The organism is Rathayibacter sp. AY1F9, from assembly GCF_002932155.1.
GTDB lineage: Bacteria > Actinomycetota > Actinomycetes > Actinomycetales > Microbacteriaceae > Rathayibacter.
This window is the reverse complement of the sequence record NZ_PSVA01000006.1, coordinates 56,020-111,046: the sequence shown is the minus strand read 5'-3', so window position 1 is coordinate 111,046 and position 55,027 is coordinate 56,020. Positions and strand designations below refer to the sequence as shown.

The following is a 55,027-nucleotide window of genomic DNA, read 5'->3' as shown; positions in this document are numbered from 1 at the left end:
CGGCCTGAGCCTCCTCCGCGACCTCGGTCTCGTCCGAGGCGACGGCCTCGTCGGAGGCCTCGACGGCCTCGTCGTCACCGGGGACCGCGGTGAACGCGGTCAGGTCGACGGCGTTGCCCTCGGTGTCGGTGACCTTCGCCTTGCCGAGGACGATCGCGAGCGCCTTGTTGCGGGCGACCTCGCCGACCATCTGGCCGATCTGGTTGTTCTCGGACAGGATCTTGATGAACTCGTTCGGCTCCATGCCGTACTGCGCCGCACCCTGGATGAGGTACTGCGTGAGCTCGTCCTGGCTGACCTGGACCTTCTCCTGCTCGACGACGTGGTCGAGGAGGATCTGCGTCTTGAAGGTCTTCTCGCTGGCCTCCTTGACCTCGGCGCGGTGCTCGTCGTCCTCGAGGCGGTTCTCGCCCTCGAGGTGGCGGTGCACCTCGTCCTCGACGAGACCGGCGGGCACGGGGACCTCGACGAGGGCGAGCAGCGCCTCGACGAGCTTCTCGCGGGCCTCGCCGCCCTGGCCGAAGGTCTTCTGCTGAGCGGCCTGCTCCTTGAGCGACTCGCGCAGCTCGGCGATGGTGTCGAACTCGCTGGCGATCTGCGCGAAGTCGTCGTCGGCCTCGGGGAGCTCGCGCTCCTTGACGGCGGTGAGCGCGACGGCGATCTCAGCCTGCTCGCCGGCGTGGTCGCCGCCGAGCAGCGGAGCGGTGAACGTGGTGCTCTCGCCCGCGGTGAGCGAGTCGAGCGCCTCGTCGATGCCCTCGATCAGCTCGCCCGAGCCGAGCTCGTACGAGACGGCGTTGGCGGTGTCGACCTCGACGCCGTCGATGGAGGCGACCAGGTCGATCTGCGCGAAGTCGCCGGTCTTCGCCGGGCGGTCCACGGTGACCAGGGTGCCGAAGCGGCTGCGGAGCTTGTCCAGCTCGGCGTCGACGTCGGCGTCGGTGACCTCGGCCGCCTCGACGGTGAGCTCGATGCCTTCGTAGTCCGGGACGGTGATCTCGGGGCGCACGTCGACCTCGATGGCGAGCTCGAGGTCGCCGGTGAAGTCCTTGTCGCTCGGCCAGGCGACGATGTCGGCCTGCGGGCGGCCCAGGGGGCGGACCTCGGTCTCGCGGACGGCCTCGCGGTAGAAGCCGTCGAGGCCCTCGTTGACCGCGTGCTCGAGCACCGCGGCCTTGCCGACGCGCTGGTCGACGATGGCGGGCGGGACCTTGCCCTTGCGGAAGCCGGGGACGTTGATCTGCTCGGCGATGTGGCCGTAGGCGTGCGTGATGCTGGGGCCGAGCTCGTCCGGGGTGACCGAAATCGCGAGCTTCACGCGGGTCGGGCTCAGCTGTTCTACCGTGGTCTTCACGTGAGGGGATCTCCTGTGCTGGTTGGTGTCGGCGCCGGATGACGGTCGTCACGGGTCGATGTCGTCACGATGAGTACTCGTGGTCGGGGCGACAGGATTCGAACCTGCGACCTCCCGCTCCCAAAGCGGGCGCTCTAGCCAAGCTGAGCTACGCCCCGGATGCGCGGGCCTGGGCACCGTGCGTGAGACTCTCGTCGAGCCGTCCCCGCACGTGCGCTTGCGCGACACGCCGAAATGGCCTTCGCAAGTGTACTGCACCGCGGCAGCGGCGACCGGAACCGCGCGGCGGAGGACGACCGGGGTGTCCACGGTGCTCGCGCGATGTACTACGCTGTCCTGGTGCCCGGTCGAGAGACCCGGTCGCACCGGTTCGCGGTCGTCAGACCAGCGATTCGGGGCTGTAGCTTAGTGGTAAAGCCTCTGTCTTCCAAACAGATGATGCGAGTTCGATTCTCGTCAGCCCCTCTCCTCTCGAAGAGCCCCGGATGTCCGGGGCTCTTCGTCGTTCCGGGCGTGCTCAGCCGACCGCGCCGCGGTGCTCCTCCGTCAGGGCGAGGTACGAGGCGGCGTTCCGGCGGATGCCCTCGCGCTCCTCCTCCGTCAGCTCCCGCCGGACCCTCCCGGGGACGCCCGCCACGAGCGAGCCCGGCGGGACGACCGTCCCCTCGAGGACGACGGCGCCCGCGGCGATCAGCGAGCCGGTGCCGATGACGGCCCCGTTCAGGACGGTCGCGCTCATGCCGACCAGCACGTCGTCCTCGAGGGTGCAGCCGTGCAGCACCGCGTTGTGCCCGACCGAGACTCCGGCGCCGATGACCGCGCCGTAGTCGGCGTCGACGTGGACGACGACGCCGTCCTGGAGGTTGCTGCCGGCGCCGAGCTCGATCCGCGCGTGCTCGGCGCGCAGGACGGCGCCGTACCAGACGCTCGCCCGCTCCCCCAGGCGCACGGAGCCGATCACGGTGGCGCCCGGAGCGACCCACGCGGTGTCGGCGATCTCCGGGGCGCGTCCCCCGGTCAGGGCGAGGACGCGGGCGCCCTCCGCAGGACTCGACGGCATCGGGTTCTCCTCTTCTCCGGTGGTCAGCGCCCGGCGCGCAGGAAGGCGAGGACCGCCAGCACCCGCCGGTGGTCGGAGCCCGAGTCCTCGAGCCCGAGCTTCTGGAAGATCGCGGTCACGTTCTTCTCCACGGCGCCCACGCCGACGAAGAGAGCGGAGGCGATGCCCGCGTTCGTGCGCCCCTGGGCCATCTGCTCCAGCACCTCCCGCTCCCGCGGGGTCAGCGAGGCGAGCGGGTCGCGGTTGCGCTGCAGGAGCGAGGCGACGACCTGCGGGTCGAGGACTGTTCCGCCCGCTGCGACGCGCTCGACGGCGTCGCGCAGCTCCTCCACGGAGGCGACCCGGTCCTTCAGGAGGTAGCCGAGTCCGCCGTCGCCGGAGCCGAGCAGCTCCTGCGCGTAGGTGACCTCGACGTACTGGCTGAGCAGCAGGACCGACACCTGCGGGTAGCGCCGGCGGATCTCCAGCGCCCCGCGGACGCCCTCGTCGCGGAAGGTCGGCGGCATCCGGACGTCGAGCACGGCGACGTCGACGCCGGCCGGGTCCCGCGCCAGATCGGCGAGCAGGGCGTCCGCGTCCCCGAAGGCGCCGACGGAGGCGAACCCCGCGTCCTCGAAGAGGCGGACCAGGCCCTCGCGCAGGAGGACCGAGTCCTCGGCGATGGCGACGCGGATCACGGGCACGCCCTCAGGATAGGGCGGCCGGGCGGTAGGGGACGTGCACCCCGACCGTGGTCGGCCCGCCGACCGGCGACTCCACGCTCAGGATCCCGCGCAGGCCCCGGACGCGCCCGCCCACCCCCTCGAGACCGTGACCGGCGACCGGCGACGCCCCGCCGACTCCGTCGTCGACCACCCAGGCGTCGAGCCAGCGCTCCCCCGGAGTGCCGGAGTCGCGGGTGTCGAGATGCACCCGCACCGATCGGGCACCGGAGTGCTTGGAGACGTTGGCGAGCAGCTCGGCGACGACGAAGTAGACGCTGCGCTCGACCTCGGGCGGGACGTCCGCCACGGGGTGCTCGGTGAGGACCTCGACCGGCACGGGGCTGAGCTCGGCGAGCGAGTGCACCGCCGCCTCGAAGCCCCGGTCCTGCAGGATCGGCGGCGCCACTCCGCGGGAGAGGGCGCGCAGCTCGTCGAGCGCGGCGCGCACGTGCTCGCGAGCCTCGTCGACCAGGCGGGCGGCGGACTCCGGGTCGGCGGCGAGTCGGTTGCGGGCCGAGGCCAGGTCCATCTGGACCCGGATCAGGCGCTGCTGCGGGCCGTCGTGGATGTCGCGCTCGAGCCGGCGCAGCGCGCGGTCCTCGGCGGCGACGGCTGCGCCGCGGGAGGCGCTCAGCTCGGCGACCTCGCGCTGGAGCGCCTCCGACTCCCACGGGCCGAGCAGGCGACGGTCGACCAGCCAGTGCAGGAGGGAGAGGCCGCGGGTGGCGAACGGCAGGGTCGAGACGAAGAGGACGGTCGTGGCGACCGTCGCCGCGGCGACCAGTCCCGCCGGAGGCTGCGGGGCGCCCAGCAGAGCTGCTCCGCTCTCGGCCAGCAGGCGGGCCGGACCGGGGGCCCCCGTGAGCGCGGCGGCCACCGTGCCCGGGCCCGCCCAGGTCCACAGCGCGAGGAGCAGTCCGGACAGCAGCGCGAGCACCGGAGCCACGACGAGCGTGTGCAGGAGAGCGAGCCAGTAGTGCCCGTCGATCACCGGACCGTAGAGGGCGAAGGTCGAGGGAGTGACGGCGGAGGGCGGTCGCCGCCACTGCGGCCGGGGGACGGCGGGCCGTCCGGCCAGCACGTCGAGGCCGACGGCGGCCCGCGAGAAGAAGCGCGCCGTGTAGAGGGCGGCGGGCAGGAACACCAGGCCGATCAGGACTCCGACGAGCCCGAGCGCGACGGCCAGCGCGACGCCGGCGCAGAAGGCGCCGAGGAGCGCGACCGGGATCGCGGCCACCAGCGCGACCACCTCCCGGGGCAGTCCGCGCCAGAGCCGGAGGTAGGCGCGCGAGGCCTCGCCGAGGGCCGTCGATGCTCCGCTCATCCGCGCCTCCTGTCCGCTCCCGCCGCCGCCGCGACCCGGTCGAGCGTACCGGCGGCACGGCTCCGGGCACCCGGGGGGAAGCCCCCGTGACGCCCCTCCGCGACAGAGGTGAGCCTGTCCTTCACCGGACTGAGCCGAGCCTGCGCTTCCTTGCGGCGCCGAGGGATCTGCGTACTGTTGACGATCAGTCACCCCCTCTCGAAAGGACCAGACGATGTCCACCACGTCCGTCACGTCGCTCACCTCGTCGAACCCGGATGTCGCATCCGGAGTCGCTCAGTTCCTCAGCCCCGTCGTCGTCGAGATGACCGCGCTCGCCGTCAACGGCAAGCAGGCGCACTGGCACGTCCGCGGCGCCAACTTCATCGGCGTCCACGAGCTGCTCGACGCGATCGTCGGCCGCGCCATCGAGTGGGCCGACCTCGCCGCGGAGCGCGTCGTCGCCCTCGGCCTCCCGGTCGACGCCCGCATCCAGACCGTCGCCTCGGCGACGCAGTCCGAACCCCTCACCCCCGGCTTCCAGCGCTCCGAGAACGCGATCGTCGAGATCATCCGCCAGATGGACGTCGCCATCGCGACCGTCAACACGGCGATCGCCGAGCTCGCCGAGATCGACGCGAGCAGCCAGGACGTCGCGATCGAGATCGGCCGCGGCCTCGAGAAGGACCGCTGGTTCCTCTTCGCCCACGTCAGCGAGAGCTGAGCACCACGCCTCGACCGGCCCGCGGATCTTCGGATTCCGCGGGCCGTCGTCGTTCCCGGGCCCGTTCGCGCGATCCGGAGCAGCCGGTGTCGCGACGGGCGCGGGTCAGCCGCCGTGCGTGAAGCGGCCCGCCAGGAGGGTCGCGGCGACCGGCATGGATCGGAGGGCTCCCGCGTCGGCGGCGAGCGGATCGCGGTCGACCACCACGAGATCGGCGGGATCGCCGGCCGCGGGCCTGAGCCGGCGCACCCGGGTCGAGGCGACGATCGCCTCCTCGACGCTCACCCGCTGCTCCGGATGCCAGGGCCCGTCGCCGGGCAGCGCCCGCGCGACCGCGGCCGAGATCGCGACCCACGGGTCGAGCGGAGCGACCGGAGCGTCCGAGCCGAGCACCACGCGGGCCCCGGAGTCGAGCAGCGAGCGCAGCGGGAACGCCCGGCCGGTGCGTCCCGGCCAGTACCGCTCCGCCACCTCGCGGTCGTCGAGCGCGTGCGCGGGCTGCACTCCGGCCTCCACGCCGAGCGCGGCGAACCGCGGAAGGTCGGTCTCCGCGAGCAGCTGAGCGTGCTCGATCCGGCCCCCGCCGACCCGGCCGAGCGCGTCCAGAGCCAGCGTCGCCGCGGCGTCTCCGATCGCGTGCACGGTGGAGCGGATGCCCCCGGCGGCCGCGCGGGCGAGCAGCTCGTCCAGCTCGGCGGGCTCCACGGTGAGGACGCCGTAGCCGTCGTGGTCGGCGTAGGGGTGGGCGCAGTAGGCGGTCCTCGTGTTGAGGGAGCCGTCGATCAGGACCTTCAGCGGGCCCATCCGCAGCAGGCCGTCACCGCCGTCGAGCTCGTCGCCCGTGCGCAGTCCCTCCGCGAGGGCGCGGTCGAGGTGGTCGCGGTAGACGCCGGTGTCGACGCGGAGGGAGCGGGTTCCGCCGTCGACGCGACGGGGCCAGTCCCCCGCGTTCCAGCGCATCTCGAGGTCGACGACGCCGACCACCCCGCGGGCCGCAGCCCGCCGGGCCGCCGCGTCGGCGAGCGCGTCGAGCTCGTCGTCGCCGAGGGCTCCGAGTGCGGTGACGAGCTCGAAGCAGGCGTCCTCGCGCAACAGCTCGGGCTCGGGAGCGACGGCGTAGCGCCGGTACGCGGCGGAGTTCAGCCAGGCGCAGTGCAGGTCGCCGCTGATCAGCACGACGGGCCGCTCCGGAGAGACCTCGTCCAGGAGCGCGGTCGTCGGCGGCTCCGACCAGAGACCGTCGCGGAAGCCGAAGCCGATCAGCGTGCCGGTGCCGGGCTCCTCCGCCAGGCGACGTCGGACCGCGTCCGCCGTTCCGCGGGCCGAGTCCGCCGACGAGACGTTCAGGCGCGGGGCCGTCATCGCCCACTGGGAGAAGTGGACGTGCTCGTCCCAGAGGCCGGGGAGCACCCAGCGCCCATCGAGGTCGCGCACCTCGTCGCCCGGGGCGGCGGCGGCGTCCGGTCCGACAGATTCCACGCGGCCGTCGCGCAGGAGCACGGCACCGGGTCGGGACGAGCCGAGGAGGCGGGCGCCCCGAAGAAGGACACCGCCGGTCATCGGGCGGCCTCGCGGAGCGCGGGGCGGACGGCTCGGCGGGTGCGCGACCGGGCCGACGCACCGGCGCTCACGACTGGCACACCGGGCACCAGTAGAGCTTGCGCGCGCCGATCTCCTCGAGCAGCACGTTCGTGCCGCAGACGCGGCAGGGCAGACCCTCGCGCTTGTAGACGTAGTTGCGCTCGGCGCGGCTGCGGACGGCTTTCGAGCGCTCGGTCTTCGTCAGGCCGCGGCGCGTGATCATCATCCCGGTCCGGATGCCGTCCTCGAGCAGGTCCGCCCAGTCCCGCCACAGCTCCTGTGCGAGCTCCAGCGGCACCTGCTTGCCGGGAGTGTGCGGGTCGAGGCCGGCGCGGTAGAGCATCTCCGCGCGGTAGATGTTGCCGATGCCGCTGACCACGGACTGGTCCATCAGCACGAGCCCGACCGGCGTCGCCGTCCTGCGGAGCCGGTTCACGAAGCGGTCGCGCGCCTCGTCGGAGTCGTCGTCGGCCGGATCCGGACCGAGGCGGGCGAGGAGGGCCTCCACCTGGGCGGGGTCCATCACCTCGCAGGCGGTGGGGCCGCGCAGGTCGGCGACCGTCTCCTCCGTCATGATGCGCACGCGCACCGCGCCCACGGGCGGCGGCGGGAACTCGTCGAGGTCGGAGTCGGTCTCGTGCTCCGTCTCGGAGAGGCGCACGGCGCGGCGGCGCCGGGGAGCGCCGATGCTGCTGCCGGCCTTGCCGTCCGGGAACAGCGGCGAGACGTGCCCGAGGAAGTCCCACGCACCGTAGAGGCCGAGGTGGACGTGCAGCGTCAGGTCGCCCTCGAAGCGCAGCAGCAGGTGCTTGCCGACGGCCGTGGACTCGAGGACCTCGCGCCCGTCGAGGAGCGCGGCTCCTTCGGTGAAGCGACCCTGGGGGCTGCTGGTCGCGACGCGGTGCCCGACGACGTCGCGCTCGAACTGCAGGGCGATCCGGTGGACGGAGTGCCCCTCGGGCACTCAGCGCTCCTTCGCGGCGGAGTCGACGACCCGGCCGGCGATGTCGCCGGTGGCCTCGTACTCGGCGAGCTGCGCGATGCGGCGCACGTGCCGCTCCTCGAAGGTGAAGGGCTCGGCGACGAACGCGTCGATGAAGCCGGTGGCCTCCTCGACGGAGTGCTGGCGGGCCCCGATCGAGATGACGTTCGCGTCGTTGTGCTGGCGGGCCAGCACGGCGGTGCTCAGGTTCCACACGAGCGCCGCGCGCACGCCCGCGACCTTGTTCGCCGCGATCTGCTCGCCGTTGCCCGAGCCGCCGAAGACGACGCCGAGAGCCTCGACCCCCGCCTCCTGATCGCGGACGACCGCGGCGGCGGCGTTGATGCAGAAGGACGGGTAGTCGTCCAGCGGGTCGTAGGACGTGGGGCCGTGGTCGATCACGTCGTGACCGGCGGCGCCGAGGTGCTCGATCAGGTGACGGCTGAAGTCCAGCCCTGCGTGGTCCGTGGCGATGTGGATGCGCACGAGAGAACTCCTCCGGAAGAGCCGTCTGGGACCCGCGGTGCCCGGGCCGGGAGCCAGAGTACCGCGGGTCGGCTCAGTCGAACTGCGGGTCGCGGGTCCGCGAGCGCTTGAGCTCGAAGAAGCCGTCGAAGGAGGCGGCGGCGACGATGCCGTCCCAGAGGGTCAGCGCCTGCTCGCCCCTCGGGATCGGCGAGATGACGGGGCCGAAGAAGGCGACGTCGCCGATCGCGATGACCGGGGTGCCGACGTCCTGGCCGACCCGCTCGATCCCGTCGAAGTGGGAGGCGCGCATCGGCTCGTCGTGCTCGTCCGAGTCGGCGTGGGCGGCGAGCTCCGCGGGCAGGCCGAGCTCGGCGAGCGACTCGGCGATCACCGCGTCGACGTCGGTGCGCCCGCCCGGGTGGATCCGGGTGCCGAGCGCGTCGTAGAGCGGCTTGACGTGCTCGCGGCCCTCGCGCTCGGCGACGGCGGCGACCAGGCGCGTGTAGCGCAGCGCGCGCGGGAGGAAGGCGCGGTACGAGTCGTCCACGTCCTTGTCCTCGTTGAGGACGGCGAGGCTCATGATGTGCCACTGCACGTCGAGGTCGCGCGCGGGGGTCACCTCGTCCACGAATCGCGAGGTCATCCAGGCCCACGGGCAGGAGGGGTCGAACCAGAAGTCCACAGAGGTCATGGGGACACGCTACGCCGCTCGCCGGGGCCGCGTCCGCGCTCCCCGGCGGCTCCGCAGGATCGGCGCCACGGGGCTCCACGGCGGGTCCCGGCAGCTCTAGGGTGGATCGGCGGCGCCCGCACCCCGGCGCCCGCGGCAGCGCCCGAGACGAACGGATGGAGCACCCCCGTGCCAGGAGACAACCTCACCCGGAGCGAGGCGCAGGAGCGCGCCTCGCTGATCCAGGTCCACGACTACGACATCGCCCTCGACCTGACCCGGGGAGCCGAGACCTTCCTCAGCACCACCACGGTGCGCTTCTGCGCCACCGAGGGCGCCTCGAGCTTCATCGACGCCGTCACGGGCACGGTCCACTCCGTCACCCTCAACGGCGCGGAGCTCGACCCCGCCGACGTCGCCGACGGCGTCCGGATCCGCCTCGACTCCCTGGCTGCGGACAACGAGCTCACCGTCGTCGCCGACATGCTCTACACCAACACGGGCGAGGGCCTGCACCGCTTCGTCGACCCCGTCGACGGCGAGGTGTACCTGTACTCGCAGTTCGAGGTGCCCGACTCCCGCCGCGTCTTCGCGGTGTTCGAGCAGCCGGACCTCAAGGCCGAGTTCCGCTTCACCGTCACCGCACCCGCGCAGTGGCAGGTCGTGTCGAACCAGCCCACTCCCGAGCCGGTCCCGGCGGGCGAGGGGATCGCGACCTGGAGCTTCGAGCCCACCCCGCGCATCTCCTCCTACATCACGGCCCTCGTCGCCGGACCCTACGTGGTCGAGACCGACTCGCTCGTCTCCTCCGACGGCCGCACCATCCCGCTGGGGGTCTTCGCCCGGGCCTCGCTCGCGCCCTTCCTCGACGCCGACTACGTGTTCGAGAAGACGAAGCAGGGCTTCGCCTTCTACGAGGAGAAGTTCGGCGTCCCGTACCCGTTCGCGAAGTACGACCAGCTGTTCGTCCCCGAGTTCAACGCCGGCGCGATGGAGAACGCGGGAGCGGTGACCTTCACCGAGGCCTACGTGTTCCGCTCCAAGGTGACGGACGCGATCAAGGAGCGCCGGGTCGTCACGATCCTCCACGAGCTCGCCCACATGTGGTTCGGCGACCTGGTCACGATGAAGTGGTGGAACGACCTCTGGCTCAACGAGTCGTTCGCCGAGTACGCCTCCACCCTCGCCACCGCGGAGGCGACGGAGTGGACCGAGGCGTGGACCACCTTCGCCGCGATGGAGAAGAGCTGGGCCTACCGCCAGGACCAGCTGCCCTCGACCCACCCGATCGTCGCGACCATCAACGACCTCGAGGACGTCCAGGTCAACTTCGACGGCATCACCTACGCCAAGGGCGCCTCGGTGCTCAAGCAGCTCGTCGCGTGGGTCGGCGAGAAGGAGTTCCTCGCCGGCGTCCACGAGTACTTCGTCAAGCACGCCTTCTCGAACACGGAGCTGCGCGACCTGCTGGTCGAGCTGGAGGCCACCAGCGGGCGCGACCTCACCGAGTGGTCGGCGCAGTGGCTCGAGACGGCCGGCGTGAACACGCTCCGCCCCGAGATCGCGGTCGACGAGAGCGGAGCGATCGCGTCCTTCGCGATCCTGCAGACCGCGGTCGAGGAGTACCCGACGATCCGCCCGCACCGCCTGGCGATCGGCCTGTACGACTTCGAGGGCGAGCGCCTCGTCCGCGTCGACCGCCTCGAGCTGGACGTCGACGGGGAGCGCACCGAGGTGCCCGAGCTGATCGGCCGCACCCGTCCGGCGCTCGTGCTGCTCAACGACGACGACCTCGCCTACGCGAAGGTCCGCCTCGACGACGCCTCGCTCGCCGTGGCCGTCGAGCACCTCGCGAGCATCGACAGCCCCCTGGCCCGCTCGCTGGTCTGGGGCTCGGTCTGGGACTCGACCCGCGACGCCGAGTCGGCGCCGCGCGACTTCGTCCGCCTCGTCCTGGGCAACGTCGCGACCGAGACCGAGTCCACGACCCTGCGGACGGTGCTCAACCAGCTCGTCGCCACCGCCACCCAGTACGTCGCTCCGGAGTACCGGGCCGAGGTCGTCGAGGAGGCGGGCGATCAGCTGTGGACGCTCGCGCAGAGCGCCGAGCCGGGCAGCGACGCGCAGTTCCAGTTCGTGAAGTTCTTCGCCGCGATCGCGTCCACCCCGGCGCACCTCGAGGCCGTGCAGGCGCTGCTCGACGGCTCCACCGCCCTCGACGGCCTCGACATCGACACCGACCTCGGCTGGGAGCTGCTGATCGCTCTCGTCGCCGGCGGGCGGGCCGGTGCGGACGACATCGACGCGGCGCTCGCCTCGGACAACACGGCGACCGGCCAGCAGTCGGCCGCGCACGCCCGTGCCGCGCAGCCGACCGCGGAGGCGAAGCGCGCGGCGTGGGACTCCGTCACGGCCGACGACTCGGCACCGAACACGATCGTCCGCTCGACGGGCCTGGGCTTCCAGCGCGCCGCCGACCCGCGCCTGCTCGACGCGATGGTCCCGGTCTACTTCGACGCCCTCAGCTCCCTCTGGGAGTCGAAGAGCTACAAGATCGCCGAGTACCTGGTCGTCGGCTTCTACCCGGCCGCCACGCCCTCGCAGGAGATCGTCGACGCCACCCGCGCCTGGCTCGACGCGAACCCGGAGGTCCCGGCGCTGCGCCGACTCGTGATCGAGAACCTGGCCGGCGTGGAGCGTGCGCTCCGCGCCCAGGAGCGCGACACCCGGGGCTGACAGCGAGCCGCCCGGTCCCCCGGCGCTCGGCGCTGCGGGACCGGGCGGCTCTCCCCGCTCCCGGCGCCTAGCGCTGCGGGACCGAGCGGCGCTCCGGCCCGTCGTAGGCGGACAGCGGCCGGATGAGCGCGTTCGAGCCCCGCTGCTCGATCACGTGGGCCGTCCAGCCCACCACCCGCGCGGCGACGAACAGCGGAGTGAAGATCCCGGTGTCGAAGCCCATCAGCCGGTAGGCGGGGCCGGACGGGTAGTCGAGGTTCGGCAGGATCCCCGTCCGCTCGGCCATCGCCGCGGCCAGGGCGTCGTACAGCTCCATCATCTCGCCGGCCCCCTCGTGCTCGGCGAGCCGCCGGAGAGCGGCGTCCATGGTCGGCACCCGCGAGTCGCCCGACTTGTAGACCCGGTGGCCGAACCCCATGACCTTCCGGCGCTGCCCGAGCGCCTCGGCGAGCCACTCGCGGGACCGCCGGTCCGCCTCCGGCCCGGTGCCGACCTCGTCGAGCACGTGCAGCACGGCCTCGTTCGCCCCGCCGTGGAGCGGTCCCTTGAGCGCTCCCACGGCGGCGGTCACGGCGGAGTGGACGTCCGACAGCGTCGACGTCACGACGCGGGCCGTGAAGGTCGAGGCGTTGAAGGAGTGCTCGGCGTAGAGCACCAGCGAGACGCGGAACGCGTCGACGACGACCGGCTCCGGCACCTCGCCGAAGGTCGTCCAGAGGAAGTTCTCGGAGTAGTCGAGGTCGTCGCGCGGATCGATCGGCTCGAGGCCGCGCAGGCGGCGCTGAGCGTAGGCGACGATCGCCGGCAGTGCCGCCCAGAGCCGCACGGAGCGCTCCAGCACGGCCTCGGCAGCGTCGGCGTCCGGATCCTCCTCGAGCGCGCCCAGGACGCTCACCGCCGTCCGCACCACGTCCATCGGGTGCGCCGACAGCGGCAGCAGGTCGATCACGGTGCGCACCTCGGGGGCCAGGGCGCGGTGGGCCCGCTCCACGGCGGCCAGCCCGGCCGCCTCCTCCGCAGTGGGGAGCTCGCCGTGCCAGAGCAGCCAGGCCACGTCCTCGAACGAGGTCCCCGCCGCGAGCTCCTGCACGGGGTAGCCGCGGTAGAGCAGCGAGTTCGACGCCGGGTCGACCTTCGAGACGGCCGTCGTGTCGACGACGACCCCCACGAGTCCCTTGCGGATGTCCTGATCGGTCGTGCTCATCCTTCGCTCCTTCGCGAGAGGCGGGCGGCGGCGCCGGGGAGCGCCGCCGGTTCATGCGGGTCGGCGCGCTCAGGCGCCGTAGTGGTCGGCGAGCGAGAAGTCGAAGACGCCCTCGTCGAAGCGGCTGTACGAGGCGTAGTCGAGGAGCTCGTAGAGCTCGGCGCGCGTCTGCATGCCCGGGACCTCCGAGCGGAGCGAGCCCTCCGCCTTGAGGGCGTCGAGTGCCCGCATCGCGGCGCCCATCGCGATCCGGAGCAGCGAGACCGGGTGGATCACGACGTTCACGCCGACGTCGGCGAGCTGCTGCGCGGTGAACAGCTCGCTCTTGCCGAACTCGGTCATGTTGGCCAGGATCGGCACGTCGATCGCGGCGCGCACGGCCTCGAACTCGGACAGGTCGCGCATCGCCTCGGGGAACACCGCGTCTGCTCCGGCGTCGACGAGGCGCTTGACGCGGTCGATCGCGGCCGGCAGGCCGTCGAGGGCGCGGATGTCGGTGCGGGCCATGATCACCAGGTCGGAGTCGCGGCGCGCGTCGACGGCCGCCGCGATCCTCCGCACCGAGGTCGCCTCGTCGACGACCGCCTTGCCGTCGAGGTGCCCGCAGCGCTTGGGGTTCACCTGGTCCTCGATGTGCAGCCCCGCGACTCCGGCGTCCTCGAGCATCTGCACCGTCCGCGCGACGTTCAGCGGCTCGCCGAAGCCGGTGTCCGCGTCGACGAGGACCGGCAGGTCGGTCAGGCGCGCGATCTGCTGCGAGCGGCCGGCCACCTCGCTGAGCGTGGTGAGCCCGATGTCCGGCAGCCCCAGCTCGGCCGAGAGCACGGCGCCCGAGACGTAGATCCCGTCGAAGCCCTTCGCCTCGATGAGGCGCGCGGAGAGCGGAGTGAACGCGCCGGGCAGCTGCAGCAGCTCGCCCGAGGCGAGGCGCTCGCGGAAGAGGCGGCGCTTCTCGGCGGGAGTCCGGGTGGAGTGGAGCATCGGGCGTCCTTCCCAGGGCGGTGTCCGGGTCCGAGCGGACCCGCCTCGAATCTATACGCGCTCGGGGCTCGTGCACCCGTCTCGGAGGGAGGCGTCCCGTAGCCTGGAGCGGTCATGCTGCTTCTTCAGACCTCCACCCCGGACCCTGTCGCCGCCACCGTCTCCTTCTTCGAGTCCGAGCCCTTCTGGAAGGTGGTCGCGATCCTCGGGATCGTGCTGGGCGCGCTGCTGGTGCGCGTCATCGCCCACTTCGTGATCGGCCGCGTCGTCGACCAGATCGTGTCGGGAGTGAAGCGCCGACAGCGCGTCGAGGACACCCAGTCGGTCGCCGCGTCGCCGCTCGCGGCCGTGCGGGTGGTGCAGCGCACGCGCACGCTCGGGTCGATCCTCAACAACCTGAGCTCGATCCTGATCGTCGTCATCGCCCTGGTCATGATCGTGACGACGATCGACAAGGACCTCATCGGCTCCTTCGCCCTGCTGACGGCCGCCCTCGGCGCGGGCCTCGGCTTCGGCGCGCAGAACATCGTCAAGGACGTCCTGAACGGGCTGTTCATGGTCGCGGAGGACCAGCTCGGGGTCGGCGACGTCGTCGACACCGGGCAGGCGACGGGCGTGGTCGAGTCGGTCGGCGTCCGGGTGACGCAGATCCGCGACGTCAACGGCACCCTCTGGTTCGTCCGCAACGGCGAGATCGTCCGGGTCGGGAACATGTCGCAGGGCTGGTCGCGCGTCATCGTCGACCTGGCCGTGCCCTACGAGACGGACCTCGAGCAGGTGCAGTCCACGGTCCTCGCGACAGCGAACGAGCTGGCGGCGAGCAGTCGCTGGCGGGCCCGGATCATCGACAAGCCCGAGCTCTGGGGCCTGGAGTCCATCGCCGACGACGCCCTGGTCATCCGGGTCGTGGTCAAGACCCGCACCACCGCTAAGGACGACGTCGCCCGCGAGCTGCGCCTGCGCCTGAAGAAGTCGCTCGACGCGCTCGACGTCAAGCTCCCCTCGCTGGCCACCGTCGTCCTCGAGGGCTTCGAGGGGGCGACGAGCGTCGGAGGCGCCAAGCCGCCGCGGACCACGCCCTCCCCCACGATCAGCACCGAGCACGGCAAGCCCGTGCGGCTCCCCCGCGCGCTGCGGCGCGGGAGCGGGACGCCGCCCCAGGACGGCGGCGGCACCTCCGGCCCGACGGGAGCGCGCTCGTGAGCGGCCTGCAGATCGGCGGCACGCCTCCGCTGCGCAGCTTCTGGGAGCACATCGGCGGCCGGCCGACGTTCGAGCGACTGGTCCGCCGGTTCTACGAGGGCGTCCGCGAGGACGAGGTCCTCTGGCCGATGTACCCCGAGCACGACCTCGAGGGCGCGATCCAGCGGCTGACCGGCTTCCTCGAGCAGTACTGGGGCGGGCCGGGCACCTACAGCGAGGAGCGCGGCCACCCGCGCCTGCGGATGCGGCACCAGCCCTTCCGGATCAACCCCGAGGCCCGCGACCACTGGCTCCAGCACATGCGGACGGCCGTCGACGATCTCGAGCTCGCTCCGGCCGACGACGCACTGCTCTGGGACTACCTGGAGCGCGCCGCCCACGCGATGGTGAACACCTTCGAGGAGTAGCCGCTCAGCCCGGGGTGCGGACCAGCACGTGTCCGCGCCGTGAGGTGAGGCGGCGCCAGGCGCCGCTCTCGAGCAGGGCGACCGGGTCGTCGGCGCCGAGGAACCCGAGCGCGAAGAGGGCGAACGCCGCTCCCGCCGGGACGTCCTCGAGGCCGTCGAGCGGGCGGCCCCAGACGCTCGACCGCACGCGGCCGACGATCTGCTCGCCCGTCTCGGAGCCGACGGCCGCCGCGATCTCGTCGATCCCCTCGCGCGCGACGCGCTCCAGGAAGCCCGGGTCCACCGGCTCGCGCCGGGTCCAGCCGCCGCGGGGCGGGGAGACGCCCGCCCAGGGCCCCGCCGTCGCGTCGTCGCCGTCGGGCAGGACGACCGGCTTGCCGTCCGCTCCGCCCGGCTCCCACTGCAGGCGGGCGAGGCGGTCCGACAGCGCACGGATCGGCACGACCCGGTCGAAGCCGGCGGGCTCGTCGAGCGCGAAGACGCGCAGGCCCAGCACGGTCGCGGAGCGGTCGAGCAGACCGCGGGGCTGGAGGATCGGCGTGTAGGCGGCCAGCACGTGGTCGTCGGCGAGGAGCCGGACCGCACCGTCCTCGACCCGGGCCGAACGGCCGAGGAAGACGCGCAGATCCGACAGGCTGGGCGGATCCGCCAGGGAGAAGGACGAACTCATCGCGTCGATAAACTTACCCGAGGCCGCTCGCCCGACCGCCCGACACCCCGGAGGTACCGTGCCCGATCCCCTGTCCTCGTTCCTCACCGCGCTCGACCTGACGGACACCGGCGCCCGCACCAGCGAGGACATCTCGACGGGTCCCTCGCAGTGGATGCCCGAGGGGCGGGTCTTCGGCGGCCAGGTCCTCGCGCAGTCGCTCATCGCGGCCGGTCGCACCGTCGAGGGGCGCTCCGTGCACTCGATGCACGGGTACTTCCTCCGCCCCGGAGACGTCTCCCTGCCGATCACGTTCTCGGTCGACCGGATCCACGACGGGCGCTCCTTCTGCACCCGTCGGACGCAGGCCTACCAGAACGGACGCCCCATCCTCTCGATGATCGCCTCGTTCCAGACCGAGGACGAGGGCCTCGACCACCAGGCGCCGATGCCGGAGGGGATCCCCGACCCGGAGTCGCTGCCGAGCACCGCTGAGATCCTCGCGGGGGTCGACCACCCGGTCGGCAGCTTCTGGGCCACGCAGCGCCCCTTCGACGTGCGGCACGTCGAGCAGCCGGTGTACCTCCGGGCCGACCCCGAGCGGGTCGCGCACCAGAGCGTGTGGATGCGCTCGCTCGGACCGCTGCCGGACGATCCGATGCTGCACCGCGCCGCCCTCGCCTACGCGAGCGACTACACGATCCTCGAATCCACGCTCCGCCGCCACGGTGCGGCGTGGACGACGCCGGGCCTGCGGATAGCGAGCCTCGACCACGCGATGTGGTGGCACCGCCCCGCGCGCGTGGACCAGTGGCTCCTCTACGTGCAGGAGGCGCCGAGCGCGTCCGGCGGACGCGGGCTCTCGCTCGGGCGCATCTACACGCAGGAGGGCGTGCTCGTGGCGAGCGTCGCCCAGGAGGGCATGGTCCGCGTCCCCCTGGGCTGAGCTCAGCCCCGCTTCGAGAAGGTGATGGGCTCCTCGACGTAGGGGCCCCACGCCTCGCGGAGCTCCTCCGGGATGCGCTGGGGCCTGCCCGTCGCGGCCGTGACCAGCACCAGAGTGGTGGCCGCCTTCGTGAAGAGCACCCGCGGGACGACGCCGGCGGGCGAGTAGAGCTCGTAGCAGACCTCGAGGCTCGCCCCGCCGATCCGCCCGATCCACAGCTCCACGTCGATCGGCGCGCGCATGTACGGGATCGGCGCGAGGTACTCGATCTCCTGCCGGGCGATGAGGCTGATCGACTCGGCGCCCGGCCGTGCGTCGAGCACCGCCGTCGCCATCCCGCCGGGCTGCGGCGAGTCCGGCTTCCAGAACGCCTGGATGCGCGCCTCCTCGAGCAGGCGCAGCATCTCGGCGTTGTTCACGTGCGCGTAGGCGTCGAAGTCCGACCAGCGCAGCGGGATGGCGACGTGCAGGCGCATCAGTCGCGGGTGAGCTTGCGGTACGCGGAGCGGTGCGGCTTCGCCGCGTCCGGGCCGAGGCGCTCGATCTTGTTCTCCTCGTACGCCTCGAAGTTGCCCTCGAACCAGTACCAGTTGGCCGGGTCCTCCTCGGTGCCCTCGTAGGCGAGGATGTGGGTCGCGATCCGGTCGAGGAACCACCGGTCGTGAGTGATGACCACGGCGCAGCCCGGGAACTCGAGGAGCGCGTTCTCGAGGCTGCCCAGGGTCTCGACGTCGAGGTCGTTGGTGGGCTCGTCGAGCAGGAGCAGGTTGCCGCCCTGCTTGAGCGTCAGCGCGAGGTTGAGGCGGTTCCGCTCGCCGCCGGAGAGGACGCCGGCCTTCTTCTGCTGGTCCGGGCCCTTGAAGCCGAACTGCGAGACGTAGGCGCGGGAGGGGATCTCGGTCTTCCCGACGGTGATGTAGTCGTGCCCGTCGGAGACGACCTCCCACAGGTTCTTCTGCGGGTCGATGCCGCCGCGGCTCTGGTCGACGTAGGAGATGTCGACCGTCTCGCCGATCTTCAGGTCGCCCGAGTCGAGCGGCTCGAAGCCGACGATCGTCTTGAAGAGCGTGGTCTTGCCGACGCCGTTCGGGCCGATGACGCCGACGATGCCGTTGCGGGGCAGCGTGAAGCTGAGGTCGTCGATGAGGACGCGCTCGCCGAACTGCTTGTGCAGCTTCTTCGCGTCGATGACCTGGGAGCCCAGACGGGGGCCCACCGGGATGACGATCTCCTCGAAGTCGAGCACGCGCGTCTTCTCGGCCTCGGCCGCCATCTCCTCGTAGCGCGCCAGGCGCGCCTTCGACTTGGCCTGACGGCCCTTGGCGTTGCTGCGCACCCAGTCGAGCTCGGTGGTGAGCCGCTTGGCGAGCTTGGCGTCCTTCTTGCCCTGGACCTCCAGGCGGGCGCTCTTCTTCTCGAGGTACGTCGAGTAGTTGCCCTCGTAGGGGTAGAGGTGTCCGCGATCGACCTCGGCGATCCACTCCGCGACGTTGTCGAGGAAGTACCGGTCGTGGGTGACGGCGAGCACGGCGCCGGGGTACTTCGAGAGGAACTGCTCGAGCCAGAGCACGCTCTCGGCGTCGAGGTGGTTGGTGGGCTCGTCGAGCAGCAGCAGGTCGGGCTTCTGCAGGAGGAGCTTGGTGAGCGCCACGCGGCGCTTCTCGCCACCCGAGAGGTTGGTGACGAGGGAGTCCCCCGGCGGGGTGCGCAGCGCGTCCATCGCCTGCTCCAGCTGCGAGTCCAGGTCCCAGGCGTCGGCGGCGTCGATTGCCTCCTGCAGGGTCCCCATCTCGGCGAGGAGACTGTCGAAGTCGGCGTCCGGGTCGGCCATCGCGAGGGAGATCTCGTTGAAGCGGTCGATCTTGCCCTTGATCTCGCCCACGCCCTCCTGGACGTTCTCGAGCACCGTCTTGGTCTCGTCGAGCTCGGGCTCCTGCATCAGGATGCCGACGGTGTAGCCCGGGCTGAGCCGCGCCTCGCCGTTGCTCGGCGTGTCCAGCCCCGCCATGATCTTCAGGATCGTCGACTTGCCGGCGCCGTTGGGCCCGACCACGCCGATCTTTGCTCCCGGCAGGAACGACATGGTGACGTCGTCCAGGATCAGCTTGTCGCCGACCGCCTTCCGCGCGCGCACCATCGAGTAGATGTATTCAGCCATGCCCAGTCCTCAAGTCCGTCGGTCTGCGCGGAGTCGGGTCGCCCGCCGGTCCCCTGCTCCGCGCGGAGGCGCTGACGGAGGCTCGGACCGGGGCGGGACGCCGGGCCCCGGCCGACGCGGAGCGCAGGCCGCGGGACCGTCCGCACCAGACGAGGATAACGGGAACTCGCCGGTCCGCGTCGGAGGGAGCGTCTGAACGCGGACCGCCCTCCGCTCCGGCCGGGCCGGTGGGGAGGGCGGATCGCGTCAGCGGACGACGGTGCGGATCAGCTGCAGGGCGTCAGGCGCTCCACCGCCTCGGACAGCGTGTCCGTGCTGCCGAGCAGGATCACCTGCGTCGCCTTGGACGCGGTGATGTCGGCGAGGACCGCCCGGGGCACGCAGGTGGGCTGGACCGCGAAGAGCGGGCTCCCGGTGTAGCCCGCCGCCGTGGCTCCGGCCAGGGCGTCGGGGAACTTCTCACCGGTCGCGAGGTAGACGGTCTTCGCCGAGGTGAAGGCCGCCTTGTTCAGCTTCTCCGAGGTGTCGTACCGGTCGGTCCCGCCGATGCGGGTGATCACCGGGCCCGTGATCGAGCGCTCGATGCCGGCGCTGACCGAGAGCGTCGAGCCCGCGATCGTCAAGCTACTGACCTCGAGGCCGCTGATGATCTGCTGGGTGAGGGGGTCCACCGTGGAGCCGGTTCCGTTGGTCAGCACCACCGGAGCGCGATTCGCGCCGGCTGCGGCGCTGGCGCTCAGGGCGTCGGGGAACTTCTCGCCCGTGGCCAGCCAGGCCCTCGAGGAGCCGCCCCTGAAGGCGTCCTGGAGGATCAGCTTCGAGGTGTCGTAGCGGTCGACTCCGCCGATGCGTGTGGTCTTCCCCTTCGGCGCATACGCGGCCAGGTCGCTGTAGACCTGGCTGCCGACGCTGAGCTCGGAGCCGACGACGACGATCTTCGCGGGCTTGAGACGCGTCAGCTCGGTGCGGACGACCTGGCTCACCGAGTCGCGGTCGACCAGGAGCAGCGGCCCGCCCGCCTTGGCCGCGGCGGGTCCGGCGCTGAGCGCGTCCGGGAAGTTCTGCCCGGTGGCGACGTAGACGACGGGGACGTTCGCCGGGAAGGTGCGCTTGGACACCTCGACCGCGGTGCCCTGACGGTCGGTGCCCGAGATGCGCGAGACGACCGGCGAGCCGGCGGGCGGGGCCGTCGGCGTTGCGGTCGGAGTGGGTGTGACCGGAGGAGTGGTCGGGGTCGGCGTGACCGGCGGGGTGGTCGCGGTGGCCGTCGGGGACGGCGTGACCGGCGGGGTGGTGGCTCCGCTTCCCGTCACACGGACCGCGGCGTCCGACGTGATGGTCGCTCCGCGGGGCTGCTCCACCCTGCCGTTGCTGATGCCGGTGACCTGGAGCAGGCTGCTCACGCGGTCCTTGTAGGCGTCGTAGGCGCTGGACGGGATCGTCACGGTGACCTTGGACTGATCGTTGTCCGCGACCACCTGGGCGGGGATCCGCTCGGTCCTGCTGGGACCGACGTAGGCGGCGAGCCCCTGGAGGTCGTAGAAGCCGTCCCGGTTGGACTCGAGGACGACGGTGTCGCCGCCCTTGACCTCCACGACGTCGACGTCCTTCTTGTACGCGAAGTACGCGGCGCTCCGCTGCAGCGTCTGCGCGGTCCCGCTGAGGTCGACCCCGCCGACGCCGCCGCTGCCGGAGGCTTCGGCGACGGAGAGGGTGGCCGACGTGGTCAGCTCGTAGCCGCTGTCGACCGGCTGGCCGATCGGCTCCTCGGGGTTCTTGATCGGCTGCTTCTGCGCAGTGATCTGCAGAGCGACGGTTCCACTGCCGAACGAGGCGAGGGGCTGCTTCAGGTCGATGCGGAAGCTGCGACTTCCGGACGCGAGGGTCGCCGACCCGGCGAGGTCGTAGTCCCCGATGGCCCAGTTGTAGGTCGTGAACGCCGGGTACGGTCCCGTCGGCCGAGCGGAGTCGGAGAGCGTGACGTCGAGACCGGTGACGTCGCCGGCGACGGGACTGATCTGGGCGGCCGAGAACGTCTCGGTGGTCGACCAGTTGTAGGGACTCGTCAGCGCGACCATCCGGCTCTCCGCGGCGGCGGCCGCTCCGGCTCCTGTCGTCACTCCGAGGACGACGGCTGCCGTGCTCGCGACCGCGATGGCGGTGCGCCTCCACCTCGCTCGCGTCGTCGTCTGCGGTCGGGATGTGGTCATGGCGAGTTCCCCCTCGTCGTGGTCCTCGTGCCGAGCAGTCCCGTCGGCACGTCCGTCGCGGTGCCCGCGCTGGGGCCCACGTGTCGGTCAGGGCAGCCTAACCGTGCGGAGCGGCGTCCCGGGGAGGGGAGGGCGCCGCCGACCACCGGGATCGTCGACCGGTCCGCCCGCACGAGGCTGTGCTCACGCTCGGATCCGCACCGGTCGGAGTGGTCCTGCAGGAGCGACGGGCGAACTCCGGGCTCTCTCGGGCTCGACGGGCGAAGGGCCTCGTCGAGGATCCTTTCGCCCTTTCCGACCCCGACCGGGGCGCATGGCGGGGCGGTTCCCGGTCGGGTCCGGCGCGTCAGCCCTGGATCGGAACGGTTCGGCCGACCAGGCAGGCGCCGGTCGCGATCGGTGCCGCGATCTCCGCCCGCACCCCGCCGCTCTTCGGGCCGTACTGGCCGATGAGGCACGACTCCCCGAGCTTGACGGAGACCTGCACCGAGTCCGCGTCGAGTCCGACCGAGGTCTCGTCCGCTGTCAGCTGCATCGACTCGCGGGAGAACCCCGCCGCGACGAGCGCGTCGACCACGCTGGAGCCGCTCACCTCCGGATCGGGCTCGGCCGCCGCGCGAAGGGTCTGCTCGAACACGGGGAGGTTCTGCTCCGTCGTCCCGCCCGGCACGAAGGCGACGGGTGCGGCGGACTCCGCCGGTGCCGGCGCCTCGGCCGCGGAGGAGGACACCACGGGGTCCGGCGCCGACGGCGACGTGCAACCGGAGAGGCAGACGGCGAGACCGCCGAGCACGAGCGCGATGCGGGCCGCTCGGTTCCGTGTCACGCCCGGCTCCTCCCGACCGGGACGGCTCTCGCTCCGGTCCCCCGGATCAGAACGGGGTCTCCCCGGATCCTACCGAGAGACCGGGAGCGCCTCCGCCGACGCCCGCCGCCACCGGCGGCTCGGGCACGGCATCACCGCGGTCTTGGCCCGACGCGCCCCAGTCCCCCGCCGCGGCGCCCTCGCGCGGCGCCTCCTCGCTCCACGCGGGCTCGGCGGCGGGGGCGGGAGCAGAGGCGCGCCCGACGGTCTTCGTGAAGCTGCTGGTCCCCCAGGCGAGGTCGTGCCCGATGCCCTCGGCCGTGAGGACCACATCGGTACCGGCCTTGCCTCCCGCCTCCCAGGCCCTCACCCCGAGCCGCCCGGTGACCAGGATCCGGTCGCCGCGCGACAGGGAGGACAGCGCGTTGCCGGCCAGGCCGTTGAACGCGGTGACGGTGTACCAGTTGGTCGAGACGTCGACCCAGCGCTGCTCCGAGCGGTTGTAGCGCCGCTGCGTCGAGGCGAGCCGGAAGCTGGTCATCGCGGTGCCGCTGGAGGTGTCGATGCTCCGGGGCTCGGTGCCGATGGTCCCGATGACGGTCAGGGTGTCGGTCATGGTCGTGTCCTCTCTACTCCTGCCCCGCCACGGCTGCGACGGGCACGGCGCCCGGGCGGAGGGGGCTGGTACCACTCGGGCGCCGCAGGGCCAGTGTCGCGACGAAGGGCCCGCCTCCGAGGTGGAGGCGGGCCCTTCTGGGGAGAGGACGAGCGGATCGTCCCCTGTGGAGGAGCGTTACGATGCGATGATGTACCTCGAGTAGGACTTGCGGATCTTGTTCACCTTGGGCAGTGCGACCGCCATGCAGTAGCCCTGGCCCGGGTTCTTCGCGAAGAAGTCCTGGTGGTAGTCCTCGGCGGGGTAGTAGACGCCCAGCGGCGAGATCTCGGTGACGATCGGGCCGTCCCACCACTCGGACGCACGGTCGCGCGCGGTCTCGAACAGCTCCTTCTCCTCGTCGGAGGAGTAGAACATCGCCGAGCGGTACTGCGTGCCGACGTCGTTGCCCTGGCGGTTCAGCTGTCGCGGGTCGTGCAGGGTGAAGAAGACGTCGAGGACGACCTGCTCGGGGATGACCTCGGGGTCGAAGGTGACGGCGACGGCCTCGGCGTGGCCGGTGCGCCCGGAGCAGACGTCCTCGTAGTCGGGCTCGGTCGTGCGGCCGCCGGTGTAGCCGGAGACGACGTCGGTCACGCCGTCGAGGACGCGGTAGACGGCGTCCAGACACCAGAAGCATCCTCCGGCGAGTACGAATGTGCGCATTGCGTGTGACTCACTTCCTGTCGCGTCGACGCGTCCGGGGTGCCGGAGGCGTCAGTCCTTCCAACACGCTCACCGCCCCCTGCATTCCGCGGATCCGCCCCCTGCAATAGAGTCGCGGCGTGAGCTACGACGCCGCCCCCGCCCGCTACGACCGCATGGACTACCGACGCACCGGACGGAGCGGACTGCTGCTGCCCGCCCTGTCGCTGGGCCTCTGGCACAACTTCGGATCCGACCGCTCCCTCGACACGCAGCGCGCGATCCTCCGCCGCGCGTTCGACCTGGGCGTCACCCACTTCGACCTCGCGAACAACTACGGACCGCCCTACGGCGCCGCCGAGACGGCCTTCGGCCGCATCCTCGCGGAGGACCTCCGCCCGTACCGCGACGAGATCGTCATCTCCTCCAAGGCCGGATACGACATGTGGCCCGGCCCGTACGGGGACGGCGGCTCGCGCAAGTACCTGCTTTCCTCGCTCGACCAGAGCCTGCAGCGGATCGGCGTCGACTACGTCGACGTCTTCTACTCGCACCGTCCGGACCCGGAGACTCCGATCGAGGAGACCATGGGCGCTCTCGTCTCGGCGGTGGAGTCGGGCAAGGCGCTCTACGCCGGCATCTCGAACTACTCGCCCGAGCAGACCCGGGCCGCGCAGGCGGCACTGGCGGGCAGCGGAGTGCCGCTCCTCCTGCACCAGCCCCGCTACTCGCTCTTCGACCGCGGACCCGAGGACGGCCTCTTCCCCGTGCTCGACGAGCTCGGCACCGGTTGCATCGTCTTCTCGCCGCTGGCGCAGGGGCTCCTGACGGACCGCTACCTCGACGGCACCGTGCCGGAGGGGTCCCGTGCGGCGACGTCGCGCTTCCTCTCCTCCGACCGGATCGACGAGGCGTACCTGACGCGCGCCCGCGGCCTGAACGCGATCGCGCAGCAGCGCGGCCAGTCGCTGGCCCAGCTCGCCCTGAGCTGGGTGCTCCGGGTGCCCACCGTCACGAGCGCCATCATCGGCGCGTCGAGCGTCGCGCAGCTCGAGCAGAACGTCGCCGCGCTGGACGCCGGCCCCCTCTCGCAGGAGGAGATCGACGCGATCGAGGAGTTCGCGGTGCACGGCACGACCCTGCGCTGACGCCCCGGCGGGGATGTCGGTGGTCGGCCGTAGTCTGCGACAGCACTCGGCCGGTGGGTGCTCCGAGACTCGAGCAGGAGGAACCGATGTCCCTGTCCACGCTGCACGCCACCCGCACCCCGCCGACGCTCACCCGGGTCAACGCCCGGCTGTGGCGCGTGAGCACCGGCTCGGGCGCCGTGGTCGGTCACATCGAGCTGATCGAGGATCCGCTCGGCGAGCGGTACCGCGCCCGGCTGCTGCGGGCGGGCATGCCCGCCGGCGCCGAGCTCGGCGAGTTCTGGAGCGTTGACGACGCGATCGAGGTCTTCCGCGTCGCCTGACGCGCCGATCCGCCCGGTCGGCGGCGTGCCGACCGGGCCGCGGCGACCGCCCCGGATAGCGTTCGCCCCATGCAGTGGTGGAACGAGTTCATGTCCTGGATCCGCACGAGCGACGGGCACCAGGCGGTCTTCACGGCCGCTGTGGTCCTGCTGGCCGTGGTGGTCGGAGCGATCGTGATCGCCTCCGTCTTCCGAGCGTCCATCGCGCGCCTCATCCGTCAGCAGGATCACGAGCGGAAGAACGCGGTCATCGCGACGCTCGTCGACGCCGCGGTCGACGCCTCGGCCTGGAACGTCCTCAGCAGCCCGGAGCGCGTCCTCAGCGACCGCGCGTCCGCGCAGGCCGAGACGCACCTGCGCCTCCTGCCCGTCAAGGGCTCCGGCGTCGCGGCCAACTGGGCCGCTCACGAGCTCGCCGAGCTGAAGCACACGTCGAGCACCGGCGGCTACCAGACGCAGGCGAGCGTGGGCGAGTTCCGCGACCGCCTCGTGCAGTGGCGGGACAAGCCCGGGCGCGCCCGGAAGGCCTTCCTCGCCGACCTCGAGCGCTGGCGCTTCTCGGAGACGGGTCGAGACCGCTCCGCCGAGTCCGCTCCGTCGTCCGATCGGGCCGCGAGCACCGCCGAGGCCGCTCCCCAGCGCACCGCTCCCCCGGCCGCCGCACCGACCGCCGTCGCACCGGTCGTCGTCGGCGCGGGCTCCGCCTCCGGCTCTGCAGCCCCGCAGACGCCCACGATCGTCCTCCCCGCGTCGGCCGGGGACGCCTCGCAGGAGGAGACCCGCCGCCTGCTCGCCGACGTCGACCGCCTGGAGGTGCCGTCGCGCGAGCGTCCCGTGGAGGAGCTGCCGCCCGTCGACCCGCAGCGCTCGGCTCCTGCCGCCGAGCCGCAGCCGGACGCGGAGCACGACGCGACGCCGTCGGCTCCGGCCGACGGAGACCGCGACGACGTGCCGGCCGACGACGAGGCGGTCGTCCGGGCGGACGAGGCCCGGTTCGAGCGGTCCGCCTCGGACGACGACCGAGGCCAGGAGCGCAGCTCGGTCTGAAGGCTCCCGACCACGAGAAGAAGGCCCCGATCGCGAGTGCGATCGGGGCCTTCTCCGTGGTGCGGGCGGTGCGTGTACTGACTAGCTGTGTGCATCACGTGCACGGGCGACTCGGCCGACCAGTACGGCGAGGGGCGCCGCGACGATCGTCCACGCGACGGCGATTCCACCGAGGATGGCGAGGAGCAGCATGGTCGTACCTCCGTTCGTTACGTCGTTGTAATTCCGGACACCCCAAGACTAGGTGCCTGAATGACACTCAAACGACTTCGGGTGGGAAACACGCCGGTGTTGCCTCCGATTTGCCGGTGTGTTACTGGTGGGGCGACCGCGAGTCCTCGTCCGAGGGTCACCGGAGCGGAGGAAAACCCCGTGGGTGCCGGGCGTCACTCCTCGGAGGAGCGCAGCGCCGCCCGAGGAGAGGCCGCGACGCGGTCGAAGGACGGGCGCGAGGCGTCGACGCTGATCCGCACGCCACCGGGACAAGACTAGGGACGGCGACCGGCGCGCTCCCGATCCGATGGTGCCCCCGGCAGGAATCGAACCTGCGACCAAGAGATTAGAAGGCTCCTGCTCTATCCGCTGAGCTACGGGGGCGGACTGCGACCACGATACCGAAGCGCAGAGGACGCGCCCGCCGGGGCCTAGGCGCCCCGGACGAGTCCCAGCACTCCCACGACCAGGGAGACCACGGCGAGGGCGAGCGACACGCCGATGAGCACCGTGTGCACGCGGAGGAAGGTCGTCGCGCGGCCGTCCGCGTCGCGCGCCCGCGGGTCCTTGCGGACGCGGCGGAGGAAGGGCGGCCAGACGATCGCGTTCCACACGGCGTTGACGATCAGGAGGCAGCAGGCGAGCGTGATCACGAGGGTCCAGTGTAGGAGGAGCGGGACGGCCGGACCGGGTGTCGGCGGCCGCCGATAGACTGCCCCGCATGAGTAGCACCCCCGACCGTCTTGTCTGGATCGACTGCGAGATGACGGGGCTCGACCTCTCCGTCGACGAGCTCGTCGAGATCGCCGTCGTCGTCACCGACTTCGAGCTGAACCCGCTCGACGAGGGGCTCTCCCTCGTCATCCGGCCCGACGCGACCGCGCTCGAGAACATGGGCGACTTCGTCCGGTCGATGCACGAGACCTCCGGGCTGCTGGTCGAGATCCCCTCCGGCGTCAGCGTCGCGGAGGCCGAGTACGAGGTGCTGGAGTACGTGCTGAAGCACGTCCCGGCGGAGCAGCAGGCCCCCCTCGCCGGCAACTCGATCGGCACCGACCGCGCCTTCCTCGCGAAGTTCATGCCGCGCCTCGACGGCCACCTGCACTACCGCAACGTCGATGTCAGCACGATCAAGGAGCTGGCACGGCGCTGGTTCCCGCGCATCTACTTCAACGCGCCCAAGAAGCACGGCGGACACCGCGCTCTCGCCGACATCCTCGAGAGCATCCGAGAGCTGCAGTACTACCGCCGTGCCGTGTTCGTGGAGCAGCCGGGGCCGAGCACCGCCGAGGTGCAGGCCGTGTCGGCCGCCGTCGTGGACGAGTTCGCCTCGCGGATGTAGTACTCTCGTACAGTTGCTTCGGCGGGTCACCCCGCCGGAACACGCTCCTGGTGGGTATAGCTCAGTTGGCAGAGCGCCTGGTTGTGGTCTAGGAGGTCGCGGGTTCGAGCCCCGTTACTCACCCCAGTGGCTGTGAATGCAGCGGAAGAGGCCCGGAGTTCCGACTCCGGGCCTCTTCGCACATCCGGCGACCGGCAGCGATCGCCGACGCAGAGAGGTCCCGGATGCTCGAGCTGGACGAGGACGCCTTCGAAGCCCTGGTGATCTCCGAGCTCGACGCGCTCCCGGACGACATGGTCGACGGGCTCGACAACGTCGTCTTCGTCGTGGAGGACCGGCCCGAGGACGGGACCCTGGATCTGCTCGGCTACTACGACGGCGTCGCCCTGACCGAGCGCGAGCGCTACGGCTTCGGCGAGATGCCCGACCGCATCGTGCTGTTCCGCGAGCCGCACCTCGCCGCGTGCGACGATCTGGACGCGCTGCGCGACGAGATCCACGTCACGCTCGTCCACGAGATCGCCCACTTCTACGGCATCGACGACGACCGGCTGCACGAGCTCGGCTGGGCCTGATCACCGCCGAGGGCGAGCCTCTCACCGGCATCCGCGCGTCGCCGCGCTCGGAGGGGACCCCTCAGCCGCGCACCGCTCCCCCGCCGCCCGTGTCCAGCACGAGGTCGGCGTTCTCCCGGGGCCGCTCCCGAGCGCAGTAGGAGCGGAAGTCGCGGTCCCAGGCGTCCCAGTGCGGAGCGAAGAGCTCGCCGTCGCGCTCGAGCGCACGCACGCGCCGCACCTCGTCGTCGGCCTCCAGCCAGACCACCAGATCGGCGTGGCGACGCGCGGCGGCGCCGGCCGACCCGCAGCCCTCCAGCACCAGAAGCGTCTCGCGGACGACGCGGCGCCCGGCCGTCGTCCCCGCGGCCCAGTTCCAGGGCCGCCAGTGCGCCGCGAGGCCGAGGCCGTGGGGGCGGACGAGCGTCCCGGCCGTCTCCCGCGACGCCCGGTCCAGGCCCGTCCAGCCGGGGTAGAGGTCGTCCATCCGCACGAGCGCGACCGACGGTGCCGTCGGCGCGAGACGGAGCTGCTCGACCAGCGCGCGCGCGAACGTCGACTTGCCGGAGCCGCTCGGTCCGTCCAGCAGCACCGTCCGACGGCGCCGCGCGATCACGGAGCGGGCGAGGTCGTCCGCCGTCCGATCCGTCAGCGGCAGGATCCGCTCAGCCATGCAGGACGAAGCTCCAGGAGCCGGTGACGACGGCGGCGGTCACGGCGACGGCAGCGATCAGCACTCCGCCCGCGAGCAGCAGGAGGTCGCCGGCTCCGAGGCGCGACTGCCGCGCCCAGGTGCGCGGGACGCCGGAGCCGAAGCCCTTCGCCTCCATCGCCGTCGCGAGCCTGCTCCCCCGCCGGATGGCCAGCACGAGCAGCGAGAACGTGCGGGCCGTGAGGCTGCGGAGCGCCTCGACGGGCCCGCGGCCGTCGGCGACCCCACGGGCCCGGCGGGCCATCGACAGGGTGCGCCAGTCGTCGACGAGCAGACCGACGAGCCGCATGCCGGCGAGAGCGCCGAGCACGAAGCGCGAGGGCAGGCGCAGGATCTGCGCGAGGCCGTCCGCCAGGTCCGTCGGGTCGGTGGTGGCGATGAGGACCACGCTCGGCAGTCCGATCGCCAGGACGCGCAGCGCGATGGCCAGCCCGAGGGCGACGGATCCCTCTGTGACCGAGACGATGAGGAACTCCGCGTAGACGGCGCCGCTGTCACGCCCGTAGAGGACTGTCGAGAGGCCGGCGAGCGGAGCCGCGATCCAGACGGGAGCCGTCCGCCGCACGAGCTCACCCGCCCGGAGCCCCGCGAAGGGCAGAACCAGCAGCTCGAGCGCCAGCGCCGTCGCCGCGGAGACCGCATCGACCGTGAGGAGGAGCGCGAACGCGATGACCAGGCTGGCGAGGAGCTTGGCGACCGGGTTGGCCCGGGCGATCCGGCTGCGCGCGGGAACGGAGTCGAGGAGCGTCATCCCGACACCGCCTCGCGGGCGCCGAGCGTGACGACCGAGTCGGCGAGGGCGGCGACCAGCGCCTCGTCGTGGGTGACGGCGAGCACCGCCGTGCCCGCGTCGCGCTGCTCGGCGAGGAGGTCGACGAGCACCTCCCAGGTCAGGCGGTCCTGCCCGAACGTCGGCTCGTCGAGGACGAGTACGGACGGCGACCGGGTGAGGGCGGACGCGACGGCCAGGCGCCGCTTCTCGCCTCCGGAGAGGGTGAACGGATTGGCGTCGGCGAGGTGCGCGAGGCCGAGGCGCTCCAGGAGCTCCTCCGCCCGATGCCGCTCCGTCTCGTCGCGGGCGCCCAGCGCGAGCTCGGCGCGCACGCGAGCGGTGAGGAACTGGTGCTCCGGCTCCTGGAACACCATCGCGATCCGTCCGGCGAGCTGAGCCGAGGACCAGCGGATCGGCTCCGGGCCCGCACCGGCGCGGAGCGACTCGGAGGCGGTCACCCGCCCCGCGACCGGCGGCAGGAGACCGGCCAGCGTGAGCGCGAGGGTCGACTTCCCCGCGCCGTTGGGTCCCAGCACGGCCGTGGCCCGCGCGGAGTCGACGGCGAGCTCGAGCCCCGAGGCCACGATGGTCGAGCGGCGGCGCCCGAGGACGGGCCGGCCGATGGCGAGGTCGTGCGCGCTCAGGGCGGCGGGCGAGGGCAGCACGCTCGCCCCGCGCCGGGCGGGGGTGTCACCGGGCAGCCAGACGCCGGAGGCGCCGAGCACGTCGTGCGTTCGATCGAGGACCTCGACCGGAGCGCCGTCGGCGACGACCGCGCCGTCCCGCCCGAGCACCACGACCCGGTCGACGAGGCCGACCCACACGTCGACCCGGTGCTCGACGACGATCAGCGTCGCCCCCGTGCGGGCGGCCGTGCGCTCCACCGCCGCCCGCACCTCGCGTACACCGTCCGGATCGAGGTTGGCGGTGGGCTCGTCGAGGAGCAGGAGCCGCGGACGCATGGCGAGCACACCCGCCAGGGCGAGCCTCTGCTTCTGCCCGCCCGAGAGCGCCGAGGTGGAGTGGTCCAACGGCACGTCGAGCCCGACGTCGCCGAGTGCCTCCCGCACCCGCGCGGGGATCTCCTCGCGCGGCACGCCGAGGTTCTCGCAGGCGAACGCGACGTCGTCGCCGACCCGCGCCAGGACCGCCTGAGTGTCCGGATCCTGCAGCACGAGTCCCGCGACACCGCGCCGGGTGAGCGGCGCCGCTCCGTCGATCTCGAGCTCGCCGGCCGAGGAGCCGTCCTCCTCCCCGCCGAGGACGCCGGCCAGGGCGTGCAGCAGCGTGCTCTTGCCCGCACCGGAGGGGCCGAGGAGCAGCACGCGCTCCCCCGGCTCCAGCGCGAGATCGAGGCCGGAGAGGGCGTCGCGGGAGCGTCCCGCATGCCGCCAGCTCCAGCCCCGCGCCCGGACGGAGGCGCCGCTCATCGAGCGCCCGCGCCGGCTCCCTCGACCGTCCGGCCCTCGCGCCCGGAGGCGAAGCGGTCCAGCGCTCCCGAGGCCGCGAGCCCCCGCACCGCGAACCAGGACAGCAGCCCGGCCAGGAGCGCGCCCGAGACGATCGAGGAGGCGACGTAGACGGTCTTGAAGAGCGCGTCGTTGACGGCGTAGTACGACAGCAGGTCGTTGATCGCGAGGGCGAGCCCCGCACCGGCACCGGCCAGCATCGCGACGAGCGGACGGCCGCTGCGGTAGAGGAAGAGCGCCAGGACGATCTCCGCGCCGAGTCCCTGCACGAGTCCGGAGATCAGCACGGTGAAGCCCCACTGGGTGCCGATCAGGGCCGACACGGCCGCGGCGACCAGCTCGGTGTAGAGCGCGGCTCCGGGCTTGCGGATGATCAGGCCGCCGAGGACGCCGGCGAAGAGCCAGCCGCCGCCGAGGAGCCCGCCGAGCCCGGGCAGGAACTCGAAGGCGAGGCCGAGGACGTTCGTCGCCAGGCCCCAGGCCCAGAAGACGATCCCGCTCGCGACGGCGACGACGCTCGCCACCACGATGTCGACGACCCGCCAGCGCAGATCGCGCCGGGCCGGGGCGGAGGAGGTGAGGTTCTGCGCGTTCGTGTTCTGCGCGTTCGTGTTCTGCGCGTTCGTGTTCTGCACTGACGTGCCCTTTCGTGGAAGCGAATGGAGGGCACGGGTTGATAAGAGGAGATCGAAACGTTCCTTCGCTGGCATGACCCAGATCAGGTTCGACGGTCGAAGGCTGCTGCCTTCCTCTCAGCCCGGTGCACCGGACTCCCGTGTTCGTCGGCAATCATAGACGTCATGTCGTGGTCGGTGGTCGTCGTCCTGGCCGTGCTGCTGATCGTCCTGCTGCAGGCCCTGCTCTGGCAGCGCCGTGCGCGGATCCGCCGCGAGCTGCTCAGCTACGGCACGCGGGTGCCGGCGCGCGTCGTCGGGCCGGATCCGGCACGCGGCGATCGCGATTCGGCACGGGATCTGGGCAGGCTCCTGGTCGTCTACCGGACCGCCGAGGGTGTGGAGAAGCGCGCGCAGAAGTACCCGCTGAAGCGGGGGGACGCGTGGATGGCCGGTGAGCCCGCCGCGGTGATCTACGACCCCCGCCGGCCGGACGACGCCGAGCGTCTGATCGTCGGCTTCGGCCGGACGAAGAAGAAGTGGTACCCCGCGCGCCAGCAGCGCGCCAGCTGACGCGGGGCCGCTCCGGCTACTTCTTGAGGGCGCGGATGATGCGCGCGAGGGCCTTGCCGGTCACCCACACGAAGGGGATGCCGACGGCGAGGACCGAGATAACGTTCGGCTGGAACCGCAGGCCGAGGTCGTCCTTGATGTACGCGCCGATCGGGATGACCGTGGCGCCTCCGCCTCCGCCGCCGCCCTCCTGGCCGTCCTCGGAGCCGCTGCCTCCGCCGAAACCGAACCAGCGGAGGGCGACGGGGACGAGCGAGACGCCGTCGACGGTGACGGGCTCTCCGTAGATCGTCGCGGTACCCGCGGTGGTGACGGTGTCGGCCAGGGAGACTGCGATGTTGGGCATGGTGCGACGGTACTCCGCGGCTCTCCGCGGCGACAAGCGGCCCGCCGGGGCGCACAGGACTCGTCCATGGACCTCCGGGGACCTGCTGCCATGATCGACGGATGTCCGCCCGCACCCGCCGCCGCCGCCCCGTGCGCTCGGCCGCGGTGGCGGTCGCGAGCCTCGTGCTCGCCGCCTTCCTCGCCTTCCACCGCGCGCTGCCCGATCCGATCGGCTGGCTGTCGGTCCTCGAGGTCGGGATCCCGTGGACCGGGCTGCTCGTCCTGCTCCTCATCGCGGCCGCGGCGGCCCTCCGGTCGCGCCGGACGGCGGCCGCGGTCACCGTGCTGGCGATGGTCTACGGCGTGCTGGTGCTGCCGGTCGCGCTTCCGGCGCCGGCCGTGCGCTCCGGCTCGTTCACCGTCGTCAGCCAGAACATCGAGACGAGCGGCGACGCCGGTGGGCTCGCCGCCTCGCTGGCCGCCCGCGGCCCCGACGTGATCGCGCTGCAGGAGCTCGACGGAGACGCCGTGGACGCGGTCGACGCCGAGCTGGCCGACGAGTACCCCTACTCGTCCGTCTCGAGCACCGTCGGCGTCTGGAGCCGGACCGAGCTGACCGACGAGGAGCCGCTCGACCTCGGTCTCGGCTGGGAGCGCGCGCTCGCCGTCGACGTCGACACGCCGGTCGGCAGCGCACGCCTGTTCGTGGTGCACCTCGCCTCGTTCCGGCCGGGCGACCACGAGGAGCGGGACACCATGCTCTCGAACCTCGCCACCGCTCTCCGAGACGACGAGTCGGAGCGGACACTGGTCATCGGCGACTTCAACACGCCGACGGACGACCACCTGTTCGCTCCGGTGCTGGCGGAGGCGGGCCTCGTCCGCACGGGCGGAGTCGGCTTCCCGGCGACCTGGCCGTCCCTGCTGCCGCTCGTCTCGCTCGACCACGCGCTCGCCGACGGCGTCACCGCCGCGACCGTCGCGGTCCTGCCGCCGAACGGCTCCGACCACCGCCCGATCAGTCTGACGATCGGTTCCGCGTAGCGAGCGTGTCGCTGAGGTCGATCCCCTTGGCCGACTCGGGAGCCGACCGGGACAGGAGCGAGGCGGGACGCACGGCTCCGGAGCCGAAGCGGGCGGCCACGCCGTCGACCGCGAGCTCCGCGTCGCGCCAGTCGTCGGAGTCGCTCCACAGGGAGAACGCGACGTCGTCGCCCTCGACCAGCTGCTCGCCGCGCACGCCGATCAGCCGCACGGGCCGCCGCATCGGGTTGGCCGCCTCGAGGAGCGCGGAGGAGGCCTCGTAGAGGACCCGGGCCACGTCCGTCGCCTCGACGAGCGTGCGGGAGCGGGTGAGGGTGCTGAAGTCGCCGAAGCGCACCTTCACCGCGACGGTGCGACAGCGCACTCCCGAGCGGCGCATCCGCACGGCGACCTTGTCGCAGAGCCGCAGCAGCTCACGACGGACGAGCTCGGGGTCGGCCACGTCGTCGGCGAACGTGATCTCGTGTCCGGCGCTCTTCTCGATCTGGCGGGTGTCGACCGGCCGCGGATCCACCCCGTTCGCCAGGGCGTGCAGGCGCCTCCCGGTCGCCTCGCCGAGGGCGGACACCAGCGACGGCAGCGGGGTGGTCGCGACGTCGGCGACGGTGCGCAGACCGCGGCGCAGAAGCGCCTCCTCCGTGCTCGCGCCGACTCCCCACAGCGCGCTCACGGGCAGCGGATCGAGGAACTCGCGGACGCCGTCGGCGGGGACGACCAGCAGACCGTCGGGCTTGGAGCGGCCGGAGGCGAGCTTGGCGACGAACTTGGTGCTGGCGATCCCGACCGAGCAGGTCAGCCCGAGCTCGGCGTGCACCCGGCGGCGGATCTCGGTGCCGATCGCGAACGGCGAGCCCGAGATGCGGCGGGCACCCGCGACGTCGAGGAACGCCTCGTCGATGCTCAGACGCTCGACCAGCGGCGTGAAGGAGTCGAAGATCGCCATGACGCGGCGAGAGGCCTCGCGGTAGCGCTCCATGTGCGGCTCGAGGACCACGGCCTGCGGGCAGCGGCGGAGGGCGACCGCCATGGGCATCGCCGAGTTGACGCCGTAGCGGCGCGCCTCGTACGTCGCCGCTGTGACGACGGAGCGCGCTCCGTGATGGCCCACGATGACCGGCCTCCCGCGCAGATCCGGCCGGTCGAGCAGCTCGACGGAGGCGAAGAACGCGTCCATGTCGATGTGCATGATGCTCGCGCGCGGGTCGTCGAAGGGCTCGGTCGTGACCTGCCGCCCCGTGCCGTCCTGCTTGCTCACGCGGTGCCGTCCTGCTCGCTCACGCCGTGCCGTCCTGCCTGCTCACGCCGCTCCGTCCTGCTCGCCCACGCCCTGGGACATGCTCGCACGCACCACCGACATCGGCCGCTCGACCGCTGCGCGCGGGCCGGCCGGGAATGAGCGCCGACCACTCGCGGTTGACCCGAGCACCACGACGCTCCGGAGAGACCATGACGCACGAGCAGCCCGACTCCCCCACCGCCACCGAGACCGGCCCCGGCGCCGAGATGAGCCGCTGGCTCGATCTGCAGGACCGCGCCCACCGCGTCTTCGAGCTCCGGCTGAGCGCCGTCGAGGACTGGTCGGCCCCCACGCCCGACACCGAGTGGGACACGCGCGCGCTCGTGCTGCACGTCGTCCGCGAGCAGCAGCGCGCGCACACGCTCCTCTCGGGCGGCGACGAGTCGGCGCTGCGACTCGAGTCCGTCGCCACCGATCTGAGGAGCGAGTGGCGCCGCGTGACCGACCGCCTGCGCGTCGCTGTCCGCACCGTCGACCCGGCGGCGACCGTGCAGCTGGGGCGCGACACCGTCAGCGCCGTCGAGCTGCTGCAGGAGCAGACGGCCGATGTGACCGTCCACGCCTGGGACCTCGCCCGCGCGACCGGCAGCGACGAGCGGCTGGACGAGGAGCTCGTCGCAGCGGTCTGGGAGCTCTTCGCACCCCAGGAGGAGACCCTGCGCGCGAGCGGCCTCTACGCCGCGCCCGTGCCGGTCGACGACGCCGCCTCCCTCCAGAGCCGCCTGCTCGCCATCACCGGACGCGACGACCGCCTCGCCGCCTGACGGCCCGGCGCCCGGACGCCGTCAAGGCCTGGGGGCGTCCAGGGACGCCGCGGCAGGATGGAGTGGACCACGAACACGGGGCGACCCGCCCCGACGAGGAGAGGAACGTCCATGACACGCATCGCCGTCATCGGAGCCCACGGCAAGGTGGGGCAGCAGATCCTGCACCTGCTCTACGACGCCGGCCACGAGTCGGTCGGAGTGATCCGCAACCCCGATCACGCCGAGGACATCGTCCGGCTGGGCGGCGAGCCGCTCGTGCACGACCTCGAGGACACGACGCCCGAGGCCTTCGCCGAGGCGCTGGGCCACGTCGACGGCATGGTCTTCACCGCCGGAGCCGGACCCGACTCGGGCCCGGAGCGCAAGCGCACCGTCGACCTGGGGGCGTCCGTCCTCAGCCAGAAGGCCGCCGCGATCGTCGGGGTCCAGCACTTCGTGCAGGTCAGCGCGATCGGTGTGGACGAGCCGCTCCCCGTGGACACGGAGGAGGGCTGGAAGGCCTACGTCGAGGCCAAGCGCGACGCCGACGCGGCACTGCGCGACTCCGGCCTCGACTACACGATCCTCCGCCCGGGCGGGCTGACGGACGACGAGGGCACCGGCACGATCACGCTCGGCACCTCCGTCGAGAAGGGGAGCATCCCCCGAGCGGACGTCGCCGCCACGGTGATCGCCGCCCTGGCGCAGCCGACCTCCATCGCGAAGACGTGGGAGATCGTCTCCGGTCCCACCCCGATCGAGGACGCGGTGGCTCAGGGAGCCTGAGCCCCGGCACCTCCTCCTAGAGTGGGGCGGGTGAGCACCCACCCGCCCCGCCCCTGGATCCGCAGCTACGCGCCCGGCGTGCCGACGGAGCTCGAGCTCCCGACCGGCTCGCTCGTCGACATCGTCACCGAGTCGGCCGAGCGGTATCCCCACCAGGTCGCGCTCGAGTTCTTCGGCCGTTCGACCAGCTACTCCCAGCTCGCCGACGAGGTGGAGCGGGCCGCCGAGGGCCTCCGCCGCCTGGGCGTCCGCGCGGGCGATCCTGTCGCCCTCGTCCTCCCGAACTGCCCGCAGCACGTCGTCGCCTTCTACGCCGTCCTCCGGCTCGGCGCCGTGGTGGTCGAGCACAACCCGCTCTACACCCCGCGCGAGCTGCGCCACCAGTTCGAGGACCACGGCGCTCGTGTCGCGATCGCCTGGAACCGCGTCGTGCCGACGGTGCAGGACCTCCCGGCCGATCTCGGCGTCGAGACCGTCGTCGCCGTCGACCTCACCCGCGCGATGCCCGCCTCGATGCGCGCAGCCCTCCGCCTGCCGCTGAAGAAGGCCCGGGAGTCGCGCGCCGCGCTGACCGGGCCGGTCCGCGGCGCGATCGACTGGGAGACGCTGCTGAGGCGGCGGATCGACCCGGCGCACCCGCGCCCGGTCGCGGAGGACCTCGCGGTCATTCAGTACACGAGCGGCACGACCGGCACGCCCAAGGGCGCCGAGCTGACCCACGCGAACCTGACGGCGAACGCCGCCCAGTCGCGCGCCTGGGTGCCGACGGTCCGCCGCGGCGACTGCGTGGTCTACGCAGTGCTCCCCATGTTCCACGCCTACGGGCTGACGCTCTGCCTCACCTTCGCGATGAGCATGGGCGCGCGCCTGGTGCTGTTCCCGAAGTTCGACCCGGAGCTGGTGCTGAAGGTCGTCAAGAAGCACCCCGCCACCTTCCTCCCGGCCGTTCCGCCGATCGCGGAGCGCCTGGCGCGCAGCGCGCAGCAGCGGGGCGTCTCCCTGCGCGGCATCGAGATCGCCATCTCCGGCGCGATGCCGCTCGACCCGGCGCTGGTCGAGTCGTTCGAGGCGCTGACCGGAGGCACGCTCGTCGAGGGCTACGGCCTCTCGGAGACCTCTCCGGTCCTGATGGCCAACCCGGTCGGTCCGACGCGACGCGCCGGGACGGTCGGGCTCCCGCTGCCCGGCACGGACGTGCGGATCGTCGACCCCGAGGATCCCGACACGGAGGTGGCGACCGGCGACCAGGGCGAGCTGGTCGTGCGCGGTCCGCAGGTGTTCCGGGGCTACCACCGCAAGCCCGACGAGACGGCGGCGACCTTCACCGGCGACGGCTGGTTCCGCACCGGCGACATCGCGACGATCGACGAGGACGGCTTCGTGCGCATCGTCGACCGGATCAAGGAGCTCGTGATCACCGGCGGCTTCAACGTCTCGCCGTCCGAGGTGGAGGAGGTGCTGCTCCGCCTGCCCGAGATCAAGGAGGTGGCGGTGGTCGGCCTGCCCGATCCGCGCAGCGGCGAGTCCGTGGCGGCGGCGGTCGTCCTGGAGCCGGGCGCGCAGCTCGACGTCGCAGCCGCCCGCAAGGCCGTCCGGGATGCGCTGACCCCCTACAAGGTGCCCAAGCGGATCACCGTCGTCGACGAGCTGCCGCGGAGCATGATCGGCAAGGTCCTCCGCCGCCAGGTGAAGGCGATGCTGACCGACGAGGACTAGCCCGGAACGAGCGAGGGCCCCCGACCACTGTCCGTGATCGGGGGCCCTCTGCAACGAGGCTAGAAGCCGAAGTCGCCGCCTCCGAAGTCGCCGCCCCCGCCGAAGTCGCCTCCGCCACCGAAGTCGCCGCTGCCGGAGTCGCCCCAGCCGCCGCCGTCTCCGGCGTCCGCACCGGAGGCGTCCGCACCTCCCGCATCCGCTCCGCCGTCGGCCGAGGCGTCTCCCCCGCCGTCACCGCCGGCGTAGTCGCCTCCCGCGTCGGGGAGGAACGCGCCCGCGATGGCCGAGCCGATCGCGAACCCGGCGATCGTGCCGAGCATCGAGGAGGCGAGGACGCCGCCGAAGCCCATGCCTCCGCCGCCGGAGAAGCGCCGCTCCATGAATCCGGGCTGGCGCAGCTCGCTCCTCGTGGCGGACTGGGCGAGCGTGCGGGGATCGTCGTCCTTCGGCGCGTCGCCGACAGGGGCCCCCTCGCTGAGCTCTCGGAAGACCTGCTGGCGCTGCTCCGGGGTCAGCTGCTCGAAGGCCTCGCGGTGCACCTGCTCGATCGCCTCGGGCGGCGCGGTGCGGAGGAGATAGCGGTAGCGCTCGATGGCACGCTCATCGTCGGTGCGCGGATACGTCGCCGGAGGGGAGCCGTACTCGGGCCTGCGGTCCGCGGCCTGCGGCGGCGCGTACGTCGAGCGGCGTGCGCTCTCGGGCTGCTCGTCGCGGCCCAGCAGTCGGTCCAGGAATCCCATGATCTCCTCCTCGGCGCCCGACGGACGCACACCGCCACCGTAGGCCCCTCGTCGCTCCGAGTGCTGAGCGTTCTCTCAGAGGCTGCTCGGAGCGGGGGCCTCGGTCACTTCTGCTTCGGGATGACCACCCACATCACGAGGTAGGCGATGATCTGCGGCCCCGGGAGGAGGCACGAGAGCACGAACAGGAGACGCACCACGAAGGGGCTCCAGCCGAATCGGCGGGCGAGACCGGCACAGACGCCGGCGATGATCCTGCCCCGACGGGGGCGCACGAGAGTAGCCATGACTCCACTCTGGCGCAGGGCGCCTGAGCGGGGCATCCGGGAAACCCCCTAGTCCTGCACGGGAGTCCCGTCGAGCTCCTCGGGCCGGAACGCTCCGACCGAGCGGGCGAAGGCGGCCGCGCGCTCGGCGTCGGCCTCCGGCCAGACCACGTGGAAGCGCTCGAAGACCACGTCGCCGAGGCCGCCCGGTGAGACGCGGGCGAAGTAGCGGCGGTGGCCGTCGAGCCAGGAGGCGCGCGTGCGGTCCCCCTCGCCCTCGGCCCAGGCGAACGCGTCGTCGACGGAGTCGAGCGGACCGGTCCGCACCTCGTCCGTCACGAGGACGACACGCGCCGCTCCCGCGCCGTCGCAGACGATCCAGTGGTCGCCCGCGACGGGCGCCCCCTCCTCGGCGAGGGACGCCGTGGCCGTCTTCACTCCGCGCCGCACGAGGCCCAGCAGCTCGTCCGCCATCGCCGTGCTGTCGCCGAACGACTCGACCGGCGGGAGCGCTTCGTCGACTCCCGGATGCGTGGAGCGGTACTCCGCCCAGAGGAGCGCCGCCGAGGCGGCGTCGGCGTCGGGGAGGGCTGTGCGCTCCGGCGCGACGGGCACGAGCGCCACGATGTTCGCCCCGGCCAGGGAGGCGGGATCGTCGGGGTGGTTGTCGGGCGTGGTGATTGTGTCGAAGGGCCAGTGCTGCTGGAGCCAGCGGCGCGCGTAGGCGTCGAGCTCCTCCTCGAGCCGCGAGCCCCGGACGGCGGGGACGACCCACCAGGAGCCCTCGGCGGAGTCGCCGCCGCCGGGCCGGACGCTCAGAGCGCCCAGCGCCTCGGTGCGGTCCGGGCCGACGAGCAGGAACGCGTGCGCTCTGCCCGCACGCGACTCCTCCTCGAGGCGCAGGAGACCGCGTACGTCGTCGCCGAGGGACGCCGACGGCAGGGCGGCCGGATCGTCCCCGCGGAGGAGAGCCGCGAGCCACGGTCGCTGCTCGCCGATCACCGCGTGCAGGAGGTCCGCATCGCTCGAGACGAGAGGACGCAGGAGGGCGCCTGCCGGCAGCTCGAGCCGCGCGGGAAGGGGCGCGTCGCCGGTTCCACCGCTCATGACCGCACCTCCCCGCGCACCGGCTCAGCCGGCCGCGCGCTCCAGGACGAGCTCGCGGACGCGGGCGGCGTCGGCCTGCCCCTTCATGGCCTTCATCACGGCACCGATCACGGCACCGGCAGCCTGCACCTTGCCGTCGCGGATCTTCGCGAGCACGTCGGGCTGCGAGGCCAGTGCCGCGTCGATCGCCTCGATGAGCGCTCCGTCGTCCGAGACGACCGCGAGTCCACGGGCGTCGACGACCTCCTGCGGGGTGCCCTCCCCGGCGATGACGCCCTGGAGGACCTCGCGGGCGAGGCGGTCGGTCAGCGTGCCGCTCTCGATCAGACCGGCGAGCTCGGCGACCTGCGCCGGAGTGACCAGGGAGGCCGGGTCCTCGCCCGCCGCGTTCGCGAGGCGCGCGATCTCCCCGGTCCACCACTTGCGGGCCGCCTGCGGAGCGGCTCCCGCGGAGACGGTCTCGGTGATCTCGACCAGCAGGCCGCTGTTGGCGACGTCCTGGAACTCGAGGTCGGTGAAGCCCCACTCCTGCTTGAGGCGGCGACGGCGGTCGGCGGGCTTCTCGGGGAGCGCGGCGCGCAGCTCCTCGATCAGCTCGGGGCTCGGCTTGACCGGGAGCAGGTCGGGCTCCGGGAAGTAGCGGTAGTCGTCGGCGTCGCTCTTGGGCCGGCCCGCGGAGGTGCGGCCGGTGTCCTCGTGCCAGTGGCGCGTCTCCTGCGTGATCGTGCCGCCCGCGGCGAGGATCGCCGCCTGGCGCTGGATCTCGTAGCGGACGGCGCGCTCGACCGAGCGGAGCGAGTTGACGTTCTTGGTCTCGGTGCGGGTTCCGAGCTTCTCCTGGCCGATCGGGCGGAGCGAGACGTTCGCGTCGCAGCGCAGGTTGCCGCGCTCCATCTTGGCGTCCGAGATGCCGAGCGCCAGCACGATGTCGCGGATCGTCGCGACGTAGGCCTTCGCGTACTCGGGCGCGCTCTTCCCCGCGCCGTAGATGGGCTTCGTGACGATCTCCACGAGCGGGACCCCCGCGCGGTTGTAGTCCACGAGCGAGTACTCGGCGCCCTGGATGCGGCCGGTGGCGCCGCCGACGTGCGTGAGCTTGCCGGCGTCCTCCTCCATGTGCGCGCGCTCGATCGGGATCTGCACGAGCGAGCCGTCGGCCAGCTCGATCTCGACCGAGCCCTCGAAGGCGATCGGCTCGTCGAACTGCGAGATCTGGTAGTTCTTCGCCAGGTCCGGATAGAAGTAGTTCTTGCGCGCGAAGCGGCTGGACGGGGCGATCGAGCAGCCCAGGGCGAGGCCGAGGCTGATCGAGTAGCGGACGGCCTGCTCGTTCACGACCGGCAGCGAGCCCGGGAGGCCGAGGTCGACCGGGGTCACGTTCGTGTTGGGCTCGGACCCGAACTCGTTCGGCGCGTCCGAGAACATCTTGGTCTTCGTGTTGAGCTCGACGTGCACCTCGAAGCCGAGCACCGGCTCGAAGGTCTCGAAGACCTCGTCGTAGTCCATCAGCTCGGGAGCGGACGTGTGCGCGGAGGCCATCAGACGGCACCTTCCTCGGTCGCGGAGAGCACGGAGTGGGTCAGGTCGGGGGCCTGCGCGAGGAGCGGGCGGCCCCACTTCTCCTCGAGCAGAGCCTCGAGCGCGGCGCCCACGGTGTAGAGGCGCACGTCCTCCCGGGCGGGAGCGAGGAACTGGATGCCGACGGGCAGCCCGTCCTCGTCGGCGAGGCCGGCGGGGACGGAGATGCCGGGGATGCCGGCCAGGTTCGCCGGGATGGTCGCGACGTCGCCGCGGTACATCGCCAGCGGGTCGTCGAGCTTCTCGCCGAGGCGGTAGGCGGTCGTCGGTGCCGTCGGCGAGGCGATCACGTCGACGTCCGCGAAGGCCGCGTCGAAGTCCCGCTGCACCAGGGTCCGGACCTTCTGCGCGCTGCCGTAGTAGGCGTCGTAGTAGCCGGCCGAAAGGGCGTAGGTGCCGAGGATGATCCGGCGCTTGACCTCGGGGCCGAAGCCCTGCTCGCGGGTCGCGGACATGACCTGCTCGACCGTGCCGCCGCCCTCCGGCGTGACGCGGAGGCCGAACCGGACCGAGTCGAACTTGGCGAGGTTGCTGGAGGCCTCCGCGGGGAGGATCAGGTAGTAGGCGGCGACCGCGTGCTCGACGCTCGGGAGGCTCACCTCGACGACCTCGGCTCCGGCGCCCTGCAGGATCTCGAGCGCCTCGTGGAAGCGCGCCAGCACGCCGGGCTGGAAGCCCTCGCCGCCGTCGAGCTCCTTGACCACGCCGATCCGGAGGCCCGTCACGTCGGCGCGGCGCACCGCGTCGGCGAAGGAGGGCCAGGAGTCGCGCAGCGACGTCGAGTCGCGCGGGTCGTGGCCCGCGATGACGTCGTGCAGCAGCGCGGAGTCGAGGACCGTCCGGGAGACGGGGCCGATCTGGTCGAGGCTCGAGGCGAGCGCGATCGCTCCGTAGCGGGACACGCCGCCGTAGGTCGGCTTCACGCCGACGGTGCCGGTCACGTGCGCGGGCTGACGGATCGATCCCCCGGTGTCGGAGCCGAGGGCCAGGGGCGCCTCGTAGCTCGCGACGGCCGCGGCGGACCCGCCGCCGGAGCCGCCGGGGATGCGGTCGAGGTCCCACGGGTTGTGGGTGGGGCCGTAGGCGCTGCGCTCGGTGGTCGAGCCCATCGCGAACTCGTCCATGTTGGTCTTGCCGATCGGGACCAGCCCGGCCTCGCGGACCTTGCGCATGACGGTCGCGTCGTAGGGCGGGCGCCAGCCCTCGAGGATGCGGGAGCCGCTCGTGGTCGGCATGTCGTTCGTGACGATGACGTCCTTGACCGCGAGAGGCACTCCGGCGAGGGGGTGCAGCGACTCGCCGTCGGCGCGCCGGCGGTCGATCGCCTCGGCGGACGCGACCGCGCCCTCGCGCGCGACGTGGAGGAAGGCGTGGACCGCTCCGTCGACCGCGTCGATGCGCTCGAGGTGGGCGCGGGTGGCCTCGACCGAGGAGACCGAGCCGTCGGCCAGCTTCTCGGAGAGGGCGGACGCGCTGAGGCGGACGAGCTCGTCGCCGTGCGCACTCACTGCTCCTCCCCCAGGATCGCGGAGACCTGGAAGCGGCTGCCGTCGTGCTCGGGCGCGCCGGAGAGCGCCTGCTCGAGCGTGAGGGTCTCGCCGACCACGTCGGGTCGGAAGACGTTCTCGAGCGGGATCGGGTGGCTGGTCGCCGGCACCTCGGGCGTGGCGACGGCCTGGACCGCGCGCACGGAGTCGACGATCTGGCCGAGCTCCCTGGTGAGGCTCCCGATCTCGTCGGAAGTGAGGTCGATCCTGGCCAGCTGGGCCAGATGGGCGACCGTGTCGGCCGTGATCTCGGACATGCGTCTCCGTCTGGTGGTTCGGGGGGATTTCCGGCCGCCAGTCTACTCGGCGCGCCCGCACCGCCTCCGCCCGTGCCGCCCGCCCGTCAGGAGCCGCCGAAGAGGCTGGCGCCGTGCTTCAGGAGTGCGTTGTACGCGCCCTCGTAGGTGGTCGGCAGGTCCTCGCCGGGCTCGCCGTACCGGGCCAGCAGCAGGCCCATCAGGCCGACGGCGGGCGGGCTCAGCGGCTTGTCGCGGTTCACGTGCGCCGGATGCGCCGGTGCCGCCTCGGGGTTCGGCGGCAGGTACTGCGGCACCGTGGTCGGCCAGTCGCCGATCTGCCGCGGCTCGTCGAGGGTCAGCACCCCGAAGAGGTCCGGGGCGGAGGCGTCGCGAGCGGTCAGCGGCTCGAGGCCGTGCAGGGCGCTGAGGGTCCGGATCACGGCGCCGTGGTGCAGCTCGTCGTGCACGATCGTGCCGGCCCTCGTGTACGCCGAGACCGCAATCGCCGGCACGCGGCAGCCGAGCCGGTCGAAGGCGAAGCCCATCTCGCCCTCGCGGCCGTCGCCCGGCGGAGTCGCCGACGGCGGGGGGACGTGGTCGTAGAGGCCGCCGTGCTCGTCGAAGGTCGCCAGCAGGAGCGTGTTCACCGCGTTCGAGCCGGTCGTGCTCGCGCTCTCCCGGATCGCCGAGTACACCTGGTGCAGCAGCAGCTCGCCGGCGCGGACGTCGGACAGCGCGCTGTCGTAGACGGGCGTGCCGTCGACCTCGTCCTCGTGCAGGACCCCGGTCGGCGGGTGCATGTCGTTGTGGTCGAAGACGAGCCGCGGCTCGAGGAAGGCGTAGTCGGGCAGCTCGCCGTTCTCCACGTCGGCGTAGAAGCGGTCCATCGTCGAGAAGTGGGTCTTCCAGTACTTCTCGAGCACCGGCGCGTGCAGGAAGCCGGTGTAGGAGACCACCTGCAGCGCGTCGAAGTAGACGCGCCAGGTCCTCCCCGCCTCCTCGAGGCGGTTGAACACCGTCGGCGCGTCGGCCAGGTCGTCCGCGAGCCACTTCTCGTAGCCGCCGCCCTGCTTGTTGGTGACGAAGCCGTGCGAGGTCGACGCGTGCAGGAAGGACCTGTTGCAGAAGGTCTGGGAGGGGACGGCGCAGAACCACTGGTCGAAGACGGCGAACTCGCGGGCGAGGGTGGAGAAGACGGGCAGCATCTCCGGCGAGAAGCCGCCCATGATCGTCCGCGCCTCCTCCGCCGTGGGCTCCTGCCCCTTCTTCATCACCCTCAGGTGCTGGACGTAGTCCTCGAGGAAGCCGCTCATCGTCGGGGCGGAGGCGTCGGCAGGCGCGTTGAAGGGCGTGGTCATGGCGCCGACGGTGCGGCCGGCGTTCTCGGGCGGATCCACCGTGCCGAAGAGCTGGGTGTTGACGTGCGGGTACTCCTCGCCCGGGTCCGGGTCGGGCTGGCGCATCACGGAGTCGGTGGCGCCCTCGTAGACGTGCGTGCCGACGGTCAGTCCCCCGGCGCTGGTGTTGGTCCGCTCCTCGGGGAGGAGGCCCTCGAAGCTCTCGCCCGCGGGCAGGTCGTCCGGTCCGTAGAGGCGGCCGAGGACGTTGTCGAAGGAGCGGTTCTCGAACATGATCACGACGACGTGGTCGAATCCCGGCTCCGTGCGGGCGGGCAGTCGCGGCTCCTCCTCGCGGCGGGGGCCGGAGGCGACGGCCGCGCCGATCGCGCCGCCGGCGAGGGCTCCGGCTCCGACTCCGGCGGCGGCGGTGCCGGCCAGGAAGCGGCGGCGCGAGCGAGAGCGGGGAGCTCCGTCGTCGTGCTCCGAGGGAGTCCGCTCGCTGGTCATCTCCGCCGCCTCTCCTGCGCCGCCTGCGCCTGCTCGGAGTGTAGCGACGCGCCCGGGACGGCGGCTCGAACGCGGGCGAGCAGTCCGGCCTCCGGCTCGGGGTCGACGTGCGCGCGGCGGGCCGCGTCGCGGAGGCGCCGCCCGACCGGCGCGGGCGGCGCGAACGCCGGCGCCGTGCGGGGCCAGCGCGCGAGGGGGCGGTCGGGACCGCTGAGGAGTGCGGCCAGCTCTCGGACCTGCGGATCGACGAGCGCTCGGCGCACGCCCGCCCGGGCGCGGACGAGCTGCGCGGGAGTCTCCGGACCGAGCGGCACGCCGATCCGTGCACCCGAGGGGACGGCCGAGGCGAGCACGAGCGCCGGCACCGTGCCGGGCCGCCCTGCGCTCCCCCGCGCGGTGACGAGGAGCAGCATCCGCCGCCCCGCCCGCTCCCCGTCGCGGACGGCGTCGAACACGACGTGCAGCAGCTGCTCCGCGAGGCGCGCATCAGCGGATCGATCGGTGCCGGCGGCTGCGGCGTCGGCGAAGTCGGCCGGATCGACGAGGGACCGCGGCTCGACCAGGACGAGCGGAGGCAGGGAGCCGGCAGCGGCCTCGGCGGCCAGCGCGTCGACGGGAAGGAGGCGCCCGCCGCGGGAGCCGGCGGCGCCAGGATCGCGGTGGGGCCACTCCGGATCGGCGAGGAGCGTGGTCGAGACGCCCTGCCGCTCGTCGACCGCGAGAGCCCAGCCGGTGCCGGTCTCCCGGGCCGCGTGCAGGGCCGCCGGCAGCGGATCGCGGCCGTCGGCGCGCCAGTGGTCGGCCCGCGCGAAGGCCGTGGCGAGGAGCGCGTGCACCGGCAGCATCTCGGGGGCGAAGCGCGCGCCCGGAGGATCGTCCGGGCCGGGCGCGGTCATCACGGCGTCCGTATCACCGGTGAACACCGGGCCGTCCCGATCGTCGAGCGCGCCGAGGACCTGGTCGCGGCTGCGGCCGGCGAAGGAGAGCACGACCAGGTGGTCGATCCGGCCCAGCGCCTCGGCGGTCCGGCGCTCGGCGGCGGTGGGCCGAGCCGCGGCGTCGAGCGCGAGCGACGCTGCGTCGGCGAGGGACCGGCGCAGGAACGCACGCCGCTCCCCGCCGCCCGCGTCAGGCATCGGGCCCGGTCGGCTCCTCCGTGCTCGGGGCGGCCGCGTCCGGGACGGCGTCGGTCTCCGGCACGGCGTCGTCCTCCGGCGAGGCGTCGGAGCGCGATGCGCCGGCGACGTCCCCGTCCGGGCCGGCAGCGGCCTCCTCCGGAGCGTCGGCGGACGCCTCCTCCGGCAGCGCGATCGCGTCCGGTCCCTCCGTCACCAGGAGGTGGAACTCGGCCGCGGTGATGATCCGGAGCCCCAGGGCATCGGCCTTGCCGAGCTTGCTGCCGGCGCCGGGACCGGCGGCGACGTAGTCGGTCTTCTTGGAGACGCTCGAGCCGGCCTTGCCGCCGGCCGCGAGGATGGCCTCCTGCGCCCCCTCGCGGGAGTACCCCTCCAGGCTGCCGGTCGCCACGACCGTGAGACCCGCGAGCACCCCGCCGGCGGCGTCCGCGGCACCGGGACCGGGGTGGCCGGGCGTGGCGAAGCGCACTCCGGCCGCGGCCCAGCGGTCGACGATCTCGACGTGCCAGTCGACCTCGAACCAGGCGATCAGGGCGTCGGCGATGATCCCGCCCACCCCGTCGACCGCGGCGAGCTCGTCGCGGCTCGCCCCGCGGATCGCGTCGAGCGAGCCGAAGTAGCCCGCCAGCGCGCGCGCGGCGACCGGGCCGACGTGCCGGATGCTGAGCGAGACCAGCAGACGCCACAGCTCCTTGGTCTTCGCCCGCTCGATGTTCTCGATCAGCCGGAGGGCGTTGGTGGAGGGCACGGAGGCCGCGTCCCCCGCGAAGGCTCCCGCCTCCGGGTCGAAGGCGCCGTCCTTGGCGAGCTGCCGCTTGCGCTTGAAGGGCGTGACGACCTTCGGATCGCCCTTCGCGTCGAGCTTCTGCAGACCCGTCTCGGAGTCGCGGACGACGACCTCGATCGGGAAGAGATCGGCCACCGTGAGCTCGAACAGGCCGGCCTCGGTCCGCAGCGGCGGCTCGGCGGGCACCAGGGGCTGGGTCAGGGCGGCGGCGCTGACCTCGCCGAGCGCCTCGATGTCGAGCGCGCCGCGGCTGCCGATGTGCTCGACGCGTCCGCGGACCTGCGCGGGGCAGGACTCCGCGTTGGGGCAGCGCAGGTCGACGTCGCCCTCCTTGGCCGGAGCGAGCGTGGTGCCGCACTCGGGGCACTGCGTCGGCATCACGAACTCGCGCTCGGAGCCGTCGCGGAGCTCCACCACCGGGCCGAGCACCTCGGGGATGACGTCCCCGGCCTTCCGCAGCACGACCGTGTCGCCGATGAGCACGCCCTTGGCCTTGACCACGTCGGCGTTGTGCAGCGTGGCCTGGCGCACCTCGGACCCCGCGACCTTCACCTTGGTCATCTGGGCGAACGGCGTCGCGCGGCCGGTGCGCCCGACGCTCACGACGATGTCGAGGAGCTTCGTGTGGACCTCCTCGGGCGGGTACTTGTAGGCGATCGCCCAGCGCGGCGCCCGGCTGGTGGCGCCGAGCTCGTCGTGCAGCTCGAGCTCGTCCACCTTCACGACCACGCCGTCGATCTCGTGCTCGACCGAGTGCCGCTCGCGGCCGTAGCGCCCGACGAAGGCGAGCACCTCCTCCACCGAGGCCGAGACGCGGTTGTGGCCGCTGACCGGCAGTCCCCAGGAGGAGAGGAGCCCGTAGACCTCGGACTGGGTCGCGACAGGCGGGTCCGGCCAGGCGCCGATGCCGTGCACGTAGAGCGCGAGGGAGCCGACGCGCGCCTCGCCGGCGCGCAGGTCGAGACCCGACTTCTTGTCGAGCTGCTGGCGGAGGCCGCCGCTCGCCGCGTTCCGCGGGTTGGCGAAGGTCGGGAAGCGCCGCAGTGCGCTCGTGCGCGCCTTCTCCTCCTCGAAGACGCCTCGGGTGGCGGGCGGGCGGGACGACCAGCGGGTCCGCGCCTCCTCGACCGCCTCGTCGCGCAGCGTCTCCTGGAGGGCGTTCAGCTCGGCGAAGGCGGCCACGGGGATGAAGACCTCGCCGCGGACCTCGACGAGTGCCGGGTGGCCCTCGCCGGAGAGGCGCTCGGGGATGCCCGCGACGCGGAGGGCGTTGACGGTGACGTCCTCGCCGGTGCGGCCGTCACCGCGGGTCGCCGCCGTGACGAGGCGGCCGTCCTCGTAGTGGAGTGAGATCGCGAGCCCGTCGATCTTGAGCTCCGTGAGCCAGGCGACGGGGCGGTCGGCCGAGGCCACCGTCTTCTCGCACCACTCGCGCAGCTCCTCGGCCGAGAACACGTTGTCGAGGGAGAGCATCCGCTCGGCGTGGTCGATCGGGGCGAGGCCCGCTCCGACGATCCCGCCGACGGTCCGCGTCGGCGAGTCCTCGGCGGCGAGCTCGGGGTGCTCGGCCTCGAGCGCGGCCAGCTCGCGCACCAGGGCGTCGTACTCGGCGTCGGACAGCGGCGAGGAGTCGGCCGCGTAGTAGTCGTCGCTCGCCGACCGGATCCGCGCCCGCAGCTCCTCGACGCGGGCGGCGGGCTCGACGGCGCTCACCGGAGCACCGCGGCGTCGGCCGCGACCGTGCGGTCGATCGTGCACTGGCCCAGCACGCGGGTGCCGAGGTAGACGACGGCCGTCTGGCCGGGGGCGACGCCGTCGAGCGGCGAGTCCGGAGTGATCACGAGCTCCACCCTGCCATCGACGTGCGACACCACCGCGGAGGCGGGGACCGGGTCGGCGTGGGCGCGGATCTGGACGTCGCAGCGGAAGGGCGCGTCCGCGTCCTCGGGAGCGGCGCCCGCCCAGGTGAACCGCTCGCCGGCGATCTCGCCGATGCGCAGCGCCTCGCGCGGACCGACCACGACCTCGTTGCTCACCGGCCGCACCTCCAGGACGAAGCGCGGCCGACCGTCGGGCGCGGGGACGCCGAGGTGCAGGCCCCGGCGCTGGCCCACCGTGTACCCGTGAGCGCCCTCGTGGGAGCCGACCACCGCGCCGTCCCGATCGACGACCGCTCCGGTCTCGGGGGCGACGCGCTCGGCGAGCCAGCCGCGGGTGTCGCCGTCGGGGATGAAGCAGATGTCGTAGCTGTCGGGCTTGCTCGCGACGCTGAGGCCCCGCTCCGCCGCCTCCGCGCGCACGATCGCCTTGGACGGCGTGGAGCCGAGCGGGAACATCGAGTGCCGCAGCTGCTGCTCCGTCAGCACGCCGAGGACGTAGGACTGGTCCTTCGCCTCGTCGCTCGCGCGGTGGAGCTCCGGGGAGCCGTCGGCAGCGGTGCGGAGGGAGGCGTAGTGGCCGGTGCAGACCGCGTCGAAGCCGAGGTCGAGAGCCTTCTCGAGCAGGGCGGCGAACTTGATCCGCTCGTTGCAGCGCATGCAGGGGTTCGGGGTGCGGCCCACCGAGTACTCGGCGACGAAGTCGTCGACGACGTCCAGCTTGAACCGTTCGGAGAAGTCCCACACGTAGTACGGGATGCCGAGGACGTTCGCGGCGCGCTGCGCGTCCATCGAGTCCTCGATCGTGCAGCACCCCCGGCTGCCGGTGCGCAGCGTGCCGGGCATCCTGCTCAGGGCGAGGTGCACGCCCACCACATCGTGCCCCGCCTCCACCGCGCGGGCCGCGGCCACCGCCGAGTCCACTCCACCGCTCATCGCCGCCAGAACCTTCACCGTGCGAGTCTACGTTTCCCGCGGGCGCGGCCGGCAGGGGTTCAGGCGGGCAGCACCGCGCGGCTCGAGAGTCCGGCTCGGGCGGCGCGGGCGTAGGCGGCGGGCAGCGCGGCCAGGAGGGCGTCGACGTCCGCGTCGGTCGAGGTGTGGCCGAGCGTCATCCGGAGCACCCCGCGGGCCTCCTCCTCGCTCCGCCCGAGCGCGAGGACCACGTGCGAGGGCTCCGGGATCCCCGCCGTGCAGGCGGACCCGGTCGAGACGGAGACGCCCGCGGTGTCGAGGAGGAAAAGGAGGGAGTCGCCCTGCGCACCGGGGAAGGCGAGGTGCGCGTTGTTGGCGACCCGGCGTCCGGAGTCGAGGGCGGGCCCGGTCAGGGTCGCCCCCGGCACGGCGGCGAGGACGCCCGCGACGAGCCGGTCGCGCAGGGCGGCAAGGCGCCGCGCCTCCGCCGACAGCTCGGCGTCCGCCTCGACCGCGGCGGCGGCGAAGGCCGCGGCGCCGGGCACGTCCTGGGTGCCGGAGCGGACGCCCCGCTGCTGTCCGCCTCCGTGCAGCACCGGGACCACGCGGGCGTCGCGAGCGAGCACGAGCGCACCGGTCGCGATCGGCCCGCCGACCTTGTGACCCGAGACGCTGACGGCGGCCAGTCCCGCGCCGCGCCCGGAGCCGGAGGCGCGGCGGATCTCGGCGATCCGCAGCGGCACGTGTCCGAGGGCGGCGACCGCGTCGACGTGGAGGGGGACGCCGGCGCGGGCGCACGCGGCCGCCAGCTCGGCGATCGGGTTGATCGTCCCGATCTCGTTGTTGACCCAGAGCACCGTGACCAGGGCGACCGAGCCGGGGTCCTCCTCCAGCGCCGCGGCGAGCGCCTCCGGCCGCAGGGTGCCCTCGTCGTCGAGAGGCAGCCACTCGAGGACGGCGCCCTCGTGCTCGGCGAGCCAGGCGGCCGAGTCGAGCGTCGCGTGGTGCTCCCCCTCGGCGACCAGGACCCGGACGCGAGCCGGGTCCTCGCTCCGGCGCTGCCAGTAGAGGCCCTTGATCCCGAGGTTGACCGCCTCGGTGCCGCCGGCGGTGAGGATCACCTCGATCGGCTCGCAGCCGAGCACCCCGGCGAGCGCCGACCGGGCGTCCTCCAGCCGGCGGCGCGCCTCCTGGCCGGAGCCGTGGACGGAGGAGGGATTGCCGCCGTGGGCGGACGCCTCCGCGAACGCGGCGAGCGCCGAGGCGCGCAGCGGGGTGGTCGCGGCGTGGTCGAGGTAGATCACAGCAGCCCTTCGTCCCGCGTCGGGGGCACGGAGGGAGCCGGTGCCCGTCACTACTGTAAGTCGCATGACCTCTCACGATCCCCTGGCCCGGCTCGGCGTGACCGTGGACGATCAGGGCGGTGAGCTGCGGGTCTGGTCCGAGAGCGCGAGCGCCGTCGATCTGCTGCTGTACGACGAGAAGGACCCGACCTGGGTGACCCGCACGGTCCCGCTGGCGCGCGACGACGCCGCGGTCTGGTCCGCGCGCTCCGATCTGCTGGCCCCCGGCCGCCGCTACGCCCTGCGCGTCGACGGGCCGACGGGCCCCCGGCACCGCTTCGACCCCCGCCGGGCCCTGCTGGAGCCGTACTCCCGCGGCCTGCACCGGGTGGCGGAGAACGAGTGGCGCTCGGTCGTCGTGGACGACGCGTTCGACTGGGGCTCCTCCCCCCGGCCCGGCACCCCGATGGACCGCACCGTGATCTACGAGGCGCATGTGAAGGGGCTGACCCGGCTGAACCCGGCGCTGCCCGTGGAGCTGCGCGGCACCTACGCCGGCCTGGCGCACGAGTCGACGGTCTCGGCGCTGCTCGATCTGGGCGTGACGGCGGTCGAGCTGCTGCCCGTGCACGCGTTCGTGTCGGAGCAGCGCCTGCTGCGGCAAGGGCTGACCAACTACTGGGGCTACAACACGCTGAACTTCTTCGCCCCGCACGCCTCGTACGCCTCCTCCACCGCGCAGCGCGGCGGACCGACCGCGGTGCTCCGCGAGTTCAAGGGGATGGTGAAGCTCCTGCACGAGGCCGGCCTCGAGGTGATCCTGGACGTGGTCTACAACCACACCGCCGAGGAGGGGCCGGGCGGGCCGATGTCGAGCCTGCGCGGGATCGACGACGCCGGCTGGTACCGCCAGACGCCCGAGGGCCACTACGTGGACGTCACCGGCTGCGGGAACACGATCGACTTCGGCCGGCCCGCGGCGCAGCGCCTCGCGTTGGACTCGATGCGCTACTGGTCGGGCGAGGTCGGGATCGACGGCTTCCGGCTCGACCTGGCCGCGACCCTCGGCCGGGACGAGATCGCGCACTTCCGGAGCGACCACCCGCTGCTGCGGGCCGCGGTCGAGGATCCGGCGCTGGCCGGCGTGAAGATGATCGCCGAGCCCTGGGACGTGGGAATGGGCGGCTGGCAGACCGGGAACTTCCCGGCCGGGTGGTCGGAGTGGAACGACCGCTACCGCGACCGCGCCCGCAACTTCTGGCTCTCGGACATCGACTACGCCCGCCGCGCCGGCACGGCCCCCGTCGGCATCGGCGGCTTCGCGACCCGGCTCTCGGGCTCCTCCAACACCTTCTCGGCGGAGCGGGGCCCCCTCGCGTCGGTCAACTTCGTCACCGCGCACGACGGCTTCACGCTGGCGGACCTGGTCTCGTACAACGTCAAGCACAACATCGGCAACGGCGAGTCGAACCGCGACGGAGCCGACACCAACCGCTCCTTCAACCACGGCTTCGAGGGCCCCACCACCGACGAGCGGATCACGCTGGCGCGGCGCAAGGCGATACGGAACCTCCTCGGCACCCTGCTGCTGTCGGCCGGCGTGCCGATGATCACGGCGGGCGACGAGACCGGGCGCAGCCAGCGCGGCAACAACAACGCCTACTGCCAGGACTCGGACCTGACCTGGGTGCGCTGGGAGGGCCTGGCCGACTGGCAGCTCGCGCTCCGCGCGCACACGCGCACCCTGCTGCGCCTGCGGCGTGAGCACCCGGCGCTGCGTCCCTCCCGCTACGGCAGCGGCGACGCGAGCGAGCCGGGCGCCACGACCATGACGTGGTTCGACGCCCACGGGCGCGGGATGAGCGAGCACGACTGGACCTCCGCCGCCAACCGGACGCTGCAGTACCTCGCGGCCTCGACGCCGGTCGAGGGCGAGCCGGACCGTGTCCTGCTGGTGGTGCACGGCGTCGAGCAGGACACCACGGTGGTGCTCGCCGACGGCGAGGGGGTCACCGGCTACACGCGCCTGTGGAACAGCGAGGAGCCGGAGCCGCTGGAGCACGGCGAGTCGTTCGAGCCGGGGCAGGTCATCCGCGTGGCCGGCACCTCGATGCAGCTCTTCGCCGCGCACGGGCCGGCGGCCGAGCAGGACGCCTGATGGCGAGGAGCGGGCCGGGGACCCCGGCGACCGTCGCGCTGACGGCGGCGGGCGTCCCCTTCACTCCCCGCCAGTACCGGCACGACCCGGCCACGACGCGCTACGGGCTCGAGGCGGCCGAGGCGCTCGGCGTCGAGCCGGAGCGCGTGTTCAAGACCCTGATGGTCGACGTCGACGGCGAGCTCGTGGTGGGCGTCGTGCCCGTCACCGGCTCGCTCGGGCTGAAGGAGCTCGCGGCCGCGGTCGGAGGCAGGCGGGCGGCGATGGCCGACCCCGTGCTGGCCCAGCGCCGGACCGGCTACGTGCTCGGCGGCATCTCGCCGCTCGGGCAGAGGACGCGGCACCGCACCGTGATCGACGAGACCGTCGAGCTCCACGACACGGTGCTCGTCTCGGGCGGGCGCCGGGGCTTCGACATCGAGCTCGCCCCCGCCGACCTCGTCGCCGCGACGGCCGCCCTCCTCGCCGACATCGCGCGCTGACCCCTGCTCCCCCGCCGTCCTCCTCCGGGCGCCGTTTCGCTCCGTGCGCCGTCCTCCTCCCGCGAGATCCCACTCCGGTCCGCGAGGCGCCGAGGAAGGCGCACCGGAGCGGCATCTCGCGGAGAGGGACCGGGCGGGGTCAGCCGGCGGCGGCGGCCAGGCCCAGCTCGGCGGAGCGGGCCAGGAGGGGATGCCGCGGCACGACGCGGACGGTGTAGCCGAAGGAGCCGCTGCGGTCGAGGGTGACCACTCCGGCGTAGGGCACGCGCCCGACCGCGTCGGCGGGCACCACGGCACCCGACTCCTCGACCACCTCGAGCTCGTGGTGGCGGACCTCGGTGAGCGAGCCGTCAGCGGACGTCGTCCCGTAGACGACCTCGACCGAGACGTCCGCCGGCGAGAGCTCCCCCAGGCGCACGCCCGCCCGCACGGCGAGCCGGTCCCCGCGCTGGGGCACCGCGTCGATCCCGCCGGACTCGACGGACGCGACCGCGACCCCGGGCCAGCCGGCGCGGACCCGCCGCTTCCAGCTCGCCAGCTCCTTGGCCGGCTCGAAGTGGTCGGCGGCGACCGCGCGCCCTGCCTCGGCGGCCGGCGAGTAGAGCGCCTCGACGTACTGGCGCACCATCCGCTCGGCGGAGACCTCGGGCGAGAGGGTCGCGAGGGTGTGCCGGATCGACCGCACCCACCGACGGGGCACTCCGTCGTGATCGCGCTCGTAGTAGCGCGGCACGACCTCGGTCTCGAGCAGCTCGTAGAGCGCCTCGGCCTCGAGCGTGTCGCGGGCCTCCGGGTCGAGCGCGCGGTCGGAGGAGGGGATCGCCCAGCCGTTCTCGCCGTCGAAGTACTCGTTCCACCAGCCGTCGAGGATCGAGAGGTTGAGCGAGCCGTTGAGCGCCGCCTTCATCCCGGAGGTGCCGCACGCCTCGAGCGGGCG

General features: G+C 72.9%; 53 protein-coding genes, 4 tRNA genes and 1 riboswitch (2 of these 58 running past the window's edge). Of the genes, 19 read left to right on the top strand and 38 right to left on the bottom strand.

What is annotated here, in order from left to right; translation table 11 throughout:
* Both tig and C5C37_RS06215 read right to left on the bottom strand, forming a co-directional pair.
* Positions 1–1,354 carry the 5' portion of a trigger factor gene (gene tig, locus C5C37_RS06220; protein ID WP_104338654.1) on the bottom strand. Its footprint begins 143 nt before the window's first position, so only the first 1,354 of its 1,497 coding nucleotides appear in the window; the start codon lies at positions 1,352–1,354; its stop codon lies beyond the left edge, outside the window.
* A gap of 80 nt (positions 1,355–1,434) precedes the next feature.
* Positions 1,435–1,512, bottom strand: a tRNA-Pro gene (locus C5C37_RS06215).
* Positions 1,513–1,748: 236 nt separating this feature from the next.
* On the opposite strand from C5C37_RS06215, the gene C5C37_RS06210 reads away from it, so the two are divergent.
* A tRNA-Gly gene (locus C5C37_RS06210) sits at positions 1,749–1,819 on the top strand.
* A gap of 52 nt (positions 1,820–1,871) precedes the next feature.
* Here the strand turns inward: C5C37_RS06210 and C5C37_RS06205 are convergent.
* Genes C5C37_RS06205 through C5C37_RS06195 form a run of 3 tightly spaced genes read right to left on the bottom strand, consistent with a single transcriptional unit; the run spans position 1,872 to position 4,442 of the window.
* Positions 1,872–2,414: a gamma carbonic anhydrase family protein gene (locus C5C37_RS06205; RefSeq protein WP_104338653.1), complete on the bottom strand. Its 543-nt coding sequence runs from the start codon at positions 2,412–2,414 to the stop codon at positions 1,872–1,874.
* Positions 2,415–2,437: 23 nt separating this feature from the next.
* Positions 2,438–3,097: a response regulator transcription factor gene (locus tag C5C37_RS06200; protein ID WP_104223696.1), complete on the bottom strand. Its 660-nt coding sequence runs from the start codon at positions 3,095–3,097 to the stop codon at positions 2,438–2,440.
* 4 nt (positions 3,098–3,101) lie between these two features.
* Positions 3,102–4,442 (bottom strand): histidine kinase, encoded by a 1,341-nt coding sequence (locus C5C37_RS06195; protein ID WP_181127381.1) that lies wholly within the window; start codon positions 4,440–4,442, stop codon positions 3,102–3,104.
* A 214-nt stretch (positions 4,443–4,656) separates the two neighbouring features.
* Between C5C37_RS06195 and C5C37_RS06190 the strand changes: the two genes are divergently transcribed.
* The gene (locus C5C37_RS06190) at positions 4,657–5,145 is read left to right on the top strand and encodes a Dps family protein (RefSeq protein WP_104226731.1); all 489 of its coding nucleotides are present in this window, start codon (positions 4,657–4,659) and stop codon (positions 5,143–5,145) included.
* 105 nt (positions 5,146–5,250) lie between these two features.
* Here C5C37_RS06190 and C5C37_RS06185 read toward each other — a convergent pair whose 3' ends face one another.
* The 4 genes from C5C37_RS06185 to C5C37_RS06170 form a co-directional block, all read right to left on the bottom strand.
* Positions 5,251–6,705 carry an amidohydrolase gene (locus C5C37_RS06185; RefSeq protein WP_104338652.1) on the bottom strand — a complete coding sequence of 485 codons (1,455 nt, stop codon included), beginning with the start codon at positions 6,703–6,705 and terminating at the stop codon, positions 5,251–5,253.
* Between the two features lie 67 nt (positions 6,706–6,772).
* A complete protein-coding gene (locus C5C37_RS06180) occupies positions 6,773–7,690 on the bottom strand; it encodes an Fpg/Nei family DNA glycosylase (RefSeq protein WP_104338651.1) in 918 nt (305 codons plus the stop codon).
* A complete protein-coding gene (locus tag C5C37_RS06175) occupies positions 7,691–8,194 on the bottom strand; it encodes a ribose-5-phosphate isomerase (RefSeq protein ID WP_104223700.1) in 504 nt (167 codons plus the stop codon).
* A gap of 73 nt (positions 8,195–8,267) precedes the next feature.
* Positions 8,268–8,867 carry a DsbA family protein gene (locus C5C37_RS06170; protein WP_104232533.1) on the bottom strand — a complete coding sequence of 200 codons (600 nt, stop codon included), beginning with the start codon at positions 8,865–8,867 and terminating at the stop codon, positions 8,268–8,270.
* A 168-nt stretch (positions 8,868–9,035) separates the two neighbouring features.
* On the opposite strand from C5C37_RS06170, the gene pepN reads away from it, so the two are divergent.
* Positions 9,036–11,582 (top strand): aminopeptidase N, encoded by a 2,547-nt coding sequence (pepN, locus tag C5C37_RS06165; RefSeq protein ID WP_104338650.1) that lies wholly within the window; start codon positions 9,036–9,038, stop codon positions 11,580–11,582.
* A 67-nt stretch (positions 11,583–11,649) separates the two neighbouring features.
* Here pepN and C5C37_RS06160 read toward each other — a convergent pair whose 3' ends face one another.
* Both C5C37_RS06160 and prpB read right to left on the bottom strand, forming a co-directional pair.
* A complete protein-coding gene (locus tag C5C37_RS06160) occupies positions 11,650–12,786 on the bottom strand; it encodes a bifunctional 2-methylcitrate synthase/citrate synthase (RefSeq protein ID WP_104226735.1) in 1,137 nt (378 codons plus the stop codon).
* Between the two features lie 69 nt (positions 12,787–12,855).
* A complete protein-coding gene (gene prpB / locus C5C37_RS06155; RefSeq protein ID WP_104262814.1) occupies positions 12,856–13,767 on the bottom strand; it encodes a methylisocitrate lyase in 912 nt (303 codons plus the stop codon).
* A gap of 114 nt (positions 13,768–13,881) precedes the next feature.
* Between prpB and C5C37_RS06150 the strand changes: the two genes are divergently transcribed.
* Positions 13,882–14,970: a mechanosensitive ion channel family protein gene (locus C5C37_RS06150; protein ID WP_104338649.1), complete on the top strand. Its 1,089-nt coding sequence runs from the start codon at positions 13,882–13,884 to the stop codon at positions 14,968–14,970.
* Positions 14,967–15,377 carry a globin gene (locus tag C5C37_RS06145; RefSeq protein WP_279630823.1) on the top strand — a complete coding sequence of 137 codons (411 nt, stop codon included), beginning with the start codon at positions 14,967–14,969 and terminating at the stop codon, positions 15,375–15,377. The genes C5C37_RS06150 and C5C37_RS06145 overlap by 4 nt, the downstream gene beginning before the upstream one ends.
* 4 nt (positions 15,378–15,381) lie before the next feature.
* Here C5C37_RS06145 and C5C37_RS06140 read toward each other — a convergent pair whose 3' ends face one another.
* Positions 15,382–16,047, bottom strand: a complete 666-nt coding sequence (locus C5C37_RS06140) for a hypothetical protein (RefSeq protein ID WP_104247302.1) — start codon at positions 16,045–16,047, stop codon at positions 15,382–15,384.
* A 58-nt stretch (positions 16,048–16,105) separates the two neighbouring features.
* Between C5C37_RS06140 and C5C37_RS06135 the strand changes: the two genes are divergently transcribed.
* Positions 16,106–16,972 carry an acyl-CoA thioesterase II gene (locus C5C37_RS06135; RefSeq protein ID WP_244230637.1) on the top strand — a complete coding sequence of 289 codons (867 nt, stop codon included), beginning with the start codon at positions 16,106–16,108 and terminating at the stop codon, positions 16,970–16,972.
* A gap of 2 nt (positions 16,973–16,974) precedes the next feature.
* Here C5C37_RS06135 and C5C37_RS06130 read toward each other — a convergent pair whose 3' ends face one another.
* The 6 genes from C5C37_RS06130 to msrA form a co-directional block, all read right to left on the bottom strand.
* Positions 16,975–17,448, bottom strand: a complete 474-nt coding sequence (locus tag C5C37_RS06130; protein WP_104223707.1) for a thioesterase family protein — start codon at positions 17,446–17,448, stop codon at positions 16,975–16,977.
* Entirely contained in the window at positions 17,448–19,130 is a 1,683-nt protein-coding gene (gene ettA, locus C5C37_RS06125; RefSeq protein ID WP_104223708.1) for an energy-dependent translational throttle protein EttA, read from the bottom strand. Before ettA ends, C5C37_RS06130 begins: the two co-directional genes overlap by 1 nt.
* Before the next feature lie 266 nt (positions 19,131–19,396).
* Positions 19,397–21,340, bottom strand: coding sequence for a cell wall-binding repeat-containing protein (locus C5C37_RS06120; protein WP_104338648.1), 1,944 nt, complete (start codon positions 21,338–21,340; stop codon positions 19,397–19,399).
* Positions 21,341–21,686: 346 nt separating this feature from the next.
* A complete protein-coding gene (locus C5C37_RS06115) occupies positions 21,687–22,166 on the bottom strand; it encodes a DUF6993 domain-containing protein (protein WP_104338647.1) in 480 nt (159 codons plus the stop codon).
* A 46-nt stretch (positions 22,167–22,212) separates the two neighbouring features.
* On the bottom strand, positions 22,213–22,761 hold the full coding sequence (locus C5C37_RS06110; protein WP_104338646.1) for a single-stranded DNA-binding protein: 549 nt from the start codon (positions 22,759–22,761) through the stop codon (positions 22,213–22,215).
* Between the two features lie 177 nt (positions 22,762–22,938).
* Positions 22,939–23,466 carry a peptide-methionine (S)-S-oxide reductase MsrA gene (gene msrA / locus C5C37_RS06105; RefSeq protein WP_104262818.1) on the bottom strand — a complete coding sequence of 176 codons (528 nt, stop codon included), beginning with the start codon at positions 23,464–23,466 and terminating at the stop codon, positions 22,939–22,941.
* 119 nt (positions 23,467–23,585) lie between these two features.
* On the opposite strand from msrA, the gene C5C37_RS06100 reads away from it, so the two are divergent.
* The 3 genes from C5C37_RS06100 (at position 23,586) to C5C37_RS06090 (ending at position 25,963) form a co-directional block, all read left to right on the top strand.
* The gene (locus C5C37_RS06100) at positions 23,586–24,593 is read left to right on the top strand and encodes an aldo/keto reductase (RefSeq protein ID WP_104223714.1); all 1,008 of its coding nucleotides are present in this window, start codon (positions 23,586–23,588) and stop codon (positions 24,591–24,593) included.
* An 86-nt stretch (positions 24,594–24,679) separates the two neighbouring features.
* Positions 24,680–24,916, top strand: a complete 237-nt coding sequence (locus C5C37_RS06095; protein ID WP_104338645.1) for a hypothetical protein — start codon at positions 24,680–24,682, stop codon at positions 24,914–24,916.
* 69 nt (positions 24,917–24,985) lie between these two features.
* Positions 24,986–25,963, top strand: coding sequence for a hypothetical protein (locus C5C37_RS06090; protein WP_104238546.1), 978 nt, complete (start codon positions 24,986–24,988; stop codon positions 25,961–25,963).
* Between the two features lie 521 nt (positions 25,964–26,484).
* Here C5C37_RS06090 and C5C37_RS06085 read toward each other — a convergent pair.
* Together C5C37_RS06085 and C5C37_RS06080 are read right to left on the bottom strand one after the other, a co-directional pair.
* Positions 26,485–26,560: transfer RNA gene (locus tag C5C37_RS06085), tRNA-Arg, on the bottom strand.
* A 47-nt stretch (positions 26,561–26,607) separates the two neighbouring features.
* Positions 26,608–26,829: an SCO4848 family membrane protein gene (locus C5C37_RS06080; RefSeq protein WP_104223717.1), complete on the bottom strand. Its 222-nt coding sequence runs from the start codon at positions 26,827–26,829 to the stop codon at positions 26,608–26,610.
* Between the two features lie 68 nt (positions 26,830–26,897).
* Between C5C37_RS06080 and orn the strand changes: the two genes are divergently transcribed.
* From orn to C5C37_RS06065, 3 genes are all read left to right on the top strand, one after another.
* Positions 26,898–27,518, top strand: coding sequence for an oligoribonuclease (orn, locus tag C5C37_RS06075; RefSeq protein ID WP_104338644.1), 621 nt, complete (start codon positions 26,898–26,900; stop codon positions 27,516–27,518).
* Positions 27,519–27,568: 50 nt separating this feature from the next.
* Positions 27,569–27,644 (top strand) — tRNA-His (locus tag C5C37_RS06070).
* A 98-nt stretch (positions 27,645–27,742) separates the two neighbouring features.
* Positions 27,743–28,093, top strand: a complete 351-nt coding sequence (locus C5C37_RS06065) for a metallopeptidase family protein (RefSeq protein ID WP_104223719.1) — start codon at positions 27,743–27,745, stop codon at positions 28,091–28,093.
* Between the two features lie 61 nt (positions 28,094–28,154).
* Here the strand turns inward: C5C37_RS06065 and C5C37_RS06060 are convergent, their stop codons facing one another.
* Genes C5C37_RS06060 through C5C37_RS06045 form a run of 4 tightly spaced genes read right to left on the bottom strand, consistent with a single transcriptional unit; the run spans position 28,155 to position 31,660 of the window.
* Positions 28,155–28,745, bottom strand: coding sequence for an AAA family ATPase (locus C5C37_RS06060; RefSeq protein WP_181135679.1), 591 nt, complete (start codon positions 28,743–28,745; stop codon positions 28,155–28,157).
* Complete coding sequence (locus C5C37_RS06055; RefSeq protein WP_104338643.1) at positions 28,738–29,535, bottom strand: energy-coupling factor transporter transmembrane protein EcfT; 798 nt, start codon at positions 29,533–29,535, stop codon at positions 28,738–28,740. The genes C5C37_RS06060 and C5C37_RS06055 overlap by 8 nt, the downstream gene beginning before the upstream one ends.
* Positions 29,532–30,986: an ABC transporter ATP-binding protein gene (locus C5C37_RS06050; RefSeq protein WP_104338642.1), complete on the bottom strand. Its 1,455-nt coding sequence runs from the start codon at positions 30,984–30,986 to the stop codon at positions 29,532–29,534. The genes C5C37_RS06055 and C5C37_RS06050 overlap by 4 nt, the downstream gene beginning before the upstream one ends.
* Positions 30,983–31,660 carry an ECF transporter S component gene (locus C5C37_RS06045; protein ID WP_104223722.1) on the bottom strand — a complete coding sequence of 226 codons (678 nt, stop codon included), beginning with the start codon at positions 31,658–31,660 and terminating at the stop codon, positions 30,983–30,985. The genes C5C37_RS06050 and C5C37_RS06045 overlap by 4 nt, the downstream gene beginning before the upstream one ends.
* Before the next feature lie 43 nt (positions 31,661–31,703).
* A riboswitch (TPP riboswitch) is annotated at positions 31,704–31,811 on the bottom strand.
* Positions 31,812–31,825: 14 nt separating this feature from the next.
* On the opposite strand from C5C37_RS06045, the gene C5C37_RS06040 reads away from it, so the two are divergent.
* Positions 31,826–32,212 carry a DUF3592 domain-containing protein gene (locus C5C37_RS06040; protein ID WP_104223723.1) on the top strand — a complete coding sequence of 129 codons (387 nt, stop codon included), beginning with the start codon at positions 31,826–31,828 and terminating at the stop codon, positions 32,210–32,212.
* Between the two features lie 16 nt (positions 32,213–32,228).
* On the opposite strand, the gene C5C37_RS06035 is transcribed toward C5C37_RS06040, so the two are convergent.
* Positions 32,229–32,558 (bottom strand): hypothetical protein, encoded by a 330-nt coding sequence (locus C5C37_RS06035; protein WP_104223724.1) that lies wholly within the window; start codon positions 32,556–32,558, stop codon positions 32,229–32,231.
* Between the two features lie 101 nt (positions 32,559–32,659).
* Here C5C37_RS06035 and C5C37_RS06030 point away from each other — a divergent pair, with 101 nt between their 5' ends.
* Entirely contained in the window at positions 32,660–33,583 is a 924-nt protein-coding gene (locus C5C37_RS06030; protein ID WP_104250548.1) for an endonuclease/exonuclease/phosphatase family protein, read from the top strand.
* Here C5C37_RS06030 and dinB read toward each other — a convergent pair.
* Entirely contained in the window at positions 33,558–34,838 is a 1,281-nt protein-coding gene (dinB, locus tag C5C37_RS06025; protein ID WP_104226745.1) for a DNA polymerase IV, read from the bottom strand. The genes C5C37_RS06030 and dinB overlap by 26 nt on opposite strands.
* Positions 34,839–35,029: 191 nt before the next feature.
* Between dinB and C5C37_RS06020 the strand changes: the two genes are divergently transcribed.
* From C5C37_RS06020 to C5C37_RS06010, 3 genes are all read left to right on the top strand, one after another.
* Complete coding sequence (locus C5C37_RS06020; RefSeq protein WP_258074055.1) at positions 35,030–35,644, top strand: TIGR03086 family metal-binding protein; 615 nt, start codon at positions 35,030–35,032, stop codon at positions 35,642–35,644.
* Positions 35,645–35,755: 111 nt separating this feature from the next.
* Complete coding sequence (locus tag C5C37_RS06015) at positions 35,756–36,412, top strand: SDR family oxidoreductase (RefSeq protein ID WP_104338641.1); 657 nt, start codon at positions 35,756–35,758, stop codon at positions 36,410–36,412.
* A gap of 30 nt (positions 36,413–36,442) precedes the next feature.
* Complete coding sequence (locus C5C37_RS06010; protein WP_104338640.1) at positions 36,443–38,128, top strand: long-chain-fatty-acid--CoA ligase; 1,686 nt, start codon at positions 36,443–36,445, stop codon at positions 38,126–38,128.
* Between the two features lie 59 nt (positions 38,129–38,187).
* On the opposite strand, the gene C5C37_RS06005 is transcribed toward C5C37_RS06010, so the two are convergent.
* The 11 genes from C5C37_RS06005 to C5C37_RS05955 all read right to left on the bottom strand — a co-directional run bounded on the left by C5C37_RS06005 (position 38,188) and on the right by C5C37_RS05955 (position 51,537).
* Complete coding sequence (locus C5C37_RS06005) at positions 38,188–38,868, bottom strand: hypothetical protein (RefSeq protein ID WP_104338667.1); 681 nt, start codon at positions 38,866–38,868, stop codon at positions 38,188–38,190.
* Between the two features lie 104 nt (positions 38,869–38,972).
* Positions 38,973–39,155, bottom strand: coding sequence for a PspC domain-containing protein (locus C5C37_RS06000; protein ID WP_104223873.1), 183 nt, complete (start codon positions 39,153–39,155; stop codon positions 38,973–38,975).
* Between the two features lie 48 nt (positions 39,156–39,203).
* Positions 39,204–40,241: an ASCH domain-containing protein gene (locus C5C37_RS05995; protein ID WP_104338639.1), complete on the bottom strand. Its 1,038-nt coding sequence runs from the start codon at positions 40,239–40,241 to the stop codon at positions 39,204–39,206.
* A gap of 24 nt (positions 40,242–40,265) precedes the next feature.
* On the bottom strand, positions 40,266–41,780 hold the full coding sequence (gene gatB, locus C5C37_RS05990) for an Asp-tRNA(Asn)/Glu-tRNA(Gln) amidotransferase subunit GatB (protein ID WP_104247608.1): 1,515 nt from the start codon (positions 41,778–41,780) through the stop codon (positions 40,266–40,268).
* Entirely contained in the window at positions 41,780–43,327 is a 1,548-nt protein-coding gene (gene gatA, locus C5C37_RS05985) for an Asp-tRNA(Asn)/Glu-tRNA(Gln) amidotransferase subunit GatA (protein ID WP_104247609.1), read from the bottom strand. The genes gatB and gatA overlap by 1 nt, the downstream gene beginning before the upstream one ends.
* Entirely contained in the window at positions 43,324–43,623 is a 300-nt protein-coding gene (gatC, locus tag C5C37_RS05980; RefSeq protein WP_104226848.1) for an Asp-tRNA(Asn)/Glu-tRNA(Gln) amidotransferase subunit GatC, read from the bottom strand. Before gatC ends, gatA begins: the two co-directional genes overlap by 4 nt.
* Positions 43,624–43,709: 86 nt before the next feature.
* The gene (locus C5C37_RS05975) at positions 43,710–45,452 is read right to left on the bottom strand and encodes an alkaline phosphatase family protein (RefSeq protein WP_104267263.1); all 1,743 of its coding nucleotides are present in this window, start codon (positions 45,450–45,452) and stop codon (positions 43,710–43,712) included.
* The gene (locus C5C37_RS05970; RefSeq protein ID WP_104327706.1) at positions 45,449–46,588 is read right to left on the bottom strand and encodes a hypothetical protein; all 1,140 of its coding nucleotides are present in this window, start codon (positions 46,586–46,588) and stop codon (positions 45,449–45,451) included. Before C5C37_RS05970 ends, C5C37_RS05975 begins: the two co-directional genes overlap by 4 nt.
* On the bottom strand, positions 46,581–49,088 hold the full coding sequence (ligA, locus tag C5C37_RS05965; RefSeq protein WP_104338638.1) for an NAD-dependent DNA ligase LigA: 2,508 nt from the start codon (positions 49,086–49,088) through the stop codon (positions 46,581–46,583). The genes C5C37_RS05970 and ligA overlap by 8 nt, the downstream gene beginning before the upstream one ends.
* Positions 49,085–50,206 carry a tRNA 2-thiouridine(34) synthase MnmA gene (mnmA, locus tag C5C37_RS05960; RefSeq protein WP_181127379.1) on the bottom strand — a complete coding sequence of 374 codons (1,122 nt, stop codon included), beginning with the start codon at positions 50,204–50,206 and terminating at the stop codon, positions 49,085–49,087. The genes ligA and mnmA overlap by 4 nt, the downstream gene beginning before the upstream one ends.
* A gap of 41 nt (positions 50,207–50,247) precedes the next feature.
* Positions 50,248–51,537 carry a cysteine desulfurase family protein gene (locus C5C37_RS05955; RefSeq protein ID WP_104338637.1) on the bottom strand — a complete coding sequence of 430 codons (1,290 nt, stop codon included), beginning with the start codon at positions 51,535–51,537 and terminating at the stop codon, positions 50,248–50,250.
* Between C5C37_RS05955 and glgX the strand changes: the two genes are divergently transcribed.
* Complete coding sequence (gene glgX, locus C5C37_RS05950) at positions 51,536–53,608, top strand: glycogen debranching protein GlgX (protein ID WP_104338636.1); 2,073 nt, start codon at positions 51,536–51,538, stop codon at positions 53,606–53,608. The genes C5C37_RS05955 and glgX overlap by 2 nt on opposite strands.
* Positions 53,608–54,090: a Cys-tRNA(Pro) deacylase gene (ybaK, locus tag C5C37_RS05945; RefSeq protein ID WP_104226855.1), complete on the top strand. Its 483-nt coding sequence runs from the start codon at positions 53,608–53,610 to the stop codon at positions 54,088–54,090. The genes glgX and ybaK overlap by 1 nt, the downstream gene beginning before the upstream one ends.
* Before the next feature lie 139 nt (positions 54,091–54,229).
* Here the strand turns inward: ybaK and glgP are convergent, their stop codons facing one another.
* Positions 54,230–55,027, bottom strand: the final stretch of a protein-coding gene (gene glgP / locus C5C37_RS05940) for an alpha-glucan family phosphorylase (RefSeq protein ID WP_104333647.1). Its footprint extends 1,776 nt past the window's final position; the window shows 798 of its 2,574 coding nt (coding positions 1,777–2,574); the start codon falls outside the window, past its right edge — the gene reads right to left on this strand; the stop codon is at positions 54,230–54,232.

Excerpts from the sequence above, each read along its gene's own strand:
- C5C37_RS06205 (WP_104338653.1), bottom strand. The coding sequence starts at position 2,414 with ATGCCGTCGAGTCCTGCGGAGGGCGCCCGCGTCCTCGCCCTGACCGGG.
- C5C37_RS06195 (WP_181127381.1), bottom strand. The coding sequence starts at position 4,442 with ATGAGCGGAGCATCGACGGCCCTCGGCGAGGCCTCGCGCGCCTACCTC.
- C5C37_RS06190 (WP_104226731.1), top strand. The coding sequence starts at position 4,657 with ATGTCCACCACGTCCGTCACGTCGCTCACCTCGTCGAACCCGGATGTC.
- C5C37_RS06185 (WP_104338652.1), bottom strand. The coding sequence starts at position 6,705 with ATGACCGGCGGTGTCCTTCTTCGGGGCGCCCGCCTCCTCGGCTCGTCC.
- C5C37_RS06170 (WP_104232533.1), bottom strand. The coding sequence starts at position 8,867 with ATGACCTCTGTGGACTTCTGGTTCGACCCCTCCTGCCCGTGGGCCTGG.
- C5C37_RS06160 (WP_104226735.1), bottom strand. The coding sequence starts at position 12,786 with ATGAGCACGACCGATCAGGACATCCGCAAGGGACTCGTGGGGGTCGTC.
- prpB (WP_104262814.1), bottom strand. The coding sequence starts at position 13,767 with ATGCTCCACTCCACCCGGACTCCCGCCGAGAAGCGCCGCCTCTTCCGC.
- C5C37_RS06150 (WP_104338649.1), top strand. The coding sequence starts at position 13,882 with ATGCTGCTTCTTCAGACCTCCACCCCGGACCCTGTCGCCGCCACCGTC.
- C5C37_RS06140 (WP_104247302.1), bottom strand. The coding sequence starts at position 16,047 with ATGAGTTCGTCCTTCTCCCTGGCGGATCCGCCCAGCCTGTCGGATCTG.
- C5C37_RS06130 (WP_104223707.1), bottom strand. The coding sequence starts at position 17,448 with ATGCGCCTGCACGTCGCCATCCCGCTGCGCTGGTCGGACTTCGACGCC.
- ettA (WP_104223708.1), bottom strand. The coding sequence starts at position 19,130 with ATGGCTGAATACATCTACTCGATGGTGCGCGCGCGGAAGGCGGTCGGC.
- C5C37_RS06120 (WP_104338648.1), bottom strand. The coding sequence starts at position 21,340 with ATGACCACATCCCGACCGCAGACGACGACGCGAGCGAGGTGGAGGCGC.
- C5C37_RS06110 (WP_104338646.1), bottom strand. The coding sequence starts at position 22,761 with ATGACCGACACCCTGACCGTCATCGGGACCATCGGCACCGAGCCCCGG.
- msrA (WP_104262818.1), bottom strand. The coding sequence starts at position 23,466 with ATGCGCACATTCGTACTCGCCGGAGGATGCTTCTGGTGTCTGGACGCC.
- C5C37_RS06095 (WP_104338645.1), top strand. The coding sequence starts at position 24,680 with ATGTCCCTGTCCACGCTGCACGCCACCCGCACCCCGCCGACGCTCACC.
- C5C37_RS06090 (WP_104238546.1), top strand. The coding sequence starts at position 24,986 with ATGCAGTGGTGGAACGAGTTCATGTCCTGGATCCGCACGAGCGACGGG.
- orn (WP_104338644.1), top strand. The coding sequence starts at position 26,898 with ATGAGTAGCACCCCCGACCGTCTTGTCTGGATCGACTGCGAGATGACG.
- C5C37_RS06065 (WP_104223719.1), top strand. The coding sequence starts at position 27,743 with ATGCTCGAGCTGGACGAGGACGCCTTCGAAGCCCTGGTGATCTCCGAG.
- C5C37_RS06060 (WP_181135679.1), bottom strand. The coding sequence starts at position 28,745 with ATGGCTGAGCGGATCCTGCCGCTGACGGATCGGACGGCGGACGACCTC.
- C5C37_RS06055 (WP_104338643.1), bottom strand. The coding sequence starts at position 29,535 with ATGACGCTCCTCGACTCCGTTCCCGCGCGCAGCCGGATCGCCCGGGCC.
- C5C37_RS06050 (WP_104338642.1), bottom strand. The coding sequence starts at position 30,986 with ATGAGCGGCGCCTCCGTCCGGGCGCGGGGCTGGAGCTGGCGGCATGCG.
- C5C37_RS06040 (WP_104223723.1), top strand. The coding sequence starts at position 31,826 with ATGTCGTGGTCGGTGGTCGTCGTCCTGGCCGTGCTGCTGATCGTCCTG.
- C5C37_RS06035 (WP_104223724.1), bottom strand. The coding sequence starts at position 32,558 with ATGCCCAACATCGCAGTCTCCCTGGCCGACACCGTCACCACCGCGGGT.
- C5C37_RS06030 (WP_104250548.1), top strand. The coding sequence starts at position 32,660 with ATGTCCGCCCGCACCCGCCGCCGCCGCCCCGTGCGCTCGGCCGCGGTG.
- C5C37_RS06020 (WP_258074055.1), top strand. The coding sequence starts at position 35,030 with ATGACGCACGAGCAGCCCGACTCCCCCACCGCCACCGAGACCGGCCCC.
- C5C37_RS06015 (WP_104338641.1), top strand. The coding sequence starts at position 35,756 with ATGACACGCATCGCCGTCATCGGAGCCCACGGCAAGGTGGGGCAGCAG.
- C5C37_RS06005 (WP_104338667.1), bottom strand. The coding sequence starts at position 38,868 with ATGGGATTCCTGGACCGACTGCTGGGCCGCGACGAGCAGCCCGAGAGC.
- C5C37_RS06000 (WP_104223873.1), bottom strand. The coding sequence starts at position 39,155 with ATGGCTACTCTCGTGCGCCCCCGTCGGGGCAGGATCATCGCCGGCGTC.
- C5C37_RS05995 (WP_104338639.1), bottom strand. The coding sequence starts at position 40,241 with ATGAGCGGTGGAACCGGCGACGCGCCCCTTCCCGCGCGGCTCGAGCTG.
- gatB (WP_104247608.1), bottom strand. The coding sequence starts at position 41,780 with ATGGCCTCCGCGCACACGTCCGCTCCCGAGCTGATGGACTACGACGAG.
- gatC (WP_104226848.1), bottom strand. The coding sequence starts at position 43,623 with ATGTCCGAGATCACGGCCGACACGGTCGCCCATCTGGCCCAGCTGGCC.
- C5C37_RS05975 (WP_104267263.1), bottom strand. The coding sequence starts at position 45,452 with ATGACCAGCGAGCGGACTCCCTCGGAGCACGACGACGGAGCTCCCCGC.
- C5C37_RS05970 (WP_104327706.1), bottom strand. The coding sequence starts at position 46,588 with ATGCCTGACGCGGGCGGCGGGGAGCGGCGTGCGTTCCTGCGCCGGTCC.
- glgX (WP_104338636.1), top strand. The coding sequence starts at position 51,536 with ATGACCTCTCACGATCCCCTGGCCCGGCTCGGCGTGACCGTGGACGAT.
- C5C37_RS05955 (WP_104338637.1), bottom strand. The coding sequence starts at position 51,537 with ATGCGACTTACAGTAGTGACGGGCACCGGCTCCCTCCGTGCCCCCGAC.
- ybaK (WP_104226855.1), top strand. The coding sequence starts at position 53,608 with ATGGCGAGGAGCGGGCCGGGGACCCCGGCGACCGTCGCGCTGACGGCG.